Annotated in this window: 48 protein-coding genes and 1 pseudogene; 24 read left to right on the top strand and 25 right to left on the bottom strand. The window is 73.6% G+C overall.

Annotation, left to right across the window (positions count from 1 at the left end):
• Both PKE99_RS33130 and PKE99_RS33125 read left to right on the top strand, forming a co-directional pair.
• Nucleotides 1-122 (top strand): annotated as a pseudogene (locus PKE99_RS33130) (S-(hydroxymethyl)mycothiol dehydrogenase); the annotation flags it as partial.
• Nucleotides 122-772: an MBL fold metallo-hydrolase gene (locus tag PKE99_RS33125; RefSeq protein WP_037052673.1), complete on the top strand. Its 651-nt coding sequence runs from the start codon at nucleotides 122-124 to the stop codon at nucleotides 770-772. The pseudogene PKE99_RS33130 and the gene PKE99_RS33125, both read left to right, overlap by 1 nt.
• 139 nt (nucleotides 773-911) lie before the next feature.
• Here the strand turns inward: PKE99_RS33125 and PKE99_RS33120 are convergent, their stop codons facing one another.
• Nucleotides 912-2054, bottom strand: coding sequence for an MFS transporter (locus PKE99_RS33120; protein WP_037052671.1), 1143 nt, complete (start codon nucleotides 2052-2054; stop codon nucleotides 912-914).
• 10 nt (nucleotides 2055-2064) lie between these two features.
• Complete coding sequence (mtnA, locus tag PKE99_RS33115) at nucleotides 2065-2985, bottom strand: S-methyl-5-thioribose-1-phosphate isomerase (protein ID WP_156068047.1); 921 nt, start codon at nucleotides 2983-2985, stop codon at nucleotides 2065-2067.
• 156 nt (nucleotides 2986-3141) lie between these two features.
• On the opposite strand from mtnA, the gene PKE99_RS33110 reads away from it, so the two are divergent.
• The 8 genes from PKE99_RS33110 (at nucleotide 3142) to PKE99_RS33075 (ending at nucleotide 11208) form a co-directional block, all read left to right on the top strand.
• Entirely contained in the window at nucleotides 3142-4074 is a 933-nt protein-coding gene (locus PKE99_RS33110; RefSeq protein ID WP_197040855.1) for a metal ABC transporter solute-binding protein, Zn/Mn family, read from the top strand.
• 2 nt (nucleotides 4075-4076) lie between these two features.
• Nucleotides 4077-4814, top strand: coding sequence for a metal ABC transporter ATP-binding protein (locus PKE99_RS33105; protein ID WP_051738190.1), 738 nt, complete (start codon nucleotides 4077-4079; stop codon nucleotides 4812-4814).
• Nucleotides 4802-5974, top strand: coding sequence for an iron chelate uptake ABC transporter family permease subunit (locus PKE99_RS33100; protein ID WP_063739878.1), 1173 nt, complete (start codon nucleotides 4802-4804; stop codon nucleotides 5972-5974). Before PKE99_RS33105 ends, PKE99_RS33100 begins: the two co-directional genes overlap by 13 nt.
• Nucleotides 5971-6897: a metal ABC transporter permease gene (locus tag PKE99_RS33095; protein WP_051738189.1), complete on the top strand. Its 927-nt coding sequence runs from the start codon at nucleotides 5971-5973 to the stop codon at nucleotides 6895-6897. Before PKE99_RS33100 ends, PKE99_RS33095 begins: the two co-directional genes overlap by 4 nt.
• Nucleotides 6898-6936: 39 nt before the next feature.
• Nucleotides 6937-7344 carry a YciI family protein gene (locus PKE99_RS33090; RefSeq protein ID WP_037052667.1) on the top strand — a complete coding sequence of 136 codons (408 nt, stop codon included), beginning with the start codon at nucleotides 6937-6939 and terminating at the stop codon, nucleotides 7342-7344.
• Nucleotides 7345-7352: 8 nt separating this feature from the next.
• Nucleotides 7353-8498, top strand: coding sequence for an RNA polymerase sigma factor (locus PKE99_RS33085; protein WP_037052704.1), 1146 nt, complete (start codon nucleotides 7353-7355; stop codon nucleotides 8496-8498).
• A 38-nt stretch (nucleotides 8499-8536) separates the two neighbouring features.
• Nucleotides 8537-9625, top strand: coding sequence for a gamma-glutamylcyclotransferase family protein (locus tag PKE99_RS33080; protein WP_051738188.1), 1089 nt, complete (start codon nucleotides 8537-8539; stop codon nucleotides 9623-9625).
• A gap of 137 nt (nucleotides 9626-9762) precedes the next feature.
• A complete protein-coding gene (locus tag PKE99_RS33075) occupies nucleotides 9763-11208 on the top strand; it encodes an MFS transporter (protein ID WP_063739877.1) in 1446 nt (481 codons plus the stop codon).
• Between the two features lie 65 nt (nucleotides 11209-11273).
• On the opposite strand, the gene PKE99_RS33070 is transcribed toward PKE99_RS33075, so the two are convergent.
• The 6 genes from PKE99_RS33070 to PKE99_RS33045 form a co-directional block, all read right to left on the bottom strand.
• Entirely contained in the window at nucleotides 11274-12386 is a 1113-nt protein-coding gene (locus PKE99_RS33070; RefSeq protein WP_037052664.1) for an amidohydrolase family protein, read from the bottom strand.
• Nucleotides 12387-12514: 128 nt separating this feature from the next.
• Nucleotides 12515-14200, bottom strand: coding sequence for a chaperonin GroEL (gene groL, locus PKE99_RS33065; RefSeq protein ID WP_037052662.1), 1686 nt, complete (start codon nucleotides 14198-14200; stop codon nucleotides 12515-12517).
• Nucleotides 14201-14323: 123 nt separating this feature from the next.
• Nucleotides 14324-14695 carry a propane 2-monooxygenase effector subunit MimD gene (gene mimD, locus PKE99_RS33060; protein ID WP_037052660.1) on the bottom strand — a complete coding sequence of 124 codons (372 nt, stop codon included), beginning with the start codon at nucleotides 14693-14695 and terminating at the stop codon, nucleotides 14324-14326.
• Complete coding sequence (locus tag PKE99_RS33055; RefSeq protein WP_037052658.1) at nucleotides 14692-15894, bottom strand: ferritin family protein; 1203 nt, start codon at nucleotides 15892-15894, stop codon at nucleotides 14692-14694. The genes mimD and PKE99_RS33055 overlap by 4 nt, the downstream gene beginning before the upstream one ends.
• On the bottom strand, nucleotides 15891-16946 hold the full coding sequence (locus PKE99_RS33050) for an FAD-binding oxidoreductase (protein WP_037052656.1): 1056 nt from the start codon (nucleotides 16944-16946) through the stop codon (nucleotides 15891-15893). Before PKE99_RS33050 ends, PKE99_RS33055 begins: the two co-directional genes overlap by 4 nt.
• 203 nt (nucleotides 16947-17149) lie before the next feature.
• Nucleotides 17150-18787, bottom strand: a complete 1638-nt coding sequence (locus tag PKE99_RS33045; RefSeq protein ID WP_037052654.1) for a ferritin family protein — start codon at nucleotides 18785-18787, stop codon at nucleotides 17150-17152.
• A 340-nt stretch (nucleotides 18788-19127) separates the two neighbouring features.
• Between PKE99_RS33045 and PKE99_RS33040 the strand changes: the two genes are divergently transcribed.
• A complete protein-coding gene (locus PKE99_RS33040; RefSeq protein ID WP_231498407.1) occupies nucleotides 19128-21014 on the top strand; it encodes a sigma-54-dependent Fis family transcriptional regulator in 1887 nt (628 codons plus the stop codon).
• Nucleotides 21015-21026: 12 nt separating this feature from the next.
• On the opposite strand, the gene PKE99_RS33035 is transcribed toward PKE99_RS33040, so the two are convergent.
• From PKE99_RS33035 to PKE99_RS33025, 3 genes are read right to left on the bottom strand one after another with little or no spacing between them, the layout of a single operon-like run.
• Nucleotides 21027-21914: an SCO6745 family protein gene (locus tag PKE99_RS33035; protein WP_037052653.1), complete on the bottom strand. Its 888-nt coding sequence runs from the start codon at nucleotides 21912-21914 to the stop codon at nucleotides 21027-21029.
• 56 nt (nucleotides 21915-21970) lie between these two features.
• Nucleotides 21971-23755, bottom strand: a complete 1785-nt coding sequence (locus PKE99_RS33030; RefSeq protein WP_037052694.1) for a potassium channel family protein — start codon at nucleotides 23753-23755, stop codon at nucleotides 21971-21973.
• A 34-nt stretch (nucleotides 23756-23789) separates the two neighbouring features.
• Entirely contained in the window at nucleotides 23790-24173 is a 384-nt protein-coding gene (locus PKE99_RS33025) for a winged helix-turn-helix transcriptional regulator (protein ID WP_037052651.1), read from the bottom strand.
• A gap of 78 nt (nucleotides 24174-24251) precedes the next feature.
• Between PKE99_RS33025 and PKE99_RS33020 the strand changes: the two genes are divergently transcribed.
• Nucleotides 24252-25553: an MFS transporter gene (locus PKE99_RS33020; protein ID WP_051738186.1), complete on the top strand. Its 1302-nt coding sequence runs from the start codon at nucleotides 24252-24254 to the stop codon at nucleotides 25551-25553.
• 64 nt (nucleotides 25554-25617) lie between these two features.
• On the opposite strand, the gene PKE99_RS33015 is transcribed toward PKE99_RS33020, so the two are convergent.
• The 5 genes from PKE99_RS33015 to pdxH all read right to left on the bottom strand — a co-directional run bounded on the left by PKE99_RS33015 (nucleotide 25618) and on the right by pdxH (nucleotide 31792).
• Nucleotides 25618-26346 carry a sunset domain-containing protein gene (locus tag PKE99_RS33015; RefSeq protein ID WP_051738185.1) on the bottom strand — a complete coding sequence of 243 codons (729 nt, stop codon included), beginning with the start codon at nucleotides 26344-26346 and terminating at the stop codon, nucleotides 25618-25620.
• Between the two features lie 114 nt (nucleotides 26347-26460).
• A complete protein-coding gene (locus PKE99_RS33010; RefSeq protein ID WP_037052648.1) occupies nucleotides 26461-27849 on the bottom strand; it encodes a cryptochrome/photolyase family protein in 1389 nt (462 codons plus the stop codon).
• 120 nt (nucleotides 27850-27969) lie between these two features.
• Entirely contained in the window at nucleotides 27970-29277 is a 1308-nt protein-coding gene (locus PKE99_RS33005) for a citrate synthase (RefSeq protein ID WP_037052646.1), read from the bottom strand.
• Nucleotides 29278-29472: 195 nt separating this feature from the next.
• Nucleotides 29473-30762, bottom strand: a complete 1290-nt coding sequence (locus PKE99_RS33000) for an MFS transporter (protein WP_063739879.1) — start codon at nucleotides 30760-30762, stop codon at nucleotides 29473-29475.
• A gap of 400 nt (nucleotides 30763-31162) precedes the next feature.
• Nucleotides 31163-31792, bottom strand: a complete 630-nt coding sequence (pdxH, locus tag PKE99_RS32995; RefSeq protein WP_051738193.1) for a pyridoxamine 5'-phosphate oxidase — start codon at nucleotides 31790-31792, stop codon at nucleotides 31163-31165.
• A gap of 254 nt (nucleotides 31793-32046) precedes the next feature.
• Between pdxH and PKE99_RS32990 the strand changes: the two genes are divergently transcribed.
• Nucleotides 32047-33168 carry a citrate synthase 2 gene (locus tag PKE99_RS32990; protein WP_037052641.1) on the top strand — a complete coding sequence of 374 codons (1122 nt, stop codon included), beginning with the start codon at nucleotides 32047-32049 and terminating at the stop codon, nucleotides 33166-33168.
• Between the two features lie 49 nt (nucleotides 33169-33217).
• Here the strand turns inward: PKE99_RS32990 and PKE99_RS32985 are convergent, their stop codons facing one another.
• Nucleotides 33218-34501, bottom strand: coding sequence for an MFS transporter (locus PKE99_RS32985; protein ID WP_197040854.1), 1284 nt, complete (start codon nucleotides 34499-34501; stop codon nucleotides 33218-33220).
• A 71-nt stretch (nucleotides 34502-34572) separates the two neighbouring features.
• Between PKE99_RS32985 and PKE99_RS32980 the strand changes: the two genes are divergently transcribed.
• Nucleotides 34573-35529, top strand: a complete 957-nt coding sequence (locus tag PKE99_RS32980) for a GlxA family transcriptional regulator (protein WP_037052637.1) — start codon at nucleotides 34573-34575, stop codon at nucleotides 35527-35529.
• Between the two features lie 7 nt (nucleotides 35530-35536).
• Here the strand turns inward: PKE99_RS32980 and PKE99_RS32975 are convergent, their stop codons facing one another.
• On the bottom strand, nucleotides 35537-36136 hold the full coding sequence (locus tag PKE99_RS32975; protein WP_271214957.1) for an LLM class flavin-dependent oxidoreductase: 600 nt from the start codon (nucleotides 36134-36136) through the stop codon (nucleotides 35537-35539).
• Between the two features lie 220 nt (nucleotides 36137-36356).
• On the opposite strand from PKE99_RS32975, the gene serC reads away from it, so the two are divergent.
• Entirely contained in the window at nucleotides 36357-37490 is a 1134-nt protein-coding gene (gene serC, locus PKE99_RS32970; RefSeq protein WP_037052634.1) for a phosphoserine transaminase, read from the top strand.
• A 297-nt stretch (nucleotides 37491-37787) separates the two neighbouring features.
• On the top strand, nucleotides 37788-39377 hold the full coding sequence (gene sepH / locus PKE99_RS32965) for a septation protein SepH (RefSeq protein ID WP_081924680.1): 1590 nt from the start codon (nucleotides 37788-37790) through the stop codon (nucleotides 39375-39377).
• Between the two features lie 401 nt (nucleotides 39378-39778).
• Here the strand turns inward: sepH and PKE99_RS32960 are convergent, their stop codons facing one another.
• A complete protein-coding gene (locus tag PKE99_RS32960) occupies nucleotides 39779-40339 on the bottom strand; it encodes a DUF2537 domain-containing protein (RefSeq protein WP_197040853.1) in 561 nt (186 codons plus the stop codon).
• Nucleotides 40340-40344: 5 nt separating this feature from the next.
• The gene (locus PKE99_RS32955; protein ID WP_037052632.1) at nucleotides 40345-41157 is read right to left on the bottom strand and encodes a TrmH family RNA methyltransferase; all 813 of its coding nucleotides are present in this window, start codon (nucleotides 41155-41157) and stop codon (nucleotides 40345-40347) included.
• A 135-nt stretch (nucleotides 41158-41292) separates the two neighbouring features.
• Here PKE99_RS32955 and PKE99_RS32950 point away from each other — a divergent pair, with 135 nt between their 5' ends.
• From PKE99_RS32950 to PKE99_RS32925, 6 genes are all read left to right on the top strand, one after another.
• Nucleotides 41293-42801: a glutamate-cysteine ligase family protein gene (locus PKE99_RS32950; RefSeq protein WP_037052630.1), complete on the top strand. Its 1509-nt coding sequence runs from the start codon at nucleotides 41293-41295 to the stop codon at nucleotides 42799-42801.
• Nucleotides 42802-43351: 550 nt separating this feature from the next.
• Nucleotides 43352-44284, top strand: coding sequence for a hypothetical protein (locus tag PKE99_RS32945; RefSeq protein ID WP_037052629.1), 933 nt, complete (start codon nucleotides 43352-43354; stop codon nucleotides 44282-44284).
• Nucleotides 44281-45291: a hypothetical protein gene (locus PKE99_RS32940; protein WP_037052627.1), complete on the top strand. Its 1011-nt coding sequence runs from the start codon at nucleotides 44281-44283 to the stop codon at nucleotides 45289-45291. Before PKE99_RS32945 ends, PKE99_RS32940 begins: the two co-directional genes overlap by 4 nt.
• A gap of 4 nt (nucleotides 45292-45295) precedes the next feature.
• A complete protein-coding gene (locus PKE99_RS32935; protein ID WP_037052626.1) occupies nucleotides 45296-46141 on the top strand; it encodes a VldE C-terminal domain-containing protein in 846 nt (281 codons plus the stop codon).
• A 32-nt stretch (nucleotides 46142-46173) separates the two neighbouring features.
• Complete coding sequence (locus tag PKE99_RS32930) at nucleotides 46174-47109, top strand: glycoside hydrolase family 16 protein (protein ID WP_051738182.1); 936 nt, start codon at nucleotides 46174-46176, stop codon at nucleotides 47107-47109.
• A gap of 203 nt (nucleotides 47110-47312) precedes the next feature.
• Nucleotides 47313-48269, top strand: a complete 957-nt coding sequence (locus PKE99_RS32925) for a DMT family transporter (protein ID WP_081924677.1) — start codon at nucleotides 47313-47315, stop codon at nucleotides 48267-48269.
• 106 nt (nucleotides 48270-48375) lie between these two features.
• Here PKE99_RS32925 and PKE99_RS32920 read toward each other — a convergent pair whose 3' ends face one another.
• The 3 genes from PKE99_RS32920 to PKE99_RS32910 form a co-directional block, all read right to left on the bottom strand.
• On the bottom strand, nucleotides 48376-49614 hold the full coding sequence (locus PKE99_RS32920) for an MFS transporter (protein WP_081924676.1): 1239 nt from the start codon (nucleotides 49612-49614) through the stop codon (nucleotides 48376-48378).
• A gap of 99 nt (nucleotides 49615-49713) precedes the next feature.
• Entirely contained in the window at nucleotides 49714-51090 is a 1377-nt protein-coding gene (locus PKE99_RS32915) for an NCS2 family permease (RefSeq protein ID WP_197040856.1), read from the bottom strand.
• 150 nt (nucleotides 51091-51240) lie between these two features.
• A complete protein-coding gene (locus tag PKE99_RS32910; RefSeq protein WP_037052622.1) occupies nucleotides 51241-51939 on the bottom strand; it encodes an MBL fold metallo-hydrolase in 699 nt (232 codons plus the stop codon).
• An 89-nt stretch (nucleotides 51940-52028) separates the two neighbouring features.
• On the opposite strand from PKE99_RS32910, the gene PKE99_RS32905 reads away from it, so the two are divergent.
• Both PKE99_RS32905 and PKE99_RS32900 read left to right on the top strand, forming a co-directional pair.
• Nucleotides 52029-52283, top strand: a complete 255-nt coding sequence (locus PKE99_RS32905; RefSeq protein WP_063739876.1) for a DUF2530 domain-containing protein — start codon at nucleotides 52029-52031, stop codon at nucleotides 52281-52283.
• A 51-nt stretch (nucleotides 52284-52334) separates the two neighbouring features.
• Entirely contained in the window at nucleotides 52335-53072 is a 738-nt protein-coding gene (locus PKE99_RS32900; RefSeq protein ID WP_037052620.1) for an SDR family NAD(P)-dependent oxidoreductase, read from the top strand.
• Between the two features lie 13 nt (nucleotides 53073-53085).
• On the opposite strand, the gene PKE99_RS32895 is transcribed toward PKE99_RS32900, so the two are convergent.
• Entirely contained in the window at nucleotides 53086-53316 is a 231-nt protein-coding gene (locus PKE99_RS32895; RefSeq protein WP_037052617.1) for a hypothetical protein, read from the bottom strand.
• A 542-nt stretch (nucleotides 53317-53858) separates the two neighbouring features.
• Nucleotides 53859-54835 (bottom strand): IS110 family RNA-guided transposase (locus PKE99_RS32890; RefSeq protein ID WP_271214956.1); only part of this gene is annotated, 977 nt, incomplete at its 5' end.

The following is a 54835-nucleotide window of genomic DNA, read 5'->3' as shown; positions in this document are numbered from 1 at the left end:
ACCTGCAGGGCCGGCTGCCGCTGGAGAAGTTCGTCTCCGAGGAGATCGGCCTCGACGACATCGAGACCGCCTTCGAGAAGATGCACCACGGCGACGTGCTGCGGTCGGTGGTGGTCCTCTGATGGGCACCCCCGAGGGCCTCCACAAGGGGCCGATCGACCACGTCGTCACGCACGGGACGTTCTCGCTCGACGGGGGCACCTGGGAGGTCGACAACAACGTCTGGGTCGTCGGCGACGAGAACGAGGTCGTCGTGATCGACGCCGCGCACGACCCGGAGGCCATCGGCGAGATCATCGCCGGACGCCGGGTGGTCGCGGTGGTGTGCACGCACGCGCACGACGACCACGTCAACCAGGCCCCGCGGCTGGCGGACACGTTCAACGCGCCGATCCTGCTCAACCCGGCCGAGGCGCCGCTGTGGGAGATGACCCACCCCAACCGGTCCCCGGACCAGGAGATCACCGACGGGCAGATCATCACGGCGGGTGGGATCGAGCTCCGCGCGCTGGTCACCCCGGGGCACTCCCCCGGCTCGACCTGCCTCTACGCGCCGGAGCTGAAGACGGTGTTCACCGGCGACACGCTCTTCCAGGGCGGTCCCGGTGCCACCGGCCGGTCCTACTCGAGCTTCGACACCATCATCGACTCGATCCGCGGCACCCTGCTGCCGCTGCCCGGCGACACCGAGGTCCGCACCGGGCACGGCGACTCCACCAGCATCGGCTCCGAGGCGCCGCACCTCGAGGAGTGGATCGCCCGGGGCCACTGATCCGTGAGTGCCTACTGCCCCTAGAGGGTCACCTGCCGCTCACGACCCCCGACGACCTGCGGTTCCCGTCCTCCGACGGAGAAGCGCCTGGCCGGCGGAGGTCGTGAGTGCGTACTGCCCCTCTAGGGGCAGTTGCCGCTCACGGGGTGGGGCGGCGGGTCAGAGGTAGGACCGCGAGGAGCAGGAGGGCGGCGGCACCGAAGGCGGCGCGGAAGCCGAAGGGCTCGGCGATCGCTCCGAGGCCGCTCGAGCCGACGCCGGTGCCGGCGTCGAACCCGATGTTCCACGCGGCGCTGGCGGCGCCGTAGCGGGCGGGCCCGGCGACGGCGAACAGCGAGACCAGCGAGTCGCTCTGGACCAGCCCGAACCCGCCGCCGACGGCGAAGGCGCCGACGACCAGCAGCCAGCCCGAGCCGCCGACCGAGAGGACCTCCACCCCCATCCCCACCGCGGCGAGCAGCGTGCCGGGCAGCAGCAGGCGCCCCGCCCCGCGCCGGTCGACCAGCCCGCCGGCGAGCCCGCGGCCGAGGATCCCGCCGACCGCGACGGCGAACAGCGCCAGCGGTGCGGCCGCGCTCGCGGCCGGCGCGACCAGCGGCAGGAAGGTCACCAGCCCGCCCTGGGCCAGCGAGCAGGCGAGCATCGCCGCCATCGGGCCGGTGCCGGCGCGCCAGCTCCGGACCATCTCCGTGCCGAGCTCCGCGGGGTCCTGGACGCGCGGCTCGGCGCGCACCGGCCGGCCGGTCCGCAGGAACGGTACGGCCGCCGCCCCCAGCAGCGGCGCGATCCCGGCCGCCAGGAACACGCCGGCGAACCCGAGCAGGTCGACGGTCGCGACGCCGAGCGGCAGCAGGAACAGCTGCGGGATCCCGATCGCGTACCCGTACCGCGCCGTCGCCCGCCCGTGCTCGGCCGGCGGCACCAGCTCCGCCACCAGCGCGCTGCCGGCCACAGTGAGCAGCCCGAACCCGATCCCGCGCACCGCGGAGATCAGCAGTACCGGCCCGAGCTCCGCCGTGAGCAGCAGGAACGGCGCCGGCGCCCCGAGCAGCACGAGGCCCGCGCCGAGCACGACCCGGTAACCGACGCGCCGGAGCAGGGCCGGCACCGCGAGCTGCGTGGCGACGGTCGTGGCCATCAGCACCCCGGTCGTCGTCCCGGCGCCGAACTCGCCCGTGCCGGCCCGGCTGACCCACAGCGGCAGCACCGGCAGCAGCAGGGCGTGCCCGCCGAACCCGAGGACGGTCACGACGAGCATCAGCCGGAAGGCGGCAGTTCTCATCGCCGGCTCTTCAGGGCCGCCAGGTGCGGGTGTCGGTCACGATCGCGGTGACCAGGTCCGCGGGCGTGACGTCAAACGCCGGGTTCCACGCGTCCGCCCCGGCCACGACCTCGGCCGCGTCCCGCTCCTCGATCTCGATCGCGGCCCCGTCGGGCGTCGCGGCGTCGACCGTGGTCTCCGGCGCCGCGACGACGAACGGGATCCCGGCCCGCGCGGCCGCGAGGGCCAGCGGGTAGGTCCCGATCTTGTTGGCGACGTCGCCGTTGGCGGCGATCCGGTCCGCCCCGACCACCACGGCGTCGACCAGCCCCCGCGCGATCACCGAGGCCGCGGCGCCGTCGACGACCACGCGGTGCGGCACGCCGAGGGCCTGCAGCTCGACGGCGGTGATGCGGGAGCCCTGCAGCAGCGGCCGGGTCTCGTCCGCGACCACCAGCTCCACGCGCCCCGAGGCGTGCAGCGACCGCACGACCCCCAGCGCGGTCCCCCACTCCACGCAGGCCAGCGCGCCGGCGTTGCAATGGGTGTGCAGCCGCAGCGGGCGCTCCCCGCACAGCTCGCCGAGCAGGGCCGCGCCCCGTGCCCCGATCGCCCGGCAGGCGGCGACGTCCTCGTCCCGGAAGGCGTGTGCGGCCGCCAGCGGGTCCGGGGCCGCGAGGGCCCGCTCCACGCCCCGCCGCAGGTTGGCGGCGGTGGGCCGGGCGGAGGCGATCCGCTCGGCGTCCTCGCGCAGGTCGCCGCCGTCGCGTGCCGCCAGCGCCACCCCGTACGCCCCGGCGACGCCCAGCGCGGGCGCCCCGCGCACGACGAGCCGCCGGATGGCGTCGACCAGCCCGTCGACCGTCGTGACCTCCACCCGGTGCAGCTCGGGCAGCCGGGTCTGGTCGAGCAGCACGATCCGGTCGCGTTCCCAGGTGATCGTCGGCGGCAGGTCACGGGGGACGGTGGTGGAGGACACGCAGGAACCTTCTCAGAACGAGACACCACGGGCCGGGATCGCACCCTATGCTCACCTGACTTCGTAGAGGGGTCTCATCGACGAGATAGGCGGGTCTACATGGTGGGTCGGCGCAGGTGGACGGCACTGGTGCTGCTCGCCGTGGCCTGCCTGCTCGGCTCCGGCTGTGCCGCCCGGACCGTGACCGCGGACCGCGCCCCGGTCGCCGAACGTCAGGTCCGCGTGACCACGACCACCACGATGATCACCGACGCCGTGCACCGGATCGGCGGCGACCGCGTGCAGGTCACCGGCCTGATGGGGCCCGGCGTCGACCCGCACCTGTTCAAGGCCAGCGCCCGTGACGTCCGGCTGCTGCGCGACGCCGACCTGATCCTCTACGGCGGGCTCGGCCTGGAGGGGAAGATGGGCGACCTGCTCGCCGACCTCGCCGCGCGGCAGCCCACCGCCGCCGTCACGGACGGGATCCCGCGCACCGCGCTGCTCACCCACACCGGCTCCCCCGAACCGGACCCGCACGTCTGGTTCGACGTCGCGCTGTGGGAGGACCAGGCCCGCACGATCGCGGACCGGCTCGCCGCGCTCGACCCCCGGCACGCGGACGTCTACCGGGTCAACCTCGACTCCTACCTCGCCGAGCTGACCGCGCTCGACGCCGAGGTCCGCGAGCGGATCGCCGCGATCCCGCCCGCCCAGCGCCTGCTGGTGACCTCGCACGACGCGTTCGCCTACTTCGGCAGGCGGTACGGCATCGAGGTGGCCGCCATCCAGGGCATCTCCACGGCCGCCGAGGCCACCACGGCGGACGTCGAGCGGGTCGCCGAGCTGCTCGCCACCCGCCGGGTCCCCGCCGCGTTCATCGAGACCTCGGTCCCGCGGCAGACCGTCGACGCGCTGCTCGCCGCGACCGCCGAGCGGGGGTTCAGGGCGTCGATCGGCGGGGAGCTGTACACCGACTCCGCCGGCGAGCCCGGGACGCCGGAGGGCACGTACACGGGCATGGTCCGCAGGAACGCCGAGCTGATCGCGAGCGCCCTCGGGGCGCCGGGCCGGGAAGGGTGAGGATGCACGCACTGGAGATCTCCGCGCTGACCGTGTCCTACCGCGCCGCGCCCGCGCTGTGGCAGGTCGACGCGACCTTCCCGCGCGGCGCCCTGTCGGCGATCGTCGGCCCGAACGGGGCGGGCAAGTCGACCCTGCTCAAGGCGGCCCTCGGGCTGGTCCCGACGGACTCCGGCACCGTCCGGATCGCCGGCGTGCAGGGCCGGGCGGCGCTCGAGAACCTCGCGTACGTGCCCCAGGCCGAGTCCGTGGACTGGGACTTCCCGATCACGGTCGCCGAGGTGGTCGCGATGGGCCGCTACCGTGCGGTCGGCTGGTTCCGGCGGATCGGCCGCGCGGACCGGCGGATCGCCGAGGAGTGCCTGGACCGGGTGGGCATGGCCCCGCTCGCCCGGCGGCAGATCGGCCAGCTCTCCGGCGGCCAGCGGCAGCGCGTCTTCCTCGCCCGGGCCCTCGCGCAGCAGGCCGAGGTGCTGGTCATGGACGAACCGTTCGCCGGCGTCGACGCCCGCACCCAGGCCGACCTGCTCGAACTCCTCCGTACGCTGTCCGACGAGGGCGGCTCCACCGTCGTCGTGCATCACGACCTGGCGCAGGTCCGCAGCGCCTTCGACTGGGTGCTGCTGCTCAACGTCCGCGCGCTGGGCTGCGGGCCGACGGCGGAGGTGCTCACCGAGGACGCCGTCCGCCGGGCGTACGGCGCCGGCCTGCCCGAGGGGACACCGGTATGGACCGGCTGAGCCTCCTGTTCGGCCTGCCCTACACCGACACGGTCGTCGTCGCGGGGGCGCTGGTCCTCGGCGTGACGAGCGGGGTGCTGGGCTCGTTCGCGGTGCTGCGCGGGCGCTCCCTGGTGGGCGACGCCATCGCGCACTCCACGCTGCCCGGCGTCTGCGTGGCCTTCCTCGTGCTCGGCACGAAGGAGGTCGCCGGGCTGCTCGCGGGCGCCGCCGTCGCGGGGCTCGTCGCGGCCCTGCTGATGGTCGCCGTCGAGCGCTCGCGGCTGCGGCCGGACACCGCGATCGGCGTGGTGCTGTCCGGCTTCTTCTCCCTCGGCATCGTGCTGCTCACCCACATCACCGCGGGGGGCAACGCGCAGCAGGCCGGCCTGGAGAGCTTCCTGTTCGGGCAGGCCGCGGGTCTGCTGGAGCGCGACGTCGCGGTGATGGCCGCCGTCGGCGCCGTCGGCGTGGCCGCGGTGGTGGTGCTGCGCCGCGCGCTCGCCGCCACGCTGTTCGACCGGGCCTACGCCGCGGCGATCGGACTGTCGACGCGGGCGATGGAGATCGCCGTGACGGCCTTCCTCGTCGCGGCCGTGGTGATCGGGGTGCGGCTGGTCGGCGCGATCCTCATGGTCGCGATGCTGGCCGTGCCGACGGTCACGGCACGCCAGCTGGCCGACCGCTTCCCGCACGTGCTCGTGCTGGCCGGGGTGGTCGGCGCGGTCGTCGGGGTCACGGGCGCGCTGCTCGCGACCCGCGGGCAGCTGCCGACCGGGCCCGTCGTCGTGCTGGTGGGGGTGGCCGTCGCCCTGCTCGCGGTGGTCCTGGCCCCCGGCCGCGGTGTCCTGTCGCGGCGGCTCCGGCTCGCCCGGCGCCGCCGGACCGCGCGGCGCGCCACGGCCCTGCAGGACCCGGCCACCGCCGACCCGCGCACCCGCCGCCGGCTCGTGTCGGCGGGCCTGCTCACCACCGACGGCGCCCTGACGCCCGCCGGGCGGGCCGAGCGGGCCGCCGTCGCCGAGCACCTGGCGCTCTGGCGGGCCTGGCTCGACCACGGCCCGCAGATCAGGCTGCGCGACGCGCGCGAACCCGACCTGCTCAACCTGGTCGGCACCCTCGACCCGGAGGCGCTCGCCGAGCTGCGGGAGCGCGCCGGGCTGGACGGGGGCGGCCGGTGACCGCCGACGACCTCACGATCGTCCTGGTCGCGGGCCTGACCGCGACAGCGTGCGGGCTGCTCGGCCCGTTCCTCGTGCTGCGCCGGTTGGCCCTGCTCGCCGACGCCGTCAGCCACGCCGTGCTGCCGGGCATCGTGGCCGTGTGGCTGATCGCCGAGACGCGGGCGCCGGTGCCGGTGGTCGCCGGCGCCGCCGCCTTCGCCGTGCTCTGCGTGCTCGGGATCGACGCCGTCCGGGCGACCGGGCTCGTGGCCTCCGACGCGGCGATTGCGCTGGTCTTCCCCGCGTTGTTCTCGCTCGGCGTCCTCGGCATCACCCGCTACGCCTCGGACATCCACCTCGACCTCGACTCCACGATCTACGGGGAGATCGCGTTCACCCCGTTCGACGTCGTCACGATCGCGGGCGTGGACCTCGCCCGCGCCGGCGTGGTCCTCGCCGTGGTCGTGCTGCTCAACCTGGTCCTGGTCACGGCGCTGTGGAAGGAGCTGCGGGCCACGACCTTCGACCCGCACTTCGGCCGGGTCACCGGGCTGCGGCCGCGGCTGCTGTCCCGGTTGCTGCTGGTCGCGGTCGCGATCACCGCCGTGTCGGCCTTCGAGGCGGTCGGCGCGATCCTCGTCGTCACGATGCTGATCGTCCCCGCCGCGACGGCCTTCCTCGTGACCCGCAGCCTCGCCGCGATGGTGGCCGTGGCCGTCGCCGTGGGGTGGGTGGGCGCGGTCGCCGGGCACGTCCTCGCGCTCACCTTCGACAGCTCGATCGCCGGCGCGATGGGGCTGGTGTGCACGGGCTGCTTCGTCGTCGCGCTCGTCGCCTCGCCGCGCGGCCCGGTGGCCCGCCTCCTCCGCGGCCGACGACGAGTTCCGGAATTCTTCGGCGGCGATGTCGAGAACCCTGGACCGGCACCGTCCCCGCGGTGAACGTGACCACGACGGGTCACGCCGACCGAGGAGAACACGATGGCCAAGTACCTGCTTCTCAAGCACTACCGCGGCGCGCCGGCGGCGGTCAACGACGTGCCGATGGACCGGTGGACGCCGGAGGAGATCTCGGCGCACGTGCAGTACATGCAGGACTTCGCGACCCGGCTCGAGGGGACCGGCGAGTTCGTCGACGGCCAGGCGCTCGCCCCCGAGGGGACGTTCGTCCGGTACGACGGCGAGGGGCGCCCGCCGGTCACCGACGGCCCGTTCGCCGAGACCAAGGACCTCATCGCGGGCTGGATGGTGATCGACGTCGACAGCTACGAGCGCGCCCTCGAGCTGGCCGGGGAGCTCTCGGCCGCACCCGGGAAGGGGGGCGAGCCGATCCACGAGTGGCTGGAGGTGCGCCCGTTCCTGACCGCCCCGCCCACCGTCACGGAGTGACCTCGCCGGTGAACGAGGTCCTGCTCCGGAGCCTCACGCCGAGCGTGCTCGGGGTCCTCGTCCGTCGCGGAGCCGACTTCGCGGCGGCCGAGGACGCCGCGCAGGACGCGCTCGTCGAGGCGCTGCGCGTGTGGCCGGCCGACCCGCCGCGGGACCCGAAGGGCTGGCTGGTCACGGTGGCCTGGCGCAAGTTCCTCGACGCGACCCGCTCCGACGCCGCCCGCCGCAGGCGCGAGGACCTCGTCGACGTGGAGCCGGCGCCGGGGCCGGCGCCCGCGACGGACGACACGCTCCAGCTCTACTTCCTGTGCGCCCACCCGTCGCTGACGCCCTCGTCCGCGGTCGCGCTCACGCTGCGCGCCGTGGGCGGGCTGACCACCCGCCAGATCGCCCAGGCCTACCTCGTGCCCGAGGCGACCATGGCGCAGCGCATCAGCCGGGCCAAGCGCACCGTCTCCGACGTGCGGTTCGACCGGCCCGGGGACGTCGCGAACGTGCTCCGTGTCCTCTACCTGGTCTTCAACGAGGGCTACTCGGGCGACGTCGACCTCGCCGCCGAGGCCATCCGGCTCACCCGGCAGCTCGCGGCCGCGATCGACCATCCTGAGGTGGCGGGGCTGCTGGCCCTCATGCTGCTCCACCACGCCCGGCGCGCCGCCCGGACCGCGCCCGACGGCAGCCTGGTGCCGCTGGCCGAGCAGGACCGCGGCCGGTGGGACACCGGGGCGATCGCCGAGGGCGTCGCGATCCTGCAGGCGGCGCTGGCCCGCGACCGCCTCGGCGAGTTCCAGGCCCAGGCGGCCATCGCGGCCCTGCACGCCGACGCGCGCACCGCCGAGGAGACCGACTGGGTGCAGATCGTCGAGTGGTACGACGAGCTCGTGCGCCTGACCGACAGCCCCGTCGTCCGGCTCAACCGCGCGGTCGCGGTCGGCGAGGCCGACGGACCCCGCGCCGGGCTGGCGGCGCTCGCGGCGCTCGACGACACGCTCCCCCGCCACACCGCCGTGGCGGCCTACCTGCACGAACGCGACGGCGACCCGGGGACGGCGGCACGGCTGTACGCCGAGGCGGCCCGGAAGGCCCCGAACCTCGCCGAGCGCGACCACCTGACCCGCCAGGCCGCCCGGCTCAACGACCGGCACGGTCTCTGACGAGCCCGCAAGGGTGAACCCGCTCCATACTGCGGGGGATGCTCCCCGACTTCCCCGACGCCGCGTTCCCCGCCGCGCCGTACCCCGGGGTGGTGCCGGACCGCTCGTTCGTGCACGTCGACGGCGGTGGGCTCGCCCTGACGCCCGACCCGTCCGCCCGCTCCTCGTGGCGGGTCAGCGGCCCCGGTCCCGGCACCGACCTCGACACCTGGCTCGCCGGGCGCGGCGCGCCGCCGCTGGCCGCCCGCGTCCCGTTGCTGACCTACGGCTCCAACCGCAACCCGGCGAAGATCGGCTGGCTGCGCCGCGAGCTGGGGCTGGCCGGCCCCGTCGTCGTGCTCCGGGGCCGGACGACGGGGCTCGCCGCGGTGTGGGCGCACGGCCTGCGCGTGGTCGACGACCAGCGGCCGGCGGTGCTCGCTGCCGCCCCGGGCCAGGTCGAGGAGCACTCCGTGTGGTTCGCGACGCCCGAGCAGGTCGGGGTGCTCGACGTGTGCGAGGGCCGGTCCTCCGGCCGCTACCGCCTGGCCCGCGTGCACACCGGCGAGGTCCGCACCGAGGACGGCACCCTGCTCGACGACGTCCTGGCGTACGTCGGGCTGGCCGGCATCCGCCGCCCGCTGCTCGTCGACGGCGAGCCGGTCCGCTGCGCCGACCTCCCCCAGACCGCCGCCCGCGTGCTGCGGGGCGAGCGCGCCCCGTCGGACGGCCTGGACGCGACCACCGTGACGGGTGCGCCCGATCCGGACGCCTGGCCCGCCCGGCTGTTCGTCTACGGCACCCTCCAGCCCGGCGAGCGTTCCTGGCACCTGCTGGCGGAGGCCGCGGCGGGCCCCGCCGAGCCGGTCACGGTCCCGGGGACGCTGCTCGACACCGGCCTCGGCTACCCCGCGATGCTCCGCGACGCCGGGCCCGGCGTGCCCGGCCACGTCGTCCCGCTGCGGGACCCGGCCGCCCTCCTCCCCCGGCTCGACCGGTTCGAGGGCCCCGACTACGTGCGCGTCCGGATCACGACGCCCGATGGACGGCCGTGTTGGACGTACGTATGGACCGCTCCCACCTGCGGGTTCCGCTCCGTCCCACGGTGGGGGCACGCATCACCCGGCGTAGCCGGACCGCGTCCGTGACCGGCCTCTCAGGCCGGCACGAGTCCCCCGGTACCGGCCCCGGCGGTCAGGTTTAGCGGCTGGTCGTCCCTCCGCCACGCCCTGCGCGCACCGAACGGTTCACCTAGCGTGGTCCGTCAACCGACACGGGGGACGTGATGAGCGAATCCAACGCGGAAGGTCACGGGAACCGGCACCAGGTCGAGGAGGCCGACCCGGCGACCGTGAAGAAGGCGGTGGCCGGTGCGGCCATCGGGAACGGCGTCGAGTGGTTCGACTACGCCGTCTACGCCTACCTGACCACGCAGATCGGCCTGAACTTCTTCCCGGAGTTCAGTCCCACGGCACAGTCGATCTTCGTGTTCGCCGGGATCGCGATCCCCTTCGTGCTCCGGCCGCTGGGCGGGATCATCCTGGGCCCGCTGGGCGACCGGTACGGCCGGCGCCAGGTACTGGCCGTGACGATCGTGCTGATGGCGGGGGCGACCTTCCTCATCGGCCTGCTGCCGAGCTTCACCGTCATCGGGCTCGCGGCGCCGATCCTGCTGCTGACGTTCCGGCTGGTACAGGGCTTCTCCACCGGCGGCGAGTACGGCGGGGCGGCGACGTTCATCGCCGAGTACGCCCCGTACAGGCGGCGGGGCTTCTTCGGGTCGTTCCTCGAGTTCGGCACCCTCGCCGGCACCGTGCTGGGCGCCATCCTGGCCACGGCCGTCCAGCTGGGCCTGTCCGAGGAGGCGCTCAACAGCTGGGGCTGGCGCATCCCGTTCCTCGTCGCCGGGCCGCTCGGCCTCGTCGGCTTCTACCTGCGGTCCAAGCTCGAGGACACCCCGGCCTTCCGCGCCGCCGAGCAGGACCACACCACCACCTCGGCGCCCTTCCGCGAGGTCTGCCGCAACGTGTGGCCGCAGATCCTGCACCTCATCGGCTTCGTCATGCTGCTCAACGTCGCCAACTACACGTTGCTGACGTACATGCCGAGCTACCTCACGGACACGATCGACATCGACGAGACCGAGGCGCTGTTCGTGCTGATCGGCGTCATGCTGATCATGATGGTGATCATCACGCCGATCGGGCGGCTGTCCGACAGGATCGGCCGCAAGCCGCTGCTGCTCGGCTCGGCGATCAGCACCTTCGTGCTCGCGATCCCGGCCTTCTGGCTGATCAGCCTGAAGAGCTGGCTGCCCGTCACGATCGGCATCGCGATCCTTGGCCTGCAGCTGGTCATGATGCTCGGCGTGATCGGCTCGGCGCTGCCGGCCATGTTCCCCACCCGCAACCGCTACGGCGGCTTCTCGATCGGCTACGCCACCTCGACGGCCGCCTTCGGCGGTACGGCGCCGCTGATCAACGAGACCCTCATCGCCGCGACCGGGAACACCTACGTCCCGGCCTTCTACCTGATGCTCTCCGCCGCCGTGGCCATCTACCCGCTGATCCGGATGCCCGAGACGGCCGGGATCGACATCTCGCACCCGACCCGCATCCCGGGCACGGACCACTACGTGCCGGAGCGCGAGCCGGCGATGGCCGGGGCGCCCTCGTCGACGCCCGGCCCGACGCCCCCCACGACGGGCGACGGCGGCTCCTCCGCAGGCTGACCGCACACGCACCGGCGGCCCGGTCCCCTCGGGGGCCGGGCCGTCGGTGTGTCCGGGGTGCGTCGTCAGCGGGCGCGGGCGACGGAGTGCGCGACCAACGCCTCCGGCACGGGCAGCCGGTAGAGGCGGGCCGCGTTGGCCCCCAGCACGGCCTGCACCGCGGAGGGGCCGAGCCCCCGCGCGAGCAGCGCCGACGCCGTCTCCCCGACCAGCCGCTCCGGGCGCACCAGCGGGTATCCGCTGCCGAACAACAGCCGCTCCGGCCCGAACGCGGCCAGCAGCGCGTCGAGCGCCTCCCCCGCCTCCCGCGGATGGGTCCGCAGGCCGGCGAGGACCTCGGTGAGCAGCACGTGCACCCCGGGCAGCTGGGCGAGCCGGGTCAGGACCGGCGTCGGCAGCCAGCCCGCCCCCAGCACGAAGCGCACCCGCGGGAGCGCCGAGACCAGCACCCGGACCTGCCCGGGATCGATGCGGCCGGCCGGCGCCGGCCGGGCGTCGCGCTCCCGGACGGGCAGGGCCGACCCGGAACGCACCGGTTCGGCCCAGCTCGGCCAGCGCGCGCGGACCCGCCCGGAGCCCGTCGGACGTTCCGGGACGCCGCCGTGGCTCCAGGCGGGGGCCCCGGCGGCCGGATGCGCGACCGCCCCGACCCCCAGGTGCACGACGGCGGCGCCCGCCTGCTCGGCCCGACCGAGTGCCCGGCGCAGGGCCGGGTCGTCGAGCTCGAGGCGGGCCTCCGGGCGGGTCCCGGACGTCAGCGACAGGCCGCGGAGGTCCTCCCGCCGGACCCGGGCGACGATCCCGCGGCGACCGCCCTCGTCGGCCGGGTCGAGCTCGCCGGTCACGGCGAACCGGCCGGCGAGCCCCTCCGCGAGCTCCGCGGACCAGGCCGACGGCGCGAACCCGAGGACGAACAACGCTCCCAGCCCGAGCGGCTGCAGCACCGCCCGGTCGACGTGTCCCCTGCCGAGCAGGTCGGTGACCAGGGAGCGCTCACCGACTGCGGCGAACTCGTCGAACGGGATCGGCCGGGGCGACCGGTCGAGGGCGCGGTGCCGGTGGTGGAGGTCGGCGACGAACTGCTCGCCCGCCGGGCCCGCCTGGTTGTGCGGGCTGCCGTCCCACGCGTGCACATGGGCGTCGACGACGACGTAGCGCTCCCCGCCGACCTCGTACACCGCGCCTTCTCCCGTCGCGCCATGGACCCAGAATGCGAATTCAGACCAGCATTTCGCGCATTAGGGAACCATAATGCGCTCCAGCTCGTTGCTGTCGCGCATTATGGTTCCATGATGCGGTTCCCGGCTCAGCCGACCGACGGGCCCAGGCCCAGGGACTGCGGCGTCGACGAGTCCGGGCTGGGCTGCGGGATGCCCTCGTCGAGCGGCCCGAACTCCGTCATCAGCGCCTTGTTCCAGGGCGTCTGCTCCTCCGCCACCAGCGAGTTCGTGGTGAGGATCAGGCCGGCGACGGAGGCGCCGTTCTGCAGGGCGGAGCGGACGACCCGGAGCGGGTCGATGATGCCCATCTCGACCATGTCGCCGAAGCGGCCCTGCAGGGCGTCGAAGCCCTCGTCGACACCCAGGTCCGTGACCTGCTTGACGACGTCGGCGCCGTCGTAGCCGGCGTTGGACGCGATCAGGTGCACGGGCTCGGACAGTGCGGCCCGCACGATCTCGACGCCGATCCGGTAGTCGCCGTCCACGTCCAGCCCGTCGAGCGCGGACTCGGCGTGCAGCAGCGCCGACCCGCCGCCCGCGACGATGCCCTCGGCCATGGCGGCCCGGGTCGCCTGCAGCGAGTCGTCGACGCGGTGCCGGATCTCCTTGAGCTCCGCGTTCGTCGGCGCGCCCACGGAGATGATGGCGGCCTTGCCGGAGAGCCGGGCGATGCGGTCGTTGAGCCAGTCCTCGTCCGTGCCGATCGTCGCGCGCGCCATCTCGGCCCGCAGCTGCGAGAGCCGCTGCTCGACGGCCTCCTTCGAGCCGTGCCCGCCGATGAACACGCACTGCTCGTTGGTCGCCCGGACCTGCGTGGTCCGGCCGAGGTGCTCGGTCGTCATCTGCTCCAGCGCGAAGCTCGACGCCTTGGAGTGCACCTTCGCGCCGGTCAGCGCGGCCAGGTCCTCCAGCAGGTGGATGCGCTTCTCGCCGAACCCGGGCGCCTGGATCGCGGTGACCTTGAGGTGCCCGTTGACGTGGTTGTGCACCAGCATCTGCAGCGCGGTGCCCTCGACCTTCTCGGCCACGATGACCAGCGGCCGCGGGTCCCGCATGAGCTTCTCGAGCACCGGCATCAGCTGCCGGACGTCCGTGATCTTCTCGGCGGACAGCAGGATGTACGGGTCGTCCAGGACGGCCATCATCGAGCCCGGGTCGGTGACCAGGTAGGGCGAGACGTAGCCGTTGTCGAACTCGAAGTCCTCGACGAAGTTCACGGTCAGCCCGAGGACCGGGCCGTCGTCGACGGAGATCACGCCGTCGTCCCCGACGGTGTGCAGGGTCTTGGCGATGACCGAGCCGATGGTCTCGTCGTCGTTCGCCGAGATGGCGGCCACGCGGGAGAGGTGCTCGAGCGAGTCGACGGGGTGCGCCACGGCGGCGAGCCTCTCGACGATCCGGCCGACGGCGAGGTCGATGCCCCGCTTGACCAGCACCGGGTTCCCGCCGGACTGGATGGCCTTCATGCCCTCGCGGACGATGGCCTGGGCCACCACGGTCGCCGTGGTGGTGCCGTCGCCGACGGTGTCGTTGGTCTTGATCGCCGCTTCCTTGAGGATCTGCGCGCCCATGTTCTCGAAGGGGTCGCGCAGGTGGATCTCGCGGGCGATGGTCACGCCGTCGTTGGTCACCTCGGGCGTGCCGGTGATCTTCTCCAGGACGACGTTACGGCCTTTCGGGCCCAGCGTGCTCTTGACGGCCTCGGCGAGCTGGTCCACCCCGGCTTGGAGCGCCCTGCGGGCGTCCACGCCGAACTTGAGTTCCTTGGCCATGACTACGGTCCTCCCGGACTATCTCGAACTGCGTTGGTCTGCGGCGCGGGTGCGGATCAACGAACCCGCGGGTGGCGGCGGCGCTGCGGCCGCCGCCACCTGCGGGGGTGAGGAGCGGCGGTCCTACTGGATCGGCTTCAGGTCGAAGTCGAGGTACTCGGCCGCGTCCTCGGGGTTGGCGAACATGATCGTGCGGTCGTCGAGGTGGACCATGCGGCCGTAGTGGGTGGACATCGCCTCCTCGAACTCGGCGGCGTTGAACCAGTCCTCGTCCTCACCCGCCTCCTCGTCGACGTCGGCGTAGACGACCTCGAACTTGTCCTTCCCGTCGACGCGGATCATCGACGGGAGCGGAGTGACCTTCACGTTGTCCAGCCGTGCCAGGACGTTCGCGATCAGCACCCCGACCTGGCTGTTCATGAGGGTGAAGCCGCACATGTTCGAGGCGGTGTTGTCGGACTTGAACGGGCTCTCTGCCGTCTTGAACGTGGTCACTGCTTCAGCTCCTCGGGGGTGTCGAGATTGAGGTCGCGGCAGATGCCCGCGAACCGGTTCTTGGCACGGTCGAGGGCGTCCTCGAACCTCGGAGGCTTGTGGTCGGCCTGGGACCACATCGGCTGCATCGTGCGGGCCGCCTCGAGCGCCTGCGGCACCCAGTTCGACAGCCAGCCCTGCATCAGGCCCTTGTTGTGGTCGGCGAACTCCTTGTCCTGGACCAGCGGGGCGAAGCAGGCGACCGTCCAGCGCAGGTCGCGCTGGGCGAAGTCGAACTCGCCGGCGCCCATGACCGTCGGGGTCACGAAGTCGCCGTTGCCGGCCGCGGTCTGCATGACCAGGTTGGACCGGAAGAGCTCCCCGATCAGCGGCTCGAACACGATGTTGGCGGCGAAGATGGCCTCGCCCCAGTCGTCCTGCACGGCGGTGAGCGCCTCGGTGACCTTCCGGGCGCCCTGCCACTCGGCGTCGGAGTTCCAGGCCTCCAGGTGCGCGCTGCCGTCGAAGCCGTCGATCTCCTCGGTCAGGGTCAGGTTGTAGAGCGCGAGGTCCTGGGCGAAGCGGATCTTGTGCGCGCTGTTCACCGCCATCGCCGTGTTGTGCATGTTCGTCGGGCCGGAGCGCTCGTTCGCGGCGAACACGTACAGGCCGAGGATGTGCTCGATGTGCATCCACGCGCCGACGTTGCGCTCGACGAAGCGGATCCAGTTCGGCGTCCAGAGGTCGAAGGCCTTGGCGTTGCGGGCGTTCTCGACGTTCTGGGTGAGCTGGCGGACGACGTTGGCGTTGTACCGGTAGAGGGTCTGCTCCCACTCCTCGTTCGGGTCACGGAACTCGTGCCAGCCGTGCGCCGGCCAGTTCTGGACGTGCATGGAACCGGTCCCGACGCCGCGCGGCGGCTCCGGCTCGTCGACGCCCCAGGCCTTGAGCTTCGTCCAGTGCAGCGGGTAGCCCCTGCTCCCGTCCGCGAAGCCGTAGATCCACCCCTGCGACAGGTAGTGCCGCGGGTCCGGCTGGACCTCGACGGTCACGTCCTCGTAGTGGGTCTGCTTGCGCTTCGCCGGGTTGAAGTAGTTGTAGCGCCGTGCGGCGGGGCTCGAGTCGGGGAACTCCTTCGCACCCGCCTCGGCGTCCGTGAACACGGGCTTCGGCACGCTGCGTTCGGTCGGGGCGGAGGGATTGCTCTCTGTGGTGGTCACTGCCCGTCCTGGCCTTCCTGCTCACCGGTCGTGGTGAACTTGTCGTAGAAGATGTTCTGCTCGCGCACGCCCAGTGCGGTCAGCGTCGCGATCGCCGCGTCGACCATGGGCGGCGGACCGCAGACGTAGGCATCTGCTCCTTCCAGTGTCGGTTCGAGGGCCTTGACCACCTCGGTGATCAGGCCCGTGTGGCCTTCCCACGGCTCGCCCTCCGCCGGCTCGGACAGGGCGGGCACGTAGCGGAAGTCGGGGATCTTCTCGGCGAGCTCGTGGAGCTCGTCCTCGAAGCAGAGGTCGCGGGCGGTGCGGGCCCCGTAGTAGAAGGTCGCCTTGCGCTCGACCCCGCGCTCGGCCATGGACCGCAGCAGTCCGAGCACGGGGGCCATGCCGGCCCCGCCGCCCACGAAGATGAGGTTCGACGTGCGGTTCTCCCGGAGCGTGAAGGTCCCGAACGGGGCCTCCACCTCGAGCCGGTCCCCCACCTGGATCTTGTCCGCCAGGTGCTCGGAGAACAGCCCGCCCGGGTAGATCTTGATGACGAACTCGTAGATCCCCTCGCGGTTGGGGGTGTTCGCCATGGAGAAGGACCGCGTCTCCTCGGTACCGGGGACGACGAAGTCCATGTACTGGCCGGGGAAGAACTTGATCTCGCTCGGCTCGACGAGCTTCACGACCAGGTGCCGCATGTCGTGGGTAACCGCCTCGTTGGACACCACCTCGACCACGCCCCGGCGCAGCGGCAGTCCGCTCCGGATGATCTCCTCGTCGTAGTTGAGGAGCTCGATCGTCAGGTCCTCATAGGCGTGCGCCCGGCAGAGGAGGGTCTGGCCCTCCTCCTTCTCGTAGTCCGGCAGCGCGAACGTCGAGTAGCTGTCGAGCTCGATGTCCTCGCCCTCGAGGACGAAGGACTTGCAGGCCGCGCACTGCCCTTCCTTGCAGCCGTGCATGAGCTGGACGCCGTTCTCGGCGGCGGCGCGCAGGATCGTCTGACCCTCGTCGACCTCGATCTCGATGCCGACGGGCTCGAAGCGCACCACGTGTTTCTCGCCCAAGGGAGGACCACCTCTCGGTTTCGGTTGGGCAGCACCCGCGGGCCGGGCCCACCATCACGTCCACAGTGGACGATGATGGTCGCGGAGGACCCCGGGACCCGCGGGTGCGACGGACTGCGGGGCCGGCCCGGTGCGCGGGCGGGGCCGACCCGAGCGGGGGGAGGACCGGAGGACCCGGTCCTCCCCCCTCGCCTGACCCGCGCTCAGGCGTCCTTGGGAGCCGGCCGGCCGGCCGGGCCCTGGCGGTTGTAGTCCGCCTTGAACGCCTCGCGCTCGGCGTCCGACATCTCGTTCAGCAGGACGTTGGGGCTCTGCAGATGCGGCATGCGCCGCATGTGGTCGAGCGTCCACATCTTCTTCGGGTCGAGGTTCAGGTGCGGCTGCGCGGTCATGGTCTTGCCGTCGTCGCGGACGAAGCCCATGTCCTTCACCACGTCGGCCCAGTTCCAGCCGTGGTACAGCGTCTCCCACTCGCGGTGGCCGACCAGCTTGCCCATGTTCGGCGTCTCGCGGCCCTGGTACGTCGGGCGGAACGCCTCGGCGTCCGTCCAGCGGCAGACCTCGTGGCAGTACGTCCGCCACTGCCCGTCGACCTCCTGCATGACCATGTCCTCACGCACGAGGCAGGGCACCATGCAGGTCCAGCAGCGGTGCGGGTACACGTAGTCGACGTCCTCGGCCACGATCGCGTTGTGGCCGTTCGGGAGCGCCAGCCGGTTGTAGTTCTCCCACCACTTGCCGTACCGGTCGTACCAGCCCGGGTACTTGTACTCGAACCACTCGAAGTCCTCGTCGGTCATGCCGTCGATGCGCCAGTAGTTGGCGAGCCAACCCGTGGCGAAGAACTGCGCGACCTCGTGGACGTAGCCCTTCTCCCAGATCTGCTTCCAGGACTCCTCGACCAGGTCGTGCGGGATGACCAGGCCGTACTTCTCGAGCGGCAGGAGGTACGAGCGGTAGTAGTCGTCGTAGATCCAGCGGCGCCACATCTCCGCGTACGACTCGCGGTCCTTGCGGCGGTCCTTCGTGCCGTACTCGATGAAGGTGCCGATGGCGGCGTCGACGACGCGGTGGTTGTTCCACCACGCGTAGCGCAGGTCGCGCTCGAGCAGCTGGCGGTTGTCCTCGTCCGACAGCGCCATGAGCAGCGTGGCGTAGCCGTTGGAGATGTGCCGCGACTCGTCGGACTGCACCGAGTGGAAGACCGTCGGCAGCAGGTAGTCGCCGTTGGCCGCCGCCTCGGCCGGCATGGCCACGAACAGGGTGTTCGTGAAGGCCGTCTCGGCGACGATCGTCAGGTAGATGCTGGCCGCGGTGATCGCGTCACCGGTGATGAAGCCTTCCGCGAACTGGCGGCCGATGGTGCCGCAGTAGTCCGTGTGGAAGTTCCGGAGGCTGTTGTTGAAGCCCGCCGGGTCGATGTAGTTGTTCATGTACAGGCGCTTGAGGTTCTGCTGGATCGTGCTGTGCCGAACCTCGTCGATCATCTGGATCGCCTGGCCGTTGTGCAGCTCCGGGTTCGGGACCGCCTGGAACAGCATCGGCATGGAGCGCGCCGCCGAGATCTCGGGCAACGGGATGATCGACAGGAAGAGCTTCTGCCACTCCAGCCAACGCTCCTGGACCTGGCGGAACATGTTCCCGCGGATCGCGCCGTCCTGCGCCCCGTAGACGCGGTGGTCCTTCTCCTCCTCCATCGGGAAGTAGGACCGCAGGACCTGCTTGAGCGGGTCCTTCTTCGCGGCCTTCCGGAAGGTGTAGTCGGTTCCGTACTTCATGTACGGCTCGTGGTACTGCGGCTCCCAGGCGAGTTCCTGGATCTTCTGGTGAGCCTTCGCCAAACTCTGCCGACTCACGTCGTCTCCTCACGGTGGTGGGGTGAGAGCGCACAGAGCGGACGCCGTGGGATGGCGCGGGAGCCCGCGACGCTGTCGGGCTCTGTGCCCGAGGTCCGCCGTGCCGGGTCCGGGAGTGCGCCCCGTCACAGCTCGCCTCGTGCCAGGAATCACACCGCCGACCCCCCTGACCTGCGGTCTCAATATGAGACGGTGTGGAGCTGACCAGCCACTTTCGGGTGCGGCGATCCGCCTCTAGCGTGGTCGGAGTCCGGGCGGTACCGTCCGGGCCGATCCCGGCTGCGCCGCCACCGCGGACCACAGCTGCTCCGAGAAGGGCAACCGGTTGGTCGACCAGAACGAACGCGCCATCCACCACGAGGCGCCGGACGTCGAGGACGGGTCCGCGCGCCGGCCACCCGTGCCCGTCGAACCGGTGGCGGTCGGCAGGGCCGCCGAACGCGTGGCCGTGGCCCGTGAGGCGTTCCTCCACTTCGAGATGCCCGACCCGAGCCTCGTGCGGGCGCCGATCCTGGCGTCGTGGACGCGCTCCCGGCAGTTCTCCGTGCCGAGCGACCACCTCGAGCTGCCCTACGAGAGCGACGCCGAGCCGGACACCCCGCTGCTGCGCGCCGCGCGGCCCGTCATCGAGGACATCGCCGACCAGTTCGCCACCGAGCCGGTCAGCGTGATCCTCTGCGACGACGAGGGCGTGGTCATCGACCGGCGCACGGGCGACAGCGCGCTGCGCCGCCACCTCGACCGCATCTGGCTGGCCCCGGGCTTCAGCTACGCCGAGCAGTACGTGGGGACCAACGGCATCGGCACCGCCCTGGAGGGCCGCGCGCCGGCGCAGGTGTTCGGGCACGAGCACTACGTCGAGCACCTCGAGGACATGGCGTGCGCCGGCGTGCCGATCCACCATCCCGTCAACGGCAAGCTGCTCGGCGTGCTGGACCTGACCTGCTGGCGCAGCGAGGCCAGCGCGATGATGGCCGCGACCGCCGCCACGATCGCGCGGCGCATCGAGGAGACGCTGCTCGAGCAGTCCGGCCGGCGCGAGCTCACCCTGATGCACGACTACCTGTCCGCGTGCCGCCGCGGCCGCGGCGCCGTGTTCGCCGTCAGCGACGACCTGCTGATGATGAACGACCGCGCCCGCGAGCTGATCGACCCGTCCGACCAGGTCCCGCTGCTGGCCGAGGCCACGGACGCGATCCGCAGCGGGCGGCGCCGCCAGCTGCTCGTCGACCTGCCCAGCGGCGCGACGGCCCGGGTGCAGTGCCGGCCGAGCTGGGCCGAGGGCGGGCTGTCCGGCGGGATCCTGCAGGTCCAGCTCGTGTCCCGGGCGCCGCTGCACGGCCGCCCGACCACGCCGTCGATCACCACTGCCCTGCCGGCCGCCGTCGGCTCCGGGGCGCTGTGGACGAAGTGCGCCCAGGCCGTCGACCGGCACTTCCGGATGAACGAGTGGCTGGTCCTGGAGGGCGAGACCGGCACGGGCCGGACCACGCTCGCCCGCGCCACCCACCAGCTGCACTCCCCCGCCGGGCACGTGCGGGTGCTCGACGCCGCGCACTGCGGCCCCCGGTGGATCGCCGAGGTGTCCGACGAGTTGCACACCGGGGGCGGGACGCTCGTCCTGCAGCACCTCGACGCCCTGTCCCCGCAGCACGCGCTGGCCCTGGCCGACGCGCTGGAGCCGTACCGGGAGTCGACCGACCCGGAGCGGCAGTGGGTCGTCGCCACCCGGTCGCGGAGCTCCGAGCCCGACTCCCCCGAGCTCACCGAGCTGCTCGGCTGCTTCCCGCGCAGCATCGAGGTGCCGCCGCTGCGCCACCACATCGAGGACGTCGCCGAGCTGGTGCCGTACCTGCTCGCGCGGCTCACCCGGGGCGCGGACCTGCACTGCTCGCCCGAGGCGATGCGGGTGCTCATGCGCAACCGCTGGCCGGGCAACGTCGACCAGCTCTACCAGGTGCTGCGCAAGGTCGTCGCGCGCCGGCGCACCGGCACGATCCGCCCGGAGGACCTCCCGCCGGAGACGCGGGCGATCACCCGCCGGGTGCTCACGCCGCTCGAGGCGATCGAGTGCGACGCCATCGTCGACGCCCTGCTCGACACGGACGGCAACAAGGCCGAGGCCGCCCGGCGGCTGGGGATGTCGCGGGCCACGATCTACCGCAAGATCCGCGGCTACGGCATCTCCATGCCGGACGGGTCGGAGGTCTGAGGGGTCCGGGCTTCAGGAGCCGGCGAGGTCGTGCGGGCCGGAGGCGGGGTAGCCCTGCGCCTCGCGCACGGCCCGGCCCCACGGCCGCAGCAGGTCGACGAGGGTGTCGACGTCCGCGCCGAGGGCCCGGACGATCGGCTCGCACATCCGGTCCGTCGCGACCTCGACGGCCTCGCGCTCCTCGCGGCCCCGGTCGGTGAGCGCTCCGTCGGCCAGCAGCCCGCGGGCCACCAGCCGTTCCTCCGCGGCGTCGAGCTGCGCGGTGGTCCACGCCCGGGAGCGGACGTAGCTGCGCAGCGGCACGCCCCAGTACGGCTCGGTGAGCAGCCCGATCTCGGTGGCGTCGAAGCCGGCGGAGGTCCAGGCCGCGATGTGCGCGTCGCCGCGATACTCGCGCAGCAGGTCGCCGAGGCGCCAGACGTCCGCGACCGGGTCGCCGGGCAGGCCGAGCGACTGCAGCCCCGCGAACAGCGCCTTGCCCTCGGGGCGCAGCGGTGCGACGGCCCGTTCGAGCAGGTCACGGGCCCGGTCGAGACCCTCCGGCCGCTCGCCGAGGATCCGGACGAGCTGGGCGCGGGCCGCGTCGGTGCGGGCCTCGCAGATCGTGGCGGCGTCGGTGAGCGTCCAGCCGTGGGCCACCGCCGGCACCACGGCCTCCGGGTTGAACACACCGAACGCCGAGGCCACGACCTCGCCCGGCACCTGGCCGAGCACCGACCCGCGGCTGCAGAAGTACGCCGGGCCGTCGGGGGCGGCGACGCCGCGCAGCGACCGGGGGCTGCCCCCGAACCCGAGCTTCTCGTACGCCTCGTGGGCCTCGGGTGCGAAGTAGACCTGGCCGACGACGGGTTCAAGAGCGCCCGCCAGCCGCCGGGCCGGGACCGTCACGCTGCCTGCCATTGCGCCTCCACCGGATCGACCGGCCGTCAGCTTAACGGACGTTCGGCCAGTTACGGCTACTCCGAGGCCTGTCCGTCCGGTCGCAGCAGCGCGAGCAGCTCGGAGTACGGGCCGACGACGTACGCGTCGTCGCCCGCGGCGAAGCGGGTGTCCCGGCGGGGCGGGTGCTCCAGCGTGCCCGCGCCGGCACGGTGCAGCGCCACGACCCGCGTGCGGGCGGACAGCTCGCGCATCGCGACGCCGTCGAGCGCGGGGCCGACCGCCAGCCGGCCGACCATGAACGGGATGCGGTCGACGTAGAAGGTGCCGAGCACGTCGAGCCCGAGGGCGGCGCCGACGAACCACGGGGCGGCCAGCGCGGCCGTCGAGCGGACGTAGCGGAAGGCGAAGCCCTCCTCCACCGCCTCGGACAGGTCCCGGTCGAACATCCGCAGCACCACGGGGACCGCGGGCCAGCGGTCGCGGAGCTGGTCCCGGATGGCGAGGCCTGCCTCGACGTTGACGAGGTCGTCGCTGGTCAGCACGGCCACGGCGGTGGCCTCCCGCAGGTTGATCGAGCTGAGCACCGCGGTGTCGGTCGCATCGCCGGTGACCACCGGGACGCCGAGCTCGCGGGCCCGGGCGAGGTGCCGGTTGGCCGGGTCGCGCTCCAGGACGACGGGCCGGGCGCCGGCCGCGAGCAGGCCCTCCAGCACCCCGATCCCCACCGCGCCGAGGCCGACGACGATCACGTGCCCCCGCATCGCGCCGATCCGCCGGCGCCCCACCGACCGCTCGATGCTGCTGCTCACCAGCAGCTGCGTGAGCAGCGCGAACAGCACCGCGGCCAGCACCACGCCGAGGAACATCATCCCGATCGCGTAGACGCGCAGCCAGGTCGCCTGCTCGGCGAAGGAGAAGTCGCCGTAGCCGACGGTGCCGATGGTCTCGACGCTGAAGTACACGGCGTCGACCCAGGTCATGTGCGAGCCGTCCGGCTTGACGTAACCGGAGCGCAGCACGAACACCGAGGCGACGAACAGCAGGAGCAGCACGCCGGCGGTGACCTTCAGCGGGCGCTCGGCCTCGGCGAGCAGGGTGCGCAGCACGGTCAGGACCGTCGCCCGGCCGCCCTCCTCGTCGCGGCGCGCCGCCCGCTCCGCGCCCGCGGACCGCGCCCCGGCGCGGTGGGGCACGGGCCCGACCGGCTCCACGGGCCTCCCCACCGCCGCGAACTGCTCCTCCGTGCCGATCACCGTCACGCGGGCGCCGGCCGGCACCCGGTGGTCGCGGCCCGGGCAGATCACCTGCTCCGGGTCGGGCCCGGCCACGGCGAGCGGGGCGAGGTCGTCGAACAGGGCGCGCAGGGTGCCCACCCGCGGCGCCTCCAGCGTGGCGACCACGAACGTCCGCCCACCCATCTCGACCGGGTGCGGGCGCTGCCCCAGACACGCCTCGACGACCGACGGCGCGGACAGCGCCGCCACGTCGAGCACGCTGCCGCGGCCGGTCACCTCGGCCAGCGCCCGCCCGACGGCCCGGTTCGCCACCCGCACGACCAGCCGCGCCCCGGGGGCGAGCCGGCGGGCGAGCAGGGCGGTCTCGGTGGCGACCAGGTCGTCGTCGGGCACCACGACGACGGCCGCGGCCTGCTCCACCCCGGCCTCGACCAGGGCGTCGCGGGGACGCCCGGCCACCCGGGGGATCTCCCAGAGCCCGAGCAGGTGCTCGGTGACCGGCTCCGGTTCGTCGCCGCCGTCGACGACCACGACGTCGATCCCCGAGGCGTGCAGCTGCTCGACGGTCCGGAACCCGACGGCCCCGATCCCGCAGACGACGACGTGCCCCGAGCGCTCGGCCATCATCGGAGTGTCGTCGGTCCGGGTGACGGACGGGTCACGCGCGGGCGGCGTCGTACTCCGCACGGGCGGTGTGGACGTAGGCCTGGTGACGCTTGGCCCAGTCCGTGATCAGGGACAACGTCTCGGTGAGCTCGTGCGCCGCCGCGGTGAGCCGGTACTCGACCTTGGGCGGGACGGTGGGGTGGACGGTCCGGGTCAGCAGGCCGTCCCGCTCGAGGTTGCGCAGGGTCAGCGTCAGCATCCGCCGGCTGATGTCCGGGATGCCACGCTCGAACTCGGTGAACCGGACGACGCCCTCGGCCCCGCAGAGCGTGAGCACGCCGATCGCCCACTTCCCGCTGACCCGGTCGAGCACCTCGTTCAGCGGGCAGATCGCCTGCAGCGCCGCATGGGGCACATCGGTGTTCCTCTGGGACATGAAAGTGCCTTCTTCCCTGCTCGGGGCCCGTGACGAAGCATGACCTCCGTTACCGATCGTGCACCACGGGAGGCCGTCATGACAGCACCGGAGGCCCGGCGGGCGGGGACGGGCGCCCGGCTGGCACTGCTGGCCGTGACCCAGTTCCTCGTCGCCACCGACTTCGACATCGTGTTCGTCGCGCTGCCGAGCATCGGCCGCGACCTGGGCTTCGACGCCGACGGGCTGCAGTGGGTCGTCTCCGCCTACACGGTGGCGCTCGGCGGGCTGCTGCTGCTCGGAGGGCGGGCCACCGACCGGCTCGGGGCGCGGCGGGTGTTCGTCGCCGGGCTGGTGCTGTTCGGGCTGGCCTCGCTCGCGGGCGGGCTCGCGACGACGCCGGGCCGGCTGGTGACCGCACGGGCCGTCCAGGGCGTCGGGGCCGCGCTGCTCACCCCGGCCACGCTGCGCCTGCTCGCCGTCGGGTTCGCCGAGGGGCCGGACCGCAACCGGGCGTTCGCGGTGTGGGGCGTGGCCGGGAGCACCGGCGCGGCGGTCGGTGCCGCGGGCGGCGGGCTGCTGACCTCCGCATTCGGCTGGGAGGCGGTGCTGCTGGTGAACGTGCCGGTCGCGCTGGTCGCCGCGGCGCTCGCGCCCGTGCTACTGCGGGCCGACGGCCCGCGGGTGCGGGGGCCCTTCGACCTGCTCGGCGCTGCGCTGGCCACCACCGGCTCGACGCTGCTCGTGCTCGGGATCGTCGACCGGTCGCCGGTGGTGGTCCTCGGCGTCGTACTGCTGGGGGCGTTCCTGCTCGTCGAGCGCCGGGCGCCGGAGCCGCTGCTGCCGCGGGTGTCGCGCGCACTGCTCGCGCCCACCCTCGCCGTGCTGCTGTTCATGGGCGCGGTCGGCACGGCGTATTTCCTCATCACCACCCAGTTGCAGGACGTCCTGGGGTTCACGGTGCTGCAGGCCGGGGCCGCGTTCCTGCCGCTCAGTGCGCTGAGCATGGTCGGGGCGGGGTGGGCGTTCCCGCGGCTGGCGGCGCGGATCGGGGCCGGCCGCACGCTCGTCGTCGGGATGGCGGGGCTGGGCGTCTCGCTGGCGGTGCTGGCCCTCGGGTTCGGCGGCTACGCGACGATGCTGCCCGGGTTCGTCTGGGCCCTCTTCGCCGGCATCGCCTTCCCCGCGGTGTTCCGGACGGCCGCCGCCGCGGTCCCCGAGTCGCAGCAGGGCGTGGCCGGGGCGCTCGCGTCGACCGCGCAGTACGTCGGCGGGGCGGTCGGGCTGGCCGTGCTGCTGGCGTGGAGCGACACCGCGGTCGCGGCGGGGCTCGGCGCGGCCGCCCTGGCGTTGCTCGCGGCGGTGGTGGCGGCGGTACTGGGGGCCGGTCGGTCGCGGTGATCCGCGCGCGGCCAAAAAGGTCGAAGTTCGAGCGTTCTACTGCCCGGACGTGGATCCTCGAGGCTCAGCTCGCCCGGGGCTTCGGCTTCCACTCCGTGAAGCCCGCGCGCTCGGCGTCCTCGGCGGTGCGGAACCAGGCTGCGGGCTTCGTCCGGCCGAAGTAGGGGCTCGACGGCGGATGGAACAGCATCGACGTCGCGTTGCCCTTGATCGTGAACTCGGGGCCCGGGGCGGAGCCGTCGGGCAGCGGGGCCGCGGAGCCGGGGCCGTAGGGGCCGTCGGGGATCTCCTCGGAAGTCGCTGGCTGCTGAAACTCGGTCTTCTCCTCCGCCGTGCGCTTCTCGGCGGCCGGCTTCTCGGTCGCCGGCTTCTCGACGGCGGGCTTCTCGGCGGCTGGCTTCTCGACGGCGGGCTTCTCGACGGCGGGCTTCTCGACGGCGGGCTTCTCCGCCTCAGGTTCTTCGGCAGTGGGCTTCGTCGGCGGGGCGGCCCGTTTCTCGGGCGCCGGGGCCTCGGGCCGGGTCAGGAGGCCCTGCGGCGCGCGGCCGTTGTGGGCCGAGCCGTTCACGCCCGACCCGGTGGCCCCGGCCGAGCCGTTCACGCTCCCGACCGCCACCGACTCCGCAGCCCCGATCGCCGAGGCGGACGGGGTCGCGACGGCCCGGGCCCACTGGTCGCGCACCGGTCGGCCCGCGCCGGAGCGCCGCCACACCGCCCACGCGCCCGCACCGGCCGCGCCCGCCACCCCGAACAGCACGATCGCGCGTCGCCTGCGGTTCCGTCGATCGGCCATCCCGGGCTCCCCTCGTCGGTGCTGGCCACACCCTAGAGTTCACCCGTTGATCACGCGGACGGCCCCGGTCCGACGACCCGATCGTGCCCGCTCAGGGCCCTGTCGTCCGCGCGATCACCCGCGCGCCTGCTTCACCTTCTCGTAGCGGGCGAGCGCTTCCTGCCGCTCGGCCTTGTGGTCGACGATCGGCTCCGGGTAGCCCTCCGGCACGCCGTCGGGCAGCGCCCAGGGCTGGTGCACCGCCTTGCCCTCGATCCCGCGGAGCTCGGGCACGTACTTCCGCACGTAGTCGCCGTTCGGGTCGAACTTCTCCCCCTGCGTGATCGGGTTGAACACGCGGAAGTACGGCGACGCGTCCGTCCCGCTGCCCGCCGTCCACTGCCAGCCGTGCTGGTTGGAGGCCAGGTCGCCGTCGACCAGCAGCTGCATGAAGTGCCGCGCACCCCACCACCACGGCAGGTGCAGGTCCTTGACCAGGAACGACGCCACGACCATGCGCAACCGGTTGTGCATCCACGCCTCGGCGCGCAGCTGGCGCATGCCGGCGTCGACGATCGGGAAGCCGGTGCGGCCCTCCTTCCAGGCCGCGAAGTCGGCGGCGGCCTTCTTCCCCGAGGCGAGCGGGAGGGCGTCGAACGCGCCGTCGTAGTTCTTCCGCGCGGAGTCCGGCCGCTGGAACAGGATGTCGGCGTAGAACTCCCGCCAGGCGATCTCGCTGCGGTACGTGTCGGCGCTCGCGGAGCGCTTGCGGGCGAGGTCGGCGAGCACCGTGCGGGGGTGGATGCAGCCGTACTTCAGGTACACCGACATCCGCGAGGTGGCCGGCCTGTCCGGGCGGTTGCGGTCGTCGCCGTAGTGGTCCACCGCGTCGTCGAGGAAGTCCGCCCAGGTCCGCAGGGCCGCCTGCTCGCCGGGCTCGGGGAGCTCGGCCTCCACGGCGACGTCGTCGGGGATCCTCGTCGCCCGCGGTCCGCCCTTCGTGTCGGCCGGGTCCAGCCAGGACACGGTCGAGGCGGAGGTGTCGGCCGGGGCGCGCCAGCCGTGGTCGGTCCACGCCCGTCGGAACGGGGTGAACACGCGGAAGGGCTCGCCGTCGGACTTGCGGACCCGGCCGGGGGCGACGGCGTAGGGCGAGCCGGTGCGCACGAGCTCGCGTCCGGCGTCGGTCAGCGCCTTCTCGACGGCCTCGTCCCGCCGGTGCCCGTACGGGCCGAAGTCCGCCGCGACGTGCACCGACCCGGCGCCGACGGCCTCGGCGACCCGCGGCACGACGTCCGCCGGGGCGCCCTCGACCACCAGCAGCTTCCCGCCGAGGGCGGCGTCGAGCTCGCGGAGGCAGCCGTACAGGAAGTTCAGCCGCGCCCCGCCGCTCGGCCCCATGAGGGCGGGATCGAGCACGAACAGCGCGAGGGCCTCGTCCGAGGAGTCCGCCGCGGCCAGGAAGGTGGGCTGGTCGCCGACGCGCAGGTCACGCCGGAACCAGACGACGGAGCGCTCGGGCATGGGCCGACGCTAGCGGCGGTCGGGGGAACCCGCGCGCCGAGCGTCCGCGGCCGAATGCACGAACGGCACTCTCGTGCGGTAGGTCCGCACGAGAGTGCCGTTGGTGCAACCGGGCGCAGCTCAGCGGGCGGAGAGCTCCGTGTAGTCCCGCTCGGTGGCGCCGATGTAGAGCTGGCGCGGGCGGCCGATCTTGTTCTGCGGGTCGGACATCATCTCCCGCCAGTGCGCGATCCAGCCGGGGAGCCGGCCGAGCGCGAACAGGACCGTGAACATCTTGGTCGGGAAGCCCATGGCGCGGTAGATCACGCCGGTGTAGAAGTCGACGTTCGGGTACAGCTTGCGCTCGACGAAGTAGTCGTCGGCGAGGGCCTTCTCCTCGAGCTTCATCGCGATGTCGAGCAGCGGGTCGGTCACGCCGAGGGCCTTGAGCACCTCGTCGGCGTTCTGCTTGACGATCTTCGCGCGCGGGTCGTAGTTCTTGTAGACCCGGTGCCCGAAGCCCATCAGCTTCGCGCCCTTCTCCTTGTTCTTGACGCGCTCGACGAAGGCGTCGACGTTGCCGTCCTCGACCTCCTGGATGCGGGTGAGCATCTCGAGGACCGCCTGGTTGGCGCCGCCGTGCAGCGGGCCGAACAGCGCGTTCACGCCGGCGGAGATCGACGCGAACAGGTTCGCCTGCGACGAGCCGACGAGCCGGACCGTGGACGTCGAACAGTTCTGCTCGTGGTCCGCGTGCAGGATCAGCAGCGTGTCGACGGCCTTGGCCATCACCGGGTCGACCTCGTACGGCTCGGCCGGGAACCCGAACGTCATGCGCAGGAAGTTCTCCACCAGGCCCAGCGAGTTGTCCGGGTAGAGGAACGGCTGGCCGACGGACTTCTTGTAGGCGTAGGCCGCGATGGTGAAGACCTTGGCCATCAGGCGGACCGTGGACAGCTCGACGGCCTTCTCGTCGAACGGGTCCAGGCTGTCCTGGTAGAAGGTCGACAGCGCCGACACGGCCGAGGACAGCACCGGCATCGGGTGCGCGTCCCGCGGGAAGCCGTCGAAGAACCCCTTGAGGTCCTCGTGCAGCAGGGTGTGCCGGCTGATGTCGGTGGTGAACTGGTCGAGCTGGGCCTGGGTGGGCAGCTCGCCGTAGATGAGCAGGTAGCTCACCTCGAGGAAGGTCGACCGCTCCGCGAGCTGGTCGATCGGGTACCCGCGGTACCGGAGGATGCCCGCGTCCCCGTCGATGTAGGTGATCGCGGAGGCACAGGCGGCCGTGCTGGTGAAGCCGGGGTCGAAGGTCGTCATCCCCGACTTCGCGAGGAGCTTGCTGACGTCGACTGCCGAAGCACCCTCCGTCGGCGCCTTGATCGCCATCTCGTGCTCGCCGCCCGGGTACCTGAGGACAGCGGTGTCTGTTCCGGCGGACTCGTCAGCCATGTGGAGGTTCCCTCTCACACTCGATTCTTCTGCGTTGGGCGCCACGCTAGTGCGCCATCGCGCATCCGTACCGTTCGACGGATCCGCGTCACGTCCCGAGGCGGTAAGGATCACTCCGCAGGACCGTACTTACGGCGTCCGTGCCCATGGTCGTCCTCCGAGCGCAGGACGGCATCCCCTGGCGTTCACCGGCGGTCACCGGTGGGCGTCGAGGGGGACGCGATAGTCCCAGAACTCGCGGAACCGGAACACCACCGCGACGGTCACGACGACGACCGCGACCCCGCCGATCCACGCGGCCGTGCCCGGCCCGACGGCCGCGGCCGCCGGCCCGTGCCACAGGTCCGCGAGCCGGGGTCCGCCGGCGACGACCACCGCGAACACGCCCTGCATCCGGCCGCGCATCTCGTCCGTGGCCACGGACTGCAGGATCGAGTTGCGGTACACCGAGCTGACCAGGTCGCCCGCCCCGGCCACGGCCAGCGCGATCACGGCGATCCACAGCGACGACGTGAGCCCGAACGCGGCGACGCCGAGGCCCCAGATGCAGATCGCGACGGTGACCGCCACGCCCTGCCGGGACACCCGCTTCAGCCAGCCGGAGAACACGCCGCCCGCCACCATGCCGAGGGGGATGGCCGCGAACAGCAGGCCCAGCGCGAGTCCGCCGCCCGGCGGGTCGCCGAACACGGTCTGGCTGATCTCGGGGAAGACCACGCGCGGCATGCCGAAGCCCATTGCGATGATGTCGACCAGGAACGAGACCAGCAGGATCTTGTGCAGGGCGGCGTAGCGGAAGCCGTCGACGATCTGCCGCACGCCCGCCTTCGGCCGCTCCCCGGTGGCCTGCGGCGGCACCGCGGGCAGCCGGAACGTGGCCCAGATCGTGGCGAGGAGGAAGATCGCGTCGAGCAGGTAGAGCGTGCCCAGCCCGACGACCGGGATCAGCACCCCGGCCAGCAGCGGTCCGACGATCGCGCCGAGCTGCATCACGGTCATGTTCAGCGCGTTCGCCGCCGGGAGCTGGGTCGCCGGCAACAGTCGCGGGATCACGGCGGCCCGCGCCGGTTGGTTCATCGCGAGCATCGACGACTGCAGCGCGAACAGCACCAGCACGACCCAGACGTTGCCCACCCCGCTGGCCGCGACCACCCACAGCGCGAGCGAGGTGATCGCGATGCCGGTGCCGGTCAGCAGCAGCATCCGGCGTCGGTCCACGGCGTCGGCGATCGCGCCGCCCCACAGCCCGAAGACCACCAGCGGGACCAGGCCGAACGCGCCCGTCAGGCCGACGTAGGCCGACGAGTCCGTCATCGCGTAGATCTGCGTGGGCACGGCGACGACCGACATCTGCGCGCCGATCGTGGTGATGATGCCCGCCACCCACAGCCGCCGGTAGGAGGGCGTCCGCAGCGGTGTGGTGTCGGCGAAGGTGTTGCGGGCCAGCCCCGCCAGCCGCGTGCGGACGGTGCGGCCCTCGGGCAGCTGCGCCGTGGTCGCGTCGGGATCCACGGGGACGCGCCGGGTGGCGCCGTCGCTCCCACCCCGGACGTGCTGGGTCGGCGCGTCCGGGCCCGTGGTCAGGCGCTGGGTGCTCGCCTCGGCCGGGCCGGGCGCCGGGACGGTGAGCGGGTCCGCCCGCGGGTCGTGGGCGGGACGGGTGGGCGGCTCCGGCGCCGGACCCGAGGGGTCGGCGCGCAACGGATCCGTGGGCTGGTCCGGGCCCGATCCCGGACGGGGGCGACTCACGTTTCCACAGGTACCACGCCCGTCCGGCACCTCCGCCACCCCGCACGGCGACGGACCGGACATCCGTGCTCAAACCGGACGGTGAGCGGCGCGCTCGCTCAGCGGGTGTGAGCGAGGGCGCCGCTCGCCCCGTCCGCTACGGCGCCAGCCGGACGACCTTCCAGGTGCGCGAGTCGCGGTCGCCCACGAAGCGGAGCCGGTCGTGCATCCGGTTGGTGCGGCCCTGCCAGAACTCGACCTCGTCCGGCACGATCCGCCAGCCGCCCCAGTGCGGCGGGCGCGGGATCGCCTCGGTGTCGGCGAACCGGCGCTCGGCGGCGGCCAGCGCGTCGTCGAGCACGCTCCGGTCGTTCACCACGGCGGACTGGGCCGACGCCCACGCGCCGAGCTGCGAGCCCCGGGGCCGGGTGGCCCAGTAGGCGTCGGCCTCGGCGTAGCTGGCCTGCTGGACCAGGCCGCGCACGTGCACCTGGCGGTGCAGCGCGTACCAGGGGAAGGTCGCCGACGCCTCGTGCGACTGGCGCAGGTCGCGGCTCTTCGCGGAGGTGAAGTTCGTGTAGAAGACGACGCCGCGCTCGTCCAAGCCCTTGCACAGCACGGTGCGCGACGACGGGCGGCCGTCCGTGTCCGCCGTGGCCAGCACCATCGCGTTGGGCTCGGGGACGCCGGCCCCGCCGGCCTCGGCCAGCCAGCGCGCCAGCTGCTCGTGCCAGGTCGGGGCGAGCTGGTCGACGTCGAAACCTCCGGCGCCGTAGTCGACCCGCATGGCGGCGAGCGTCAGTTCGGTCAATGCGCACCTCCTCGTGGACCCCCGACGGTAGGTGGGCGCCCCGGCCGCCCGACACCCTCCGTTCGGGTCCGGTGACCGATCACACCTGGCCGGTCCGTTGTGCTCCGGCGCTGGTCGGAGGCAGGGTGACGGCGAACACGCGTGCGGACCCGCGCGCGCAGCAGGGACACCGGCCGACGGCGCCACCCGGCGACGGCCGCCGGTGCGCACCGACACGTGAGGAGACCCCGGTGTCCGAAGTTCCCCCGCCCCCGCCCGGCTTCAAGTCCGGCCTGGAGGGGCACGTCGCCTTCCGGACCGAGATCGCCGAACCCGACAAGGACGGCGGCGCGCTGCGGTACCGGGGCGTCGACATCGAGGACCTGGTCGGCCAGGTCACCTTCGGCAACGTCTGGGCGCTGCTGGTCGACGGCCGGTTCGGGCCGGGCCTGCCGCCCGCCGAGCCGTTCCCGATCCCCGTCCACACCGGCGACGTCCGCGTCGACGTGCAGGCCGCCCTGGCCATGCTCGCCCCGCACTGGGGCTACCAGCCGCTGCTCGACACCTCGGTCGAGGAGGCCCGCGAGCAGCTCGCCCGGGCGTCGGTCATGGCGCTGTCCTACGTCGCCCAGTCCGCCCGCGGCATCGGCATCCCGGCCGTGCCGCAGTCCCGCGTCGACCAGGCGAAGACGATCACCGAGCGGTTCATGGTCCGCTGGAAGGGCGACCCGGACCCCGCGCACGTCAGGGCGATCGACGCCTACTGGGTCTCCGCCGCCGAGCACGGCATGAACGCGTCCACCTTCACCGCGCGCGTCATCGCGTCCACCGGCGCGGACGTCGCGGCCTCGCTGTCCGGCGCGATCGGCGCCATGTCCGGCCCGCTCCACGGCGGCGCCCCGGCCCGCGTGCTGCCGATGATCGCCGAGGTCGAGCGGACCGGCGACCCGGAGGCGCTGGTCAAGGGCATCCTGGACCGCAAGGAGAAGCTCATGGGCTTCGGGCACCGGGTCTACCGGGCCGAGGACCCGCGGGCCCGCGTGCTGCGCCGGACCTGCCAGGAGCTGAACGCGCCGCGGTACGAGGTGGCCGCCGCGCTGGAGCAGGCCGCGCTGCGGATCCTGCGCGAGCGCCGTCCCGACCACCCGATCGAGACGAACGTCGAGTTCTGGGCCGCGGTGATCCTCGACTTCGCCCAGGTCCCGCCGCACATGATGCCGGCGATGTTCACCAGCGCCCGGACCGCGGGCTGGTCGGCGCACATCCTGGAGCAGAAGCGGGAGAACAAGCTGGTCCGCCCGTCGGCCCAGTACATCGGCCCGGGCCCGCGCAAGCCGCAGGACGTCGAGGGCTTCGACCTGCTGGTCCACTGAACCCTGTGAGTGGCGATAGTCGCTCTGGCGACTATCGCCACTCACGAGGTCAGGCGAGCTCGGGGACCGGTGCCGGGGCGCGGAGGCGGCGGATCGCCAGGGAGGCGATCGCGGCCAGCACGCACAGGATCGCGCCCCCGTACCAGGCGGCGTCGTAGCTGCCGAGGGCGTCCCGGACGAGCCCGGCGGCCAGCGCCGCGGCAGCCGCACCGAGCTGGTGGCTCGCGAAGACCCAGCCGAACACGATCGGCGCCGTCGAGCCGAACCACTCGCGGCACAGCGCCATCGTCGGCGGGACCGTCGCGACCCAGTCCAGGCCGTAGAAGATCACGAACGCGAAGATGCTGGCGTCGAGGTCGGCCCCGAACAGGGGCACGAGCAGCGCCAGCGACACCCCGCGCAGCACGTAGTAGGCGCCCAGCAGGATCCGCGGGTCGAAACGGTCCGTGAGCCAGCCGGAGAGCACGGTCCCGGCCACGTCGAAGATCCCGACCAGGGCGAGCAGGCTCGCGGCCGTCGTCGCCGGCATGCCGTGGTCGTGGGCGGCGGGCACGAAGTGCGTCTGGATCAGGCCGTTCGTGGTGGCGCCGCAGACGAAGAACCCGGCCACGAGCAGCCAGAAGGTGCGCACCCGCGCGACCCGGACCAGCGTCCCGACGGCCAGCCGGGCGGCCCCGGACCGGATCGGCTCGACGACGTCGGCCTCGGTGCCGCCGTAGGGCAGCGCGCCGACGTCCGACGGGCGGTTGCGCAGGAGCAGCAGCACGACCGGCACCACGACCAGCGCCGCGGCCGCCACCGTGAGCGACGCGGTGCGCCAGCCGGAGCTCTCCACGACGTGCGCGATCACCGGCAGGAAGATCAGCTGCCCGGTGGCGTTGGCCGCGGTGAGGATCCCCGTCACCAGGCCGCGGCGGGCCACGAACCAGCGCCCGACCACGGTCGCCACCAGGGCCATCGCCATCGAGCCGGTTCCCAACCCGACGATCACGCCCCACAGCAGCACGAGCTGCCACGAGGCCGTCATGAACACGGTGAGGCCCGCGCCCACCGCCACCATCGCCAGCGCGACCGCCACCACCTGCCGCACCCCGAAGCGCTCCATCAGCGCCGCCGCGAAGGGGGCGGTGAGGCCGAAGAGCGCGAGGTTCACCGACAGCGCCACCGAGATCTCCCCGATGGACCAGCCGAACTCGGCGTGCAGCGGCTCGACCATCACACCGGGCGTCGACCGGAAGCCGGCCGCGCCGATGATCGCCAGGAAGGTCGCCGCGGCCGCCCACCACGCGGGGTGGACGCGCCGGCGGCGCACGGGAGTGCTGAGTTCGCTCACGGAATGCAGCGTCGCCGATGCGCGACGCGGACGGAAGTGGCCGAACGGCCACTCTGTGAAAGAATCCGGCCATGCACCGCGTCGTGGTCCTGGCCATGCCGACCGTCATCGCGTTCGAGCTCGGGCTGCCGCACAAGCTCCTGGGCGGTGCGGTCGGGACGGGCGACCGGCCGCTGTACGACGTCCGGGTCACCACGCTCGACGGCGGGCCGGTCCGGACCTCGGCGGGCTACTCCGTGCTGCCCGAGCACGGGCCGGAGATCCTCGACGAGGCCGACACGCTCGTCGTCCCCGGGCACCTCGAGGGGACCTGGACGACCGACGGCACGGTCGACCCGCGGGTCGCGCGGGTGCTGCGCGGCGCGGACCGGGTGATGTCGATCTGCACCGGCACCTTCGTGCTCGCCGCCGCGGGTCTGCTCGACGGCCGCCCCGCGACCACCCACTGGCGGTGGACGAACCGATTCCGCCGGCTCTACCCGCAGGTGGCGCTGGACCCGGACGTCCTGTTCGTCGACGACGGCGACGTCCTCACCTCAGCGGGCAACGCCGCCGGGATCGACCTGTGCCTGCACGTCGTCCGGCGCGACCACGGGGCCGAGGTGGCGGCCACGGTGGCGCGCCGGGCCGTCGTCGCCCCGTGGCGGGAGGGCGGGCAGTCGCAGTTCGTCGAGGCGCCCGTGCCGGAGGTCTCGGGCGCGGGCACCGCCGCCGTGCGGGCCTGGGCGCTCGACCACCTCGACGCCCCCATCGGGCTCGACGAGCTGGCCGAGCGGGCGGCGATGAGCGTGCGGACCTTCACCCGCCGGTTCCGCGCCGAGACCGGGGAGAGCCCCGGCCGGTGGCTCACCACGCAGCGGGTGCACCGGGCGCGGCGGCTGCTGGAGACCACGGACCTGCCGGTCGAGCGGGTCGCCGAGCGCTGCGGGTTCGGCACCACGGTGTCGCTGCGCCAGCACCTGCACAGTGCGATCGGGATGTCGCCGCTGGCCTACCGGCGGATGTACCGGGCGCCGGCCGGGGCCTGAGCGGCGGTCAGGCGACCCCGGCCAGCTCGAGCGCGCGGACGGCCTCGGCGAACTCGGCGAGCTCGCGGCCGACGTCGGCACCCGTGGGGCGCAGCAGCAGGCCGGCCGGCCGCAGCCGCGCGACGACGCGGTGCAGGTCCGCACCCGGCGTCACCTCGACGACCGTGCGCAGGGCGGCCCCGCGCGGCGAGCGCACGCCGAACGCCAGCGGCAGGTACTCGGTCGCGCCCGGCCGGCCCACCCACGCCGGGACCCCGTCCACACCGTGCTCGCGGCGGAGCACCTCCCGGACCGCGCTCGCGTGCGCCTCCGGGTCGGCGGCGGTGCCTCCGGGCAGCCCGACGACGAGCTCGGCCCGGGCGCGGGCCCGCGCGGCCAGGTCGGCGAGGGCGCCGGCGTCGGCCGCCGCGCGCCGCCAGTGCCCGCCGACCGCCAGGCCGATGCGGATCCGCGAGGTCCGCTCGGCGGCGACGGCGAGGGCCATCCCCGCGTCGGGGTAGCTGCGCGGCGCCTCGTGGCACCACGCGCGGGCGTAGCCGAGCTCCTCGGCCAGCGCGACCTGCTCGGGCGTCGCCACCCCGGCGGCGAGCGCGCAGTCGATCTCCATCTCGGTCCTCCGTCCCGTGTCCAGACCGGTATCTCGATCGATCAGGAGGGAACGTTGCACTCCCGAGCGGGACACCGGGGTGATTCGCTCGGACGGCGGTGGCACTGCGCCGCCTCAGTGAAATCGGCTCACCCACGTGGCGGGAGCGGACCCGGCCACCTTCCGTACAGGGGCGGGCCCGCCACCCCCTCCCCTTCCGTGGCTTGCGACACTGGGGTACGTGACCGCGTCGACCAGCACCGACCTGCAGATCCCCGCCGACCTCCTCCCGGGCGACGGGCGGTTCGGCTGCGGACCGTCCAAGGTCCGCCCCGAGCAGCTCCGGGCGCTCGCGGACGCCGCGGACGTGATGGGCACCTCCCACCGACAGAAGCCGGTGAAGTCCCTGGTCGGGCGGGTGCGCGCCGGCCTGCGCGAGCTGTTCTCGCTGCCCGAGGGCTACGAGGTCGTGCTCGGCGACGGCGGCTCCACCGCCTTCTGGGACGCCGCCGCGTTCGGCCTGGTCCGGGAGCGGTCGCTGCACCTGACCTACGGCGAGTTCTCGTCGAAGTTCGCCGACACCACCAAGGGCGCGCCGTTCCTCGCCGACCCGGTGATCGTGTCCGCCGAGCCGGGCAGCGCGCCCGAGCCGACCGCCGACGCGTCGTGCGACGTCCTGGCCTGGGCCCACAACGAGACCTCCACCGGCGTCGCGGTGCCGGTGGTGCGGCCGGAGTCCTCGATCGACGGCCAGCTCGTGGTGATCGACGCGACCTCGGGGGCCGGCGGCCTGCCCGTGGACATCACCCAGGCGGACGCCTACTACTTCGCCCCGCAGAAGGGCTTCGCCTCGGACGGCGGGCTCTGGATCGCGCTGCTCTCGCCCGCCGCGCTCGGCCGGGTCGCCGAGCTGGCCGCCGGGGACCGCTGGATCCCGCCGTTCCTGTCGCTGGCCACCGCCGTCGACAACTCGGTCAAGGACCAGACCTACAACACCCCGGCCGTCGCGACGCTGATCATGCTCGCGGACCAGATCGACTGGATGCTCGGCCTCGGCGGGCTCGACGCCTGCGTGGCGCGCACCAAGGACTCCTCGACCCGGCTCTACTCCTGGGCCGAGAAGACGGAGTACACCACGCCGTTCGTGACCGACCCGGCGCACCGGTCCCAGGTCGTCGGCACGGTCGACTTCGCCGACTCGGTCGACGCCGCGGCCGTCGCGAAGATCCTGCGCGCCAACGGGATCGTCGACACCGAGCCGTACCGCAAGCTGGGCCGCAACCAGTTGCGGATCGGCATGTTCCCGGCCGTCGAGCCCGCCGACGTCGCCGCGCTGACCGCCTGCATCGACTGGGTCGTCGAGCGCCTGGACTGAGTGCCTCCGGTGTAGCCGGACCTTTCCCGAACGGCCGGGTCGCCTCGCGCGACCCGGCCGTTTCGCACAGGTGGGGTGACGGAACGTAGTCACACCAGTAACATGCGCCTCAGCTTTACCGATCTTGGCACGACGTGCGACCGTGCGGAGTGTTCACCGGCGGGAGCGGTCGCCGGTGCGGACCAGAAGGCCACGTCGAGGGCCGGAAGGACCCACCGGCGCGCCTCACTCGTCGGACACGATTCGGCAACTACCGTCACCCGGACGGGGTCAGAGCGAGCGAGGAGGCCGGCGGATATGCGGTCGTTGCGGGTCGTCGGGATCACCGAGGACGGTTCGGTGGTCCTCGAGGACTCGGCGCGCCGCGAACGGTTCACCGTGCCCGCCGACGAGCAGCTCAGAGCCGCCGCGAGGGGGGACCTGACCCGGCTCGGACAGATCGCGATCGAGTTGGAGAGCCAGTTGCGACCACGCGAGATCCAAGCCCGGATCCGGGCCGGGGCGTCCGTGGAACAGGTCGCCTCGGCCGCCGGGGTGCCCGTCCAGAAGATCGAGCGCTTCGCCTATCCGGTCCTCCTCGAACGCACCCGGACGGCGGAGCTCGCGCAGGCCGCGCACCCCGTCCGGGACGACGGGCCGGACGTCCGGACCCTCGCCGAGACCGTCGCGCACACCTTCGGGCTGCGCGGGCAGGACCCGGGCGCGGACTGGGACAGCTGGAAGGGCGAGGACGGCAAGTGGGTCGTCGCCCTCGGCTGGCGGTCCGGGCGCTCGGACATCCGGGCGCACTGGGTGTTCCAGCCGGGCGCCCACGGCGGCACGGTCACCGCGCTCGACGACCACGCGCGCGACCTCGTCGAGGGCCGCCCGCAGCAGCCGCTGCGCCCCGTCGGCCCGGTGATCGACATGGCGCGGCCGGACGACGCCGCCGCGGAGGTGGCGGCCGAGGAGGTCGTGCCCGCCGCGGTCAACGGGGACGCCCGCCGCATCGCGCCGGAACAGCGTCGCGGGTCCCTGCCGGGCCGGCGGGAGCCGGTGCGCGGCGCCACGCGGACCGAGGTGAGCTCGGAGCTGGCCGGTCCGCCGACGCATCCCGCCGCGCGCAGCACGGACACGCGGGCCACGGACACGCGGACGTCCGACGTCGGGCGCTCGGGGATCGACTCCTCGGCGGGTCGGGACGGTGCCGAGCGGGTGAACGGCCACGAGGTCCCGGGCCGGGAGGCTGCGGCCTCGGGTCCGGCCCCGGTTCCTGCGGCCTCGATCTCGGGCTCGGGTTCGGCTCCGGTCGGCGGTGGATCGGAGCCGGTGGAGGCCGTGCAGGACGAGGCACCCGCGGTCGCCGAGGTCGCGACGCCGGCCGCGGAGAAGACGGAGGTCGACCGGCCCGCCGCGGTGCCGGAAGGGTCGGCTCCGCGCGACATCGAGCCGAAGGACGAGGCAGCGACGAACGACGCCCCGGAGAAGATCGCCGAGCCCGAGACCGCCGACCCCAAGATCGCCGAGTCGACGGACGGCGGGTCGAAGGACGGCGGGTCGGAGGACGGCGGGTCGGAGGACGCGGTTGAGGCGGCGGGGTCGAGCGGCGGCTCGACGGACGCGGCGGAGGCAGCGGGGAGGGACACCGCGAGCAAGAACGCGCGCACGCCGGCGCGGACGGAGCGGACCCGGAGCGGGGCCGCAGCGAAGACGACGCCCGCCAAGCCCGCCGGTGCGGCCGCGGAGAAGGTCTCCGACGCGGCCCCGACCGAGGCCGAGAGCGCCGCGGCACCGACCGGCGACGCGCGACCCGCCGGTGACCAGCCCGCCCCCGCCAAGCGCACCAAGAAGGGCAAGCCGGTCATGCCGTCGTGGGACGAGGTGCTGCTGGGAGTCCGCGGCCGCTGAGTTCGCTCTGCCGGCGGCACACCCGCTGAGGCGCCCTCGCGCACCCGCGGAGGGCGCCGCACAGGTCGTCGACCGGGTGCGGGACGCCGCTTCTGGTGTGCCGGAAGATCGCCGAGGCGAACTGTCGCAGCGTCAACCTCCGAGCTGAGGTGCCCCGCCCAGCGGCGGCCGTCTTCTGCAGCATCCGCTGCCGGCCGGCACACCCGGTCATGCGCCGCACACCCGGTCGACGACCTGTACGACACCATCCGCAGGTGTGCGAGCGCCCCACAAGTGGTGTGCCACGCCGCGAGCGGATGTGCGAACCGCCCTGCCCGGCCGCGCCACCCGCGAACCGCCGCCGCGAGGCCGGCGAGCCCGCGAGCCGCACCCGGCGGGCCCCCGACGTCGATCGCTCCGACTCAGAGGAACTGGCCGAGCAGCAGCACCACCCACGCCACCCCGAGCCCCACGGCGGTGCCGAGCCCGATCCAACGCCAGAAGGGCAGCCGGCGGATCAGCCAGAGCGAGGGTGCGAGACCACCGACGACCAGCACGTTCGCCGGGATCCAGAGCAGCCCGAACGCCTCGCCGAAGGCCCGGCTGAGCGTGATGTCGCCGATCGCCGCGAGCACCGCGAAGAACGCCGCGACCACGAGCCCGGTCGCCCACGGCGTCGGTTCCTCGGGGTGCGGCGGCACCAGGGGGATCGGTTCGGTGGTGCGGCCGTGCACCAGGTCGACGCCCCCGGTCAGCGGGTCGACGTACTCGACCGGTCGACCCAGGACGTCGGACACCCGTCCGGCGAGCTGCCGCCCGCGCCGGCTGACGATGTCCTGCTGCTCGGGCCGCACCTCGATCCCGCGGATGCTCGCCGCGACCGCGCCCCACTGGCGGAGGTCGGCGGTGAGGTCCGGAGGCAGCACGGCATCGCCCGGCCGCTTCTCACCGAGCACCACCTGACCCCCCGCAGCGAGGTGCACACTTCTCAGCCTACGGACGCCCCCACCGCATGGAAGGCCACCGCGGCAGCCGTTGCGACATTGAGAGAGTCGACGCCCGTGGCCATCGGGATCCGCACCCGGACGTCGGCCGCGGCCAGGGCCTCCGGCGTCAGGCCGGGTCCCTCGGCGCCCAGCAGCAACGCCACCCGCTCCCCCGCCAGACCGGCCGCCGAGATGGGCAGGGCGTCGGGCGCCGGCGTCAGGGCTGCGACCCGCATACCGGCCTCGCGCAGCAGGTCCAGAGACTCCGGCCACGGACCGGGCAGGGGCGCGAACGGCACCCGCAGCACGTGGCCCATCGACACCCGCACCGAGCGGCGGTAGAGCGGGTCGGCGCAGCGCGGGCCGAGCAGGATTCCGTCGACGCCGAGGGCGGCGGCGTTGCGGAACAGCGAGCCGAGGTTCTCGTGGTCGTTGACGCCCTCGCACACGGCCAGGACGCGGGCCGTCCGGGCCAGCTCGTGGGCGTCGACCGGCGCGGCGCGGTCGGCGACGGCGAGCACCCCGCGGTTCAGGTGGAAGCCGACGGTGGTGGCCATGGTGTCGGCGTCCGCGGCGTAGGCGGGGACGTCGAGATGTGCGAGATCGGCGGTGAGCTCCTCGATCCGACGGGGTACCCCGAGCAGGGAGCGGACGGGATAGGGGGACTCGATCAGACGTCGGACGACGACCACGCCCTCGGCGATCACGAGCCCGCGGCCGCCGGGGCGGTCGGGGCGGCGGTCGGCGGTGGTCAGGTCGCGGTAGTCGTCGAGCCGGGGGTCGGTGGGGTCGCCGATCGCGGTGATGATGGCCACGGCGACCGATCATCCCAGGTGGCCTGCCGTTCGTCGCACGAGGTCGCCCGGTCAGCCGGTACCGCCGCTTCCGGTGATGTGACACGGTGGAGAGCCGCCGCGGGCGGACCGGCAGCTAGGAGGCATCGGGAGAGCATGGGCCAGGACGTCGACCGGACCCGGTTCAGTCGGCGGGAACGCCAGCGGTATCGAGCCAAGGTGCAGCGTTGCCTCGAGGCGTTGACGACGATGCTGCGGGAGCACCCGTTCGCCGAGGACGACCCGATGACCGGTATCGAGGTCGAGCTGAACCTGGTCGACGGCTCACTGAGCCCGTCCATGACCGGCAGGGACGTCCTCGAGGCCATCGGCGGCACCGAGTTCCAGACGGAGCTGGGCCGCTGGAACATCGAGCTGAACCTCCCGCCCCGCCCCCTTCCCGGCGACCAGTGGCGGCACCTCGAGCACGAGCTGCTCGACGAGCTCGCCGTCGCCCGGGCCAAGGCGCGGGACTGCAGGTCCCAGCTGGCGATGATCGGGATCCTGCCGACGCTGGAGCGCCGGCACCTCGTCGCCGAGTCGATCTCGGCCGACGACCGCTACGCCGTCCTCAACGACCAGATGCTGGCGGCGCGGGGCGAGCCGATCCACGTCGACATCTCGGGCGGCGACCCGGGCGGGCTGCACGCCGTCGCGCCGGAGCGGTTCACCGAGGACTTCGAGACGATCGTCCCGGAGGCGGCCTGCACGTCGATGCAGCTGCACCTGCAGGTCTCGCCGAGCTCGTTCCCGGCGTACTGGAACGCGGCGCAGTGCCTCGCGGGCGTCCAGCTCGGGCTGGGCGCGAACTCGCCGTTCCTGCTGGGCTCGCGACTGTGGGCCGAGACGCGGATCCCGCTGTTCACGCAGGCCTGCGACGTCCGGACGGTCGAGCTGCGCAACCAGGGCGTCCGGCCCCGGGTGTGGTTCGGCGAGCGCTGGATCTCGTCGGTGCTCGACCTGTTCGCGGAGAACGCGCGGTACTTCCCGGGCATCGTCCCGTTCCCGGGCGACTCCGACCCGATGACCACGCTGCGCAACGGCGGCGTGCCGGACCTCGACGAGCTCAAGCTCCACAACGGCACGGTCTGGCGGTGGAACCGGCCGGTCTACGACGTCGCCGACGGCCAGCCGCACATCCGGCTGGAGAACCGCGTGCTGCCGGCCGGGCCGACCGCCGTCGACATGGTGGCCAACGCGCTGTTCTTCTACGGGCTGCTGCGGGTGCTCGTGGAGTCCGACCAGCCGCTGTGGCAGTCGATGTCGTTCGAGGCGGCCGAGGAGAACTTCACCACGGCCGCGCGGCACGGCATGGAGGCGCCGCTCTACTGGCCGGGGACCGGGTGGATCAAGCCCGACGAGCTCGCCCTCCGCAAGCTCCTCCCCCTCGCCCACGAGGGGCTGGCCCGGTGGGGGGTCAGCGCGGCGGTGCGCGACCGGTACCTGACGGTCATCGAGCGGCGGTGCGTGACGGGCCGGACCGGCGCCACCTGGCAGCTCGACACGGTCGCCGCCCTGGAGGCCCGCGGCAGCAGCCGGCAGGGTGCGCTGACCGGGATGCTGGAGCGCTACCTCGAGGCCTCGGAGGCCAACGAGCCCGTCCACACCTGGGCCCTCCCCGCCTGACCGCGCCGACCGCGACTCGCCGGAGGCGACACCCCGACTCACGAGCCCGGATCTCGCGACTCGCGGGCCCGGATCTCCCGACTCGCGGGCCCGGATCTCCCGACTCGCGGTGCTGCACAGCCCGACTCGCGGGAGCGACACCTCGACTCGCGCACCATGCCCGCGAGTCGGGGTGTGAGCACCTGCGAGTCGCCCCTGCCCTCCCGCGAGTCGCGCTGTGAGCACCCGCGAGTCGGGAGCTCTGACACCGCGAGTCGGGAGTTCCGGCACCGCGAGTCGGGAGTTCCGGCACCGCGAGTCGGGAGTTCCGGCACCGCGAGTCGGGAGCTCCAGCCGATCCGGTCAGGGGTGGTCGTTCCCGATCGTGAACTCCTGATCCGTTCCGCCTCGCCGCGGCGCCCGCGTTCCTAGGGTTCCTCTCGTCCCACCGGCCGCCGGGATCCGGCGCCACCGGTCCTCCGCTCGCTGCACCCGCGGCCCTCCGCGGGCGGGAGCGCGTGCCCACGAGAGGGAGCGATGTCCCAGTTCCGCATGTCCGGGAGGCGGTGACGTGGCCGCCTTCCGGATGTTCGGCCGCCCGGCCGGGGTGCCGCGGGAGATCGTCCCCGGGAGCGCGACGAGCCACGCCCGGCTCTCCCGGCGCGCGGAGGACCTGCTCGGTCCGCCACGGGATCGGGAGCCCGACGATCCCCCGACCGACCCGCACGGCTTCCCGCCGATCACGGCCGCCCCCGAACCGGACGGGCACCGGGCCTGGCCCGACTCCGGCTCGGCCGCCGTCGCTGCGGCGTGGTCCGTCGCCCAGGCGGACCGGCAGCCGACGCCCGACCCGTTCCGCGACGAGCGGATCCGTCAGTGGGGCGATCCCACCGGGACCGCCTACCCGGCCGCACCACCGGACCCACTTCCCTCTCCCGTCGGGTCCGCGCCCGGATGCACTGTCAGCGCGCCCACCGATCCCGTTCCCCACCCGGCGGAGGCGGCGGCGCTCGCCGCCGCCTTCGCCGCCGACTACCTCTCCTGGGACGAGGACGACCCCGACCGCCGTGCCCGCGTGCTCGGCGACTACCTGGCCGACCGCAGACCGGTGCACCTCGGCTGGTCCGGGCACGGGCGGCAGCGCGCCGACTTCGCCCTGCCCGGGCTCGTCCGGCCCGACGGCGAGGGCCGCGTGCTCGTCGACGTCCGGGTGCGCGTCACCCCGTACCGCCGGGTGCCGGGCGGGCGGCCGGGTCCCGCGGACGACCTCGACGACGGGCCCGCCGTCCCCGCCGCCGCACCCGCTCCGGCCGCGCGCGGCTGGCGCGGCCTGCCCGGCCGGTGGGTGCGGATCGGCGTGGCCGTGCGGGTGGAGGCCGACCGGCTCGTCGTCGACGCCGAGGAGGAGCTCGACGAGCCTGCCGACCGGTCCGTGACCGTCCCCGCCGACTCCGCCGGCCTCGACACCGACCTCGACGACGACGCTCCCCTGGAGATCCGATGACCGGCTTCCGCCCACCGTCCGTCGCCGGCGTGTCCGGCGGCGTCGGCACCACCACGCTCGCCCTCGCCCTGCACGGACAGGACGGCGGAACCGGCGCGGGCATCGAGGCCGACATCGTGGTCTGCCGCAGCAGCGCCGAGTCGCTGGACCGCGCGGCACGGATCGCGGATCTCTTCGACCCGACGGCGGTGCCGCCGGTGCTCGCCGTGACCGTCGACGGCGCCGAACGGCGGCACCCCGAGCGGCTCGACGAGCTCGGCCCGGGCTGGGCAGCGGTGGTGCTGGTGCCGCACGTCGGGCGCTGGCGCGGGATCGTCGACCCGTACCGCGAGGCGGCGGGCCTGCTCGGGACGCCGCGTGACCGGCTCCCGCGGGCGCTGCGGCCCTACCTCGACGCCGTCACGCGGCTGGCGCGTGCCGTCGCGGACTCGGGCCGCCTCGGCCGCCCCGCCCCGACGCCTCGACCGCCCACCACCCCGCCCGCCGCCGCACCCCGGCGGGAGCCGACGCCTACAGCACCGCCGATCACGACACCGCCGACTGCGACCATCCTCCGGAATGAGCCGATGCCGGTCACGACCTCACCGCCGCCGGAGCCGCGGCACACTCCCGAGGCCGGCTTCACCTCGTACCGCGCCTTCGTCCCGGTCGGCGCCGACGGCCCCCTCACCTCGGTCGCCGTCCCCCGCCCTCAGCGGGAGCCGGTCGCAGCCCTGAACGCCGCCCCCACCGACGTTTCGAGCACCACCACACCCGCCCGGGCCAGCGGCTTCGATCCCACCCCGCACGTCCCCATGAGCGAGTCGTCCGCCCCGGCCAACGTGCTCGATCCCGCTCCGCACCACCCGACGACACCGTCGCCGACGACGCCCCCCGCCCCGCCGGCGCCGATCACGACCACCCACCCGACACCGGGGCCAACCCTCACCCACCCCGACCTCCGCCCCGTCCGCGGGATCCGGATCCTCGACGTCGGCGACCCGCTCGACGTCGGCGGGCGGGCGTGATCCCGTGCTCCGCCTCCTGCTCACCGCGGCGCTCGCCGCGGCCGTCGCGGCGCCGGCCGCACCGGGGGACGCCGCGGCCGAGCCCGCCGAGCCGGGTGAGGTCCGCGTGATCCCTGCCCCCACCCGCGCGCCGCTCCTCGAGCGCATGACCGCCGAGCAGTGCCCCGAGCTCGCGCCGGCCCGCGCCGGCGTCGTCCGGCGGGTGGCGGCCCGGTCCGCGGACGAGCCCGCCCCGGTCACCGAGCTGCGGCGCACCTGCTCGGCCCTGCGCACCGGCGTCGCGACGCTGCTCCGGCACCCCGCACCGGCCGGGAGCTGCGCGGCCGCCTGCCCGGACGCCCTGCGCAACGCCGTGTCCGGCGCCCGCGAGCGGGCCGTACCGACCGCACAGCCCGGCGCCTGGACCGGCGGCACGACGGCGTGCACCCCACCCGACCCGACCGGCGGCGACGGCTGCGTCACGGGCGCGACCCGCCACGGCGTCGCGGCGGTGGCCGCGGCGTTCGGGCCGCTCGGCGGCCCTGTGATCCGCTCGGCCGGCTGCTGGGACGCCCACGCCTGGAACCCGCGCAGCGACCACCCGCAGGGCCGGGCCTGCGACTTCTTCCCCGGCACCGCCGGCGCCTTCCCCGACGCCGACGCCCTCGCCGCGGGCTGGGCGCTCGCGAACTACCTGCGCGAGCACGCCGGACCGCTCGCCGTCGCCTACCTGATCTGGCAGGGCCGCTACTGGGACCCCTCGGTCTCCGACGACGGCGGCTGGGGCCGGCCGTACACCAGCAGCGTCTACGACACGAGCGACGTCACCGGCGGCCACTTCGACCACGTCCACGTCAGCTTCGCCCAGTGAGCGCCCCGTGAATCTCGAGGACGAGTGACGCCGTGCCACCCACCGACCTGACCGCACACCTCGCCCGCCTGCTCGCCACCGGTGTGGCCGCGCTGCTCGGGTTCGTCGGGCCGGGCGCGACCGCCTCGCCGGCCGACGTCCCGGTGGTCCGGACCGCCGCCGAACGCGCGGACAGCGGGGGCGAGCGGGTCCGGCGCATCCCGGCCCCGCCCCGCCGCCCGGCCACCTCCCTGCGGACCGAGCGGGAGACCCGCGACCTCACCCGCCGAGCCGGGAGCACGGGCGATCTCACCCGCCGAACCACGCGGACGGGCGGACCGACCCGCACCGCCGAAGGCCGCACCGCCGCCACGACCCTCGGCTGGGGCACCCCGAACCGCGAGGACGACTTCACCGGCGGCCTCGACGGCTGGGGCCTCTACGACGGCGAGGGCCACGGCGGCAACGGCCGCCGCTCCCCCGACGCCTTCTCGACGCAGGGCGGCGTCCTGATCGTCACCGGCTCACCGGACGGCACCACCGGCGGCATGGCCTGGAACCCCGGCCAGAAGTACGGCCGTTGGGAGGGCCGCGTCCGGGCCCCGGAGAGCGACCCCAGCTACCACGCCCTGCTCCTCCTGTGGCCCGACGCCGAGGACTGGCCGTCGGGCGGCGAGGTGGACTTCATGGAGATGTCCGATCCCGACCGGCAGAACACCGACATGTTCCTGCACTACGGCTCCGACAACTCCCAGCTGCACGGCAGCGTGGAGATCGACGCCACGCAGTGGCACAACTGGGCGGTGGAGTGGACGCCGGACCACATCGCGGCCTTCGTCGACGGCGAGGAGTGGTGGCGCACCGAGGACACCGGCACGCTGCCGCCGGGCCCGATGCACCTGACGATCCAGCTGGACTGGTTCCCGCACGGCGGCGACGTCCGCGAGTCCCGGATGGAGGTCGACTGGGTCCGCCAGTACGACCTGTGAAATCCCGGGACCCCGGACGCGAGTAGACCCCGGACGCGAGTGGGCCCCGGCCGATCCGGCCGGGGCCCGCTCGTTTCCCGAACTGACGCGCCGCTCCCACCACGAAGCGACGTGACTGAAGTTAGCCTACCCTTCACTGCCGCCGCAACCCCACGACGGAAATCCGCGCGAGATCGCCCGCAACGAGGGCATAGCGTCGAGCCGTGCACGAGCCCGCCCAGGACGTCCCGGCGACCGGATCCGACCTTCCCGCCACCGAACCGGCCGCTACCGCTGCAGCACCGGCGACCACCGCGGCGGGGCCTCGCTGGGGCGCCCTGGCCGCGGTCTGCGTGACGGTGCTGGCCTGGGCGAGCGCGTTCGTCGGGATCCGGTTCGTCGGCCGCGCCTACGACCCCGGCGCGCTCGCACTCGGCCGCCTCGCCGTCGGCACCCTCGCCCTCGGCGCCCTGCTCCTGCTCCGGGGCCGGTGGGTCCGCCCGACGGGCCGCGAGTGGGCCCTCCTGGTGCTCTGCGGCGTGGCCTGGTTCGCCGTCTACAACGTGGCCCTCAACGCCGCGGAACAGCGCGTCGACGCCGGCACCACGGCGATGCTGGTCAACATCGGCCCGATCCTCATCGCCCTGTTCGCGGGCGTACTGCTGCGCGAGGGCTTCCCGCGCTGGCTGCTGATCGGGGCCGGGGTGGCGTTCGCCGGGGCGGTGGTGATCGGCGCCTCGACTGCCGGCGGCGACGGCTCGGACCTGCTCGGCATCGTGCTGTGCGTGGTCGCCGCGGTGACCTACGCGATCGGGGTGCTGGCGCAGAAGCCCGTGCTGCGCCGGTTGCCCGCCCTGCAGGTGACGTTCGTGGCCTGCGCGATCGGGACCGCCGGCTGCCTGCCCTTCGCCGGCGCCCTCGGCCGCGACCTGACCACGGCCCCCTGGAGCTCCACCGCCGGGCTCGTGTACCTCGGGCTCGTCCCCACCGCGCTGGCCTTCAGCACCTGGGCCTACGCCCTGGCTCGGATGGACGCCGGCCGCCTCGGCGTGACCACCTACCTCGTCCCGCCGATCACGGTCGCGCTTTCGGCGCTCCTGCTCGGCGAGGCCCCGCCCGCGCTGGCCCTGCTCGGCGGCGCGCTCTGCCTCGCCGGTGTCGGGCTCACCCGGCGCCGGTAGGACGGGCCCGAGAACGAACCAGGCCCCCCGGCCGGAGCCGGAGGGCCTGGTCCTTCCCGAACTGACGCGCCGCTCCCACCACGAAGCGACGAGATGAAGGTTAGCCTTACCTTGCTTCTGCCGTCAACCCCTTGATCCGGACGAGTCCCGGGAACCCGGAGCGGCGGGCCAGGACGAGCCCGACGGCCACCACCGACAGTACGGTCACGACCCCTCCGACGACCAGCGGCGCACGGCCGCCGAAGTGCTCGGCCAGCAGGCCCAGCAGCGGACCGCCCAACGGCGTCCCGCCCAGCAGGAGCAGCATGTAGAGCCCCATCACGCGGCCGCGCATCGTGGGGTCGACCGAGAGCTGCACGGACGAGTTCGCCGCCGTCGTGAAGATCAGCGCCGCGAACCCGACGGGCACGAGCGCGAGCCCCGCCGACAGGTACGTCGGCATCAGGCCGGCGACCACGAGCAGCGCGCCGAACACCAGCCCCGCCCCTGCGACCAGCCGCAGCCGCGGCTTGCGGGTGCGCCGGGCGGCCGCGGTGGTGCCGAGCACGGACCCGACGGCCAGCAGCGTGGTGAGCAGGCCGTAGCCCTCGGCGTCGCGGCCGAAGACGTTGCGGGCCAGTAGCGCGAGGGTCATGAAGAAGTTGATGCCGAAGGTCGAGACCAGGAAGACCAGCACCATCACGGCCATGAGGTCGGCCCGCCCGCGCACGTAGGCCAGGCCGTCGCGGAGCTGGTGCGGCGCCCGTGGCACCCGCTCGGTGCGGTAGAGCTTCTCCGGCCGCATCAGCAGCAGCCCGGTGATCACCGCGACGAAGCTGACGGCGTTGATCAGGAAGACCCAGCCCGTGCCGACCGCGACGATCAGCACGCCGGCCACCGCGGGCCCGACGATCCGGGCGAGGTTGAAGCACAGCGAGTTGAGCGCGACGGCGTTGACCACCTGGCCCGGCCCGACCATCTCGGACACGAAGGACTGCCGCATCGGGGCGTCGAGCGCGGAGAAGCACCCGAGCAGCAGGCACAGCAGGTAGACCTGCCAGAGCGCGACGACGCCGGTGAGCACGACCGTGCCGAGCACCACCGCACACAGCCCCATCGCCAGCTGGATCCCGACCAGCACGAGCCGCTTGTCCACCCGGTCGGCCAGCACCCCGCCCCACAGCGAGAGCACGAGCGTGGGCGCGAACTGCAGCGCCGCGGCGATCCCGAGCGCGGTGGCGCTGCCGTGGGTGAGGTCGAGAACCAGCCAGTCCTGCGCGATCCGCTGCATCCAGGTGCCGACGTTGGACACCACCTGGCCCGAGATGAAGAGCCGGTAGTTGGGCACGCGCAGCGAGGCGAACATGCCGCCCGGCGGTGGGTGCGCCGAATCCGAACCTCTCTCGGGACCTGCGGGGACCGGGGTTTCGGCGACAGCACTCACGATGTAGTTAGTTTACTACAACTACCCGAAGAGTTCACGCAGCGGGCCGACGGCGAAGTAGCCCACGAACGCCACGGCGACGACCCACATCAGCGGGTGCACCTGGCGCGCCTTGCCCGTGGCCGCGGACAGCACGACGTAGCTGATGAAGCCGGCCCCGATGCCGTTGGCGATCGAGTACGTGAACGGCATGATCACGATCGTCAGGAACGCGGGCAGCGCGGTGCGCAGCTCGGTCAGCTCGATGCCCGCGACCTGCCGGAACATCAGCGCCCCGACGATCACGAGCGCGGGGGCCGCGGCCTCCACCGGCACGATCGCGTAGAGCGGGGTGAAGAACATCGCCGCGAGGAACAGCACGCCGGTGAGGACGTTGGCCAGTCCGGTGCGCGCGCCCTCGGCGATACCGGAGGCGGACTCCACGAACACCGTGTTCGACGACGACGAGCCGACGCCGCCGGCCACCGCGCCGGCGCCCTCGACCACCAGGGCCCGGCCGATGTTCGGCAGCTGCCCGTCCCTGTCGGCCAGCCCGGCCTGCTGGCCGAGGCCGGTCATGGTGCCCATGGCGTCGAAGAAGTTGGCCAGGACCAGCGTGAAGACCAGCAGGAGGACGGTCAGCACGTCGATCCGCCCGAAGGCGCCGAAGGAGAAGTTCCCGACCAGCGAGAGATCGGGCCAGCCGACCACGCTGTCCGGGATCGCCGGGACCGACAGGGACCAGCCCTTGGGGTTGGTGGCCGACGACCCGACGTGTGCGATCGCCTCCACGATGATCGCGATGATCGTCGTGACGACGACGCCGATCAGCAGGCCCGCCCGCACGCCGCGCACCACCAGCACGCCCGTGATCAGCAGGCCGAGCACGAACACGAAGGTCGGCCAGGAGGCGATCGAGCCGTTGATGCCCAGGCCGACCGGCACCGTCGTGTTCGCGGCGTCGGGCAGCCGGCGGACGAAGCCCGCGTCGACCAGCCCGATCAGCGCGATGAAGGCGCCGATGCCGACGGCGATGGCGGACTTGAGCGCGGCCGGCACGGCGTTGAACACGGCGGTCCGGAAGCCGGTGACGGCAAGGACCACGATGACGACACCGTCGAGCACGACGAGGCCCATCGCCTCGGGCCAGGTCATCAGCGGCGCGATCGTGACCGCGAGCAGGGTGTTGATGCCGAGCCCGGTCGCGATCGCGAACGGCAGGTTCGCGACGAGCCCGAACAGGATGGTCATGACGCCGGCGACCAGCGCCGTCACGGCCGCCACCTGCCCGATCGGCAGGATGTTCCCGAGCGCGTCGGCCTTCGCGCTCGGGTCACCGGGCGCCACGCTGCCGAGGATCAGCGGGTTCAGCACGATGATGTAGGACATCGTCACGAACGTGACGAGGCCGCCGCGCATCTCGCGGGACAACGTCGTCTTGCGTTCCGTGAGCTTGAACAGACGCTCGAGCACGGCGCACACGGTAAGCGCCCGCACCGCGGTCCGCTCAGCCTGTGGCCCTTCCGGACACCGTTCGTGGTGCGCGCCGGTGAGCAGCGGGAACGGTCGTCAGCCGAGCGGGTCCGGCACCTCCGCCGCGAGGGCCGCCGCGCGGAGGACCGACCCGGCGACCGGGCGCCCGTGCCCGAAGCAGGCCAGCTCGACGTCGACCTCGCCGAACCGGCGGAAGGACCGGCGGGCGAGCTCGCGGTCCACGTTGAAGGGCCCGAGGATCACCCCGCCCTCGTGCTCGGCGGCGAGATCCCCGGTGAGGACGACGCCGGCGTCGTCGAGCACGAGCGCGAGGCTGCCCGCGGTGTGTCCCGGCGTGGCCAGTACCCGCGCACCGGAGGCCAGCACTTCGCCGTCGGCGAGCTCGTGGTCGACCCGCGCCGGCGGTGCGTCGGGCAGGTTCCCGGCGACCTGCCGGTGCAGGACCTCCTCGGCCGGTGTGAGGACGGGCGGCGGCCCGGGCCGCTCGCCGCGGACGACCGGGGCGTCGGCGGCGTGCACGAGGATCCGGGCGTTCGGCCAGGTCGCGACCTCGGCCGCGGAGCCTGCGTGGTCGGCGTGCCAGTGGGTGAGGACGACGTCCGAGACCGCCTCCGGCCCCAGGCCCCAGTCCCGCAGCGCCGCCGCGATGACCGGACCGCTGCCGACGGGGCCGGTGTCGACGAGCAGCACCTCGTCGCCCCGGCGGTGGAGGTAGGCCTGGCCGGGCGTGCCCACGAGCATCCGCAGGTCCGGCCGCAGATCGACGACGTCCATGCCGCCGAGCCTGGCAGCGCGGACCGCCGCCCGGCGCCGTGTTCGCCAAGGGCGGTGTTCGCGCCGGGCGGACACTCTAGGCTCGGCCCGTGGTCGACCCGCCGCCGCTGCCCCGCAGCACCACCGACGTCACGCTGGTCACGGCGATCGGGACGCTGGTCTGGGTGCTCGGCGCGGTGGGCCTGTTCGTCGCCCACCTCGTGGCCGGGCGGCCGCTCGACATCTGGTTCACCACGTGCGTCACCGGCGCGGTGCTCGGCGCCCTCGGATTCGGCATCTTCCGCTGGCAGCGGGCCGCCGCGCGGCGCGGGTCCCGGCTCGCCCAGCGCGGGCTCGACGACTGACCCCGCTCGGTCACGCGGCCCCGGGGCGACGTGGCGAACTAGGCTCGCGGCATGACCGACCGTCCCATCGCCGTCGTCACCGGGGCCAGCTCCGGCATCGGTGCCGCCACCGCCCGCGCCCTCGCCGGGGCGGGCTTCCACGTCGTGCTCGGCGCCCGCCGCGTCGACCGGCTCGAGGAGATCGCGAAGGAGATCGACGGGACGGCGCTGCGGCTCGACGTCACGGACAAGGAGTCGGCCGCCGCCTTCGTCGAGGCGGTCCCGGAGTGCCGGCTGCTGGTCAACAACGCGGGCGGCGCCAAGGGGCTCGAGCCCGTCGCGGAGGCCGACGAGGACGACTGGCGCTGGATGTTCGAGGCCAACGTGATCGGCACCCTGCGGCTCACCCAGGGCCTGCTGCCGAAGCTGCGCGCCTCCGGCGACGGGCACATCATCACCGTCACCTCGATCGCGGCCCTCGCCCCGTACGACAACGGCGCCGGGTACACCGGTGCCAAGCACGCCCAGGCGATGCTGCACCGCACACTGCGCGGCGAGCTGCTCGGCCAGCCGATCCGGCTCACCGAGATCTGCCCCGGGATGGTGGAGACCGAGTTCTCCCTCGTCCGCTTCGAGGGCGACCAGGAGAAGGCGGACGACGTCTACCGCGGCCTGACCCCGCTCACGGCCGAGGACGTGGCCGACGTCATCGCCTTCGCGGCGACCCGGCCGAGCCACGTGAACCTGGACCAGATCACGCTCATGCCGCGGGCCCAGGCCAGCGCCAGCCGCGCCTACCGCGAGGGCTGAATCGCCGGGACGTTCAGACCGTGTCCTCCGACCGCCGGTTCTCGTAGGCGGCGTCGCCGGGGGCGCGCCCTGCGTCGGCCTCGGCGATGCGCTCCTCGGAGTCCTCGAGGATCCCCTCGGCCTCGGCGTACCGGTCCTCGTCCGGCTCCGTCACCCGGGCCTCCTCGGGCAGCGGCTCGGCGCGCGTCTCGGCCCGCTCCGCGGCGGTGGCGTGCCCGGTGTCGTTCACGGACGGATCGGTCATGGGCCCTGCCTACCCGAGGGGACCGCAACCCAACCGTGGACGGATAGTGGCGCGGCTGGCCTGTCCCGCTGGCGTCGCACCACGCTGCGGGCGGTGACGGCGTCGGCGATGCCCAGCGCGGCGACCTCGAATGCGGTCTCCACGTTCTCCACCTCGATCGCCGGCTGCAGGGAGCCACCCGCGGACTGCACGACGTGGCGGAGTTGACGGGCGCGTGTAGTCGTCGTCGCCCCACGTCGCCTCGGACATGATGAGCCCGCGGCTGCGGCCGCGAATCGCGCGCAGGCGGGGGTTCGTGTCGTCGACTCGCCGGTCGCCGGCGCCGTGGACGGGGCGCCCGACAGGCCCTCGACGCCCCCTCGCCGACGCCGCGCGGAATGCCTCCTCTCCACCGGCGCGCGGTCACGTCCGTCGGCGACGCCGTCGCTCACCGTCGCCAAACGCATCGAGGACGACGCCGATCTGTCCCTTCGCCTGGACGGCGAGTGGGTCGCCCCGTGGGAGGTCGACGAGTCTGTGAAGAGAATCGACCGCAGCCAAGGCTAGGCGGTCTTGTCGAGGGTGACGCGGTAGCCGAGGTTGTGGAGTTGGCCGACGAGGCGGTCGCGTTGGCGGTCGGTGTTGCGGCGGGTGAAGTAGTCGCCACCGAGGTCGGTGTAGTCGCAGTCATCGGCCAGCAGGTGCCAGGTGATGACCAGGATGGAGTGGGCGACGGCGATAGCGGCTTTCTTTTTCCCGATCCGGCGGGCCAGCCGCCAGAACTGGGCCGATAGGTAGGTGTCGCGGGTGCGCGCGGCGGCCCAGGCGCACTGGACGAGGATGTCGGTGAGCCAGACGTCGCCGTGGGTGGTTTTGCCCGAGCCGCGTTTGCCGCCGGTGATGTTGTTGCCCGGGGCCAGGCCGGCCCAGGAGGCCAGGTGCGCGGCGGTGGGGAAGCGGGTCATGTCGACGCCGATCTCGGCGATGATGGTTTCGGCGGCCCGTTTCCCGACCCCGGTGATGGTGTCGAGCCGGTCACGGGCCCGGACGAAAGGGACCCCGGGCTCGCTGTCCCGGTCGGGCCCGGTGTGGGTGGCGAACAGGGTGTCGACCCGGTCGTCGAGTTGGGCGATCGCCCGCTCCAGGTGCGCGGTGTGTGCCAGCGACAGCCCGATCAGCAGGGCGTGGTGGTCGGTGAACCGGCCGCGCAGCGCCTGGCGTAGCGCGGGGATCTTGCGGCGGAGCTTGCCCTTGGCCAGCTCGGCGAGCACGTTCGGGTCGCGTTCACCGGCGACCAGGGCGGCGAGCATGGCCCGCCCCGAGACGCCCAGGACGTCGGAGGCGACCGAGTCGAGCTTGATGCCGGCGTCTTCGAGGGTCTTCTGGATGCGCTGGCACTCGCTGGTGTGGTCCTGGATGAGTCGTTTGCGGTAGCGGGTCAGGTCCCGCAGCTGCCGGATCACCGGCGGGGGCACGAAACTGCCCCGCAGCAGCCCGTGTTCGAGCAGCTCGGCCAGCCACTCGGCGTCGAGGACATCGG

It is taken from the genome of Pseudonocardia halophobica (assembly GCF_027922425.1).
Classification (GTDB): domain Bacteria; phylum Actinomycetota; class Actinomycetes; order Mycobacteriales; family Pseudonocardiaceae; genus Pseudonocardia; species Pseudonocardia halophobica.
The sequence above is the reverse complement of the archived record's forward strand: the minus strand, read 5'-3'. Positions and strand labels throughout refer to the sequence as shown.

Excerpts from the sequence above, each read along its gene's own strand:
- PKE99_RS32980 (WP_037052637.1), top strand. The coding sequence starts at position 34,573 with ATGCACCGCGTCGTGGTCCTGGCCATGCCGACCGTCATCGCGTTCGAG.
- PKE99_RS33005 (WP_037052646.1), bottom strand. The coding sequence starts at position 29,277 with ATGGCTGACGAGTCCGCCGGAACAGACACCGCTGTCCTCAGGTACCCG.
- PKE99_RS33010 (WP_037052648.1), bottom strand. The coding sequence starts at position 27,849 with ATGCCCGAGCGCTCCGTCGTCTGGTTCCGGCGTGACCTGCGCGTCGGC.
- PKE99_RS32915 (WP_197040856.1), bottom strand. The coding sequence starts at position 51,090 with ATGCGCGGCGGCCTCGTCACGTTCGTGACGATGTCCTACATCATCGTG.
- PKE99_RS33035 (WP_037052653.1), bottom strand. The coding sequence starts at position 21,914 with ATGGCAGGCAGCGTGACGGTCCCGGCCCGGCGGCTGGCGGGCGCTCTT.
- PKE99_RS33080 (WP_051738188.1), top strand. The coding sequence starts at position 8,537 with ATGCTCCCCGACTTCCCCGACGCCGCGTTCCCCGCCGCGCCGTACCCC.
- PKE99_RS33030 (WP_037052694.1), bottom strand. The coding sequence starts at position 23,755 with ATGGCCGAGCGCTCGGGGCACGTCGTCGTCTGCGGGATCGGGGCCGTC.
- PKE99_RS32975 (WP_271214957.1), bottom strand. The coding sequence starts at position 36,136 with ATGGAGATCGACTGCGCGCTCGCCGCCGGGGTGGCGACGCCCGAGCAG.
- PKE99_RS32910 (WP_037052622.1), bottom strand. The coding sequence starts at position 51,939 with ATGGACGTCGTCGATCTGCGGCCGGACCTGCGGATGCTCGTGGGCACG.
- PKE99_RS32900 (WP_037052620.1), top strand. The coding sequence starts at position 52,335 with ATGACCGACCGTCCCATCGCCGTCGTCACCGGGGCCAGCTCCGGCATC.
- PKE99_RS33025 (WP_037052651.1), bottom strand. The coding sequence starts at position 24,173 with ATGTCCCAGAGGAACACCGATGTGCCCCATGCGGCGCTGCAGGCGATC.
- PKE99_RS33120 (WP_037052671.1), bottom strand. The coding sequence starts at position 2,054 with ATGAGAACTGCCGCCTTCCGGCTGATGCTCGTCGTGACCGTCCTCGGG.
- PKE99_RS33075 (WP_063739877.1), top strand. The coding sequence starts at position 9,763 with ATGAGCGAATCCAACGCGGAAGGTCACGGGAACCGGCACCAGGTCGAG.
- groL (WP_037052662.1), bottom strand. The coding sequence starts at position 14,200 with ATGGCCAAGGAACTCAAGTTCGGCGTGGACGCCCGCAGGGCGCTCCAA.
- PKE99_RS33105 (WP_051738190.1), top strand. The coding sequence starts at position 4,077 with ATGCACGCACTGGAGATCTCCGCGCTGACCGTGTCCTACCGCGCCGCG.
- PKE99_RS32895 (WP_037052617.1), bottom strand. The coding sequence starts at position 53,316 with ATGACCGATCCGTCCGTGAACGACACCGGGCACGCCACCGCCGCGGAG.
- PKE99_RS32950 (WP_037052630.1), top strand. The coding sequence starts at position 41,293 with ATGGGCCAGGACGTCGACCGGACCCGGTTCAGTCGGCGGGAACGCCAG.
- sepH (WP_081924680.1), top strand. The coding sequence starts at position 37,788 with ATGCGGTCGTTGCGGGTCGTCGGGATCACCGAGGACGGTTCGGTGGTC.
- PKE99_RS33015 (WP_051738185.1), bottom strand. The coding sequence starts at position 26,346 with ATGGCCGATCGACGGAACCGCAGGCGACGCGCGATCGTGCTGTTCGGG.
- PKE99_RS32940 (WP_037052627.1), top strand. The coding sequence starts at position 44,281 with ATGACCGGCTTCCGCCCACCGTCCGTCGCCGGCGTGTCCGGCGGCGTC.
- PKE99_RS33100 (WP_063739878.1), top strand. The coding sequence starts at position 4,802 with ATGGACCGGCTGAGCCTCCTGTTCGGCCTGCCCTACACCGACACGGTC.
- PKE99_RS32920 (WP_081924676.1), bottom strand. The coding sequence starts at position 49,614 with ATGTTCGCCTCGCTGCGCGTGCCCAACTACCGGCTCTTCATCTCGGGC.
- PKE99_RS33125 (WP_037052673.1), top strand. The coding sequence starts at position 122 with ATGGGCACCCCCGAGGGCCTCCACAAGGGGCCGATCGACCACGTCGTC.
- PKE99_RS33020 (WP_051738186.1), top strand. The coding sequence starts at position 24,252 with ATGACAGCACCGGAGGCCCGGCGGGCGGGGACGGGCGCCCGGCTGGCA.
- PKE99_RS33090 (WP_037052667.1), top strand. The coding sequence starts at position 6,937 with ATGGCCAAGTACCTGCTTCTCAAGCACTACCGCGGCGCGCCGGCGGCG.
- pdxH (WP_051738193.1), bottom strand. The coding sequence starts at position 31,792 with ATGCGGGTCGACTACGGCGCCGGAGGTTTCGACGTCGACCAGCTCGCC.